Consider the following 57671-nt stretch of genomic DNA (forward strand, 5'->3'; position numbering starts at 1 on the left):
GCCGAGAAAGCGAAGACATCCGGGTCCGGATTGGTCGCGGCACCCGACATGAAGCGGCGGTGGGAGAAGAGATTTGCCGTGCCCCACAGCAGCTTGACGCCGGTGGCGGCCTGCTTCTCGGCAAAGTAATCGACGATTTCGTTGAGGTTCCTGGTGTTCTCGGCAAAATTCTTGCCTTCCGGGCGCACGTCGGCGTCGTGGAAGCAATAATAGGGCACGCCGAGCAGCTGGAAGAATTCGAAGGCGACATCCGCCTTCAGCTTTGCGGCTTGTATCGTTTCTTCGAACCAGGGCCGTAGAAAGGTCTGGCCACCGAAAGGGTCGCCGCCCGGCCAGGTGAAGGTGTGCCAATAGGCGACCGCGAAGCGCAGATGGTCTTCCATGCGCTTGCCCATGACGATCTCGTCCGGCTGGTAATGGCGATAGGCCAGCGGATTGGTGCTGTCGGGGCCTTCATACTTGATCTTGGCAATATCGCCGAAAAAGCCTGTGCTCATGGTTGTTTCCTCTCTGTTGTGTTGGGCGGATCAGTAGGCATCGCGGATCGCCGGATAGAGCCGGCGATAGCGTTGATAGGCATCCTCGTAGGCGCTGCTCAGTGCAGGTTCGGGATGAACGGTTTCAGCCGTCGCAGGGGCGGTGAAGACGGCCAGCGGATCGGTGCCTGTAGAGGCCACCAGCCCGAGGCGGGCCGCGCCGAACGCGGCGCCGAAATCGCCGTCGGCCGGAACGTCCACGGGAATGTCGAGGGCCGTGGCAATCGACTTCAGCCAGTAGCGCGACCGCGAACCACCGCCGATGGCGGTCACGCGCGACAAGCTTGTGCCCGCGGCCCGCAATGCCTCCAGGCTATCGCGCAGGGCAAAACTCACACCTTCGACAACCGCCTGGGTCAGCACGACGCGACTGCTTTCATGGCCGAGCCCGGCATAGACACCGCGAATGGCGGCATCGTTATGCGGCGTTCGTTCGCCCGAGAGATAAGGCAGGAAGGTCACGCCTGAGGGCGCCTTCAGCGTATCGCCCAGTTCCTTCGTCAGATCGGCGGCACTCTTGCCGGTGATGCCGGCATGCCAGTTCAGCGCATCCGTGGCCGACAGGATAACGCCCATCTGGTGCCAGGTGTTCGGCAGCGCGTGGCAGAAAGCATGGACGGCGCTTTGCGGATTGGGCAGATAGCTTGCATTGGCGGCGAAGAGAACACCGGATGTGCCAAGCGAAACGAAGGCGTGGCCCTCGCCGACCGTGCCCATACCGCAGGCGGAGGCGGCATTGTCCCCCGCCCCGCCGGCAACGACCACGCCCGGCCCCATGCCCCAGCGTGCGGCAAGATTGGTCTTCAGTGTGCCGCCCGCCTCTGTACCTTCGACAAGGCTCGGCATCTGCCGTTCCTGAAGACCGGTTGCGGCGAGCAGGCTGCCGGACCAGGCGCGCTTGCCCGTATCAAGCCAGGAGGTGCCTGCCGAATCGGACATTTCGGAAATATGTTCGCCCGTCAGCCACAGGCGCAGATAATCCTTCGGCAGGAGCACCCAGCGAACCCTGGAAAAGATGTCGGGCTCGTTTTCGGCGACCCAGACGAGTTTCGGGGCGGTGAAGCCCGGAAACACGATATTGCCGGTCAGAGCACGGAACTGCGGATCGGCATCGAGCAGGGCCGCCTGGGCCGCGCTGCGCGTGTCGTTCCACAGGATACAGGGCCGCAGCACCTGATCCTCGTTATCAAGCAGCGTCGCGCCGTGCATATGGCCGGAGAGGCCAATGCCCTTGACCGCGGAAAGCTCCGCCGGATGCGCGGATTTGAGGCCGGCGATCGCGTCCTCCGTCGCCCGGATCCAGTCTGCCGGATCCTGTTCCGACCATCCCGGCTGTGGACGCGATACGTCCATGGCCCCCGACGCCGAGCCGACGATGCGCTGATCGCCGTCGATCAGAAGCGCTTTCACGCCGGATGTGCCGAGATCGATTCCCAGATACATCATGGTCTCCCTGGTTTTTTGCCCGCTGCGGGCTGTTGGTGTGTGCCGTCCTGCCGCAACGGGAAGGTTGCGTCGCCATTCTCGTCGAAGGGCAGATTGTCCTTGAGGAAAATATCCAGCCGGATGCGCTCCTGCGCACCGATCATGTCGACACCGTCGGCTTTGGCTTTCAGAACCCGGATGGCGCTGCGCACTTCATGGCCCGCATCCTGATTGAGGATCGCGTCAATCAATCCATCGTTGACCGCCCGGCGCGTATGGGGCGTAAGCTCATGCGCTATGACGCAAAGGCCTCGGCCCCTTGCGTATTTTTCGAGTGCGGCGATCAGGCCCCTGTTGCCGGCGCCGAAGCTGTAGATACCGGCAATATCGGGCGATGCCGCCAGCGCTTGCCGCACCAGTTGCTCCACCAGAACCGGGTTGTCCTGCCCTTCCATGACGGGCAACACATGGTGGCTGGAGAAATGCGCCTGCATCACATCGCTGAACCCGCCAAGCCGCTCACGATGATCGCGCACCAGCATGGAACCCGCCAAGGTGGCCACGGAGCCGGAACGCCCGCTCAAAAAGCGGCCCATCAACCCGGCGGCGGTACGACCGGCCGCAATATTGTCGATGCCGGTAAAATGATCGCGACGCGAATCCGGAAGGTCGGATACGAGCGTCACCACCGGAATGTGTTCGGCCCGAAGGCGCTCGATCGCCTCGCGAACGGCGTCCGATTCGACGGCAACGACTGCCACGCCGGCGGGATCTGCCCGGCGCGCATCGTCAAGCGCGCTGGCCAGGGCAGTCGCATCGAACGCAGGAACCGTTACCACGGAGATCTCCGTGCGCTCGGTCGATGAACGGGCCATCGCCGCCCGCACCTGCTGTTCCAGGCCGCGCATGAAGGAATTGTCGCCGGCCGGAAGAATGAAGATCAAAGCGTAGGTGCGGCCTTTTGCGAGATTGGCCGCTGCCAAGTCACGGACATACCCGATGCGGGCAATGGCATCCTCGACCTTGTCGCGCGTGATCCCACGCACGCCCGGCCGCTGGTTCAACACCCGGTCCACGGTGGCAAGGCTGACACCTGCCGCGGCAGCAATATCGTGAACGGTCGGGCGCATGTCTTCCTCCGGCCGAAAGCCATAGAGGAATTTCTGATGTACGTAAATCAGAAATTTAAGCTGAGTGCAGTTGTCCTTCGATCAGGCGAATTTCTTGCTGAATGCATTGGTGAAAGTGATGTCACCTTCCTCCCCCGCAGCGTGCGCCAACACGATATCCATGCCTCGATCTGTGACATGGACAAGGGCGAAGCCGCCCATATAGCTTGCCACGGGCTTGATCAGATCGAGCCCTTCGGCCGTATAGATCATCGGCGTCTCATGCTCATGACCGTGGAACAAACCAGCGACATTAGCCCTTGAGCACCGACAACAGGGCGGCGCGTTCGGCATCGCTCCACCAGTGAGGGTGACCGTCGGGCGTATCATCAAAAGTCATCTTTGCCGCGTCCCATTTCTCGAGCGAGAACCTGTCCCAGCCATAGTGCTGAAACAGGATGACCGGACGTCCGTCGGCGGCGGAATTGGCAAGATCCCGCTTCAGCCATTCGAGCCCGCTGATCGCACCCTTGCCGGTGTCGCCGCCGAAGCGCTGCATCTGGACGAGGTGCAGCCCGCCCCAGTCCCAGGAGTAATTGTCGGACTCGATGTCGTAGTTACTGACAGCAACCGGCGGCTTGTAGAATACGGTCCGGCGGTGATTGAGTTCGACATAGTCGCGCATTTCGCGCCGGTACCAGTCGATATCTGGCGGCGCGCCATCCTGATCGAGATCGTGGTTTCCAAGGCCGTTATATACAGGATAGCGGACACGGTCGGGGCCTGTCCCCTGCTGGTAGCGGCTTGAGAATTGAAGGAGCTGGTGACCTTCTCCCGGAACCTTCACCTGACCGCCGCCGTCATCCGTCATGTCGCCGCCGATGACGATGCCGAGCGGCGTGGCAATCTGGCGGCCGGCGCTCGCAAGTCCTGTCGGCACAACGGCGATGTCTTCCGGCCAGCGGTATTCGGGAATTCGATTCAGCGCCGCGACATGGCGCAGAAGATTGGCGTCGGTCTTGCCCTCCTGCTGGCAATCGGGATTGAGCGCATCGGCCGATATCAGACAGGCATGGATGTCCGATATGAACACGAAGGTCACGTCTATCGGCGGCCAATTGCCCGGCGATGCAGCGGAGACAGCCACCGGCCGCATCAACGGTAGAATGCCGGACCCGATAAGACCGGCAAGGAAGCGCCGCCGGGACGGTTGGTTGGCTTTGTTTCGGCTCATGTCAATATCCTGGACGTTGAGGATATTCTGACCAAGGAATGAAGCGCCGTACAGCCCATTCCGAAACATTGCTTCCCGTCAGTGGCCGCCTGCGTCTGCCGGAGGGGCCGCCTGCGGCTTCTTGATGAGAAAAGCGCAGGCGACCAGCGCGCCGAACAGGAAGGTCAGGATCACGAAGACGTCAATGAACGACAGGATGGTTGCCTGTTGCTGCACCATCCCGGACAGCTTCTGGATGGCGATCGTCGCACCATCGAGGCCGTTGGAATTGTACTTTGCCGTCAGATCGCGAAGCTGGTCCATGGCTTCCGGGTTGCCCCACTGCACATGTTCCTGCAGGCGGGCGTAATGCTCCTCCTGACGCTGGGTCAGGATCGTGTTGATTGCGGCAAGGCCGACGGCACCGCCGAGATTGCGGGTGAGGTTGAACAAACCGGAAGCTCCGCGAACCCGCTCCGCCGACAAGGTGCCGAGTGCAACATTGTTGATTGGCACCATGCAAAGCATTAGGCCGCAACCGCGCAGGATCTGTGGAACCAGCAGCTCGTAGAAATCCCAATCTGCCGTCAGATGGCTCATCATCCACGTGCCGGCCGCAAAGCTTGCAAAGCCGATGGACATCATGACACGCGGGTCCAGCTTGGTCGAGAGCTTGCCCGCAATCGGCGCCGTGCAGAACATGGCAAGCCCCGACACGAACATGGTTTCGCCGATCATGAGAGAATCATAGCCGCGAATGCGCCCGAGATAGAGCGGGTAGAGATAGGTCAGCCCGTAAAGCCCGATCCCCATGATGAAGGAGAAGAGCGAACCGAACGCGAAGTTGCGGTTGGCGAAAGCCCTGAGATCGACAATGGGAAACTCGACGTTGAAGGCCCTATAAAAGAAGACGAGCGCACCGATGGCCGAGGCGATCGCACCCATGAAGATATATTCGTCGCTGAACCAGTCCTTGGCGTTGCCTTCTTCCAGGACATATTCGAGACAGCCGAGGAAGACTGCCATCGACAGCAGCCCCCACCAGTCGAACTTCTTCATCAGGCTGAACTGCGGCTTGTCGAAATCGATGAAATTCCAGGTGACGATCGTGACGATGATTCCGGGAATGACGTTGACCAGGAACAGCCAGTGCCAGGAAAAGGCGTGGCTCAGGTAGCCACCAACCGTTGGGCCGATGGTCGGCGCCAGCGTTGCGACGAGGCCGATGATCGGCGAGACGATACTGCGCTTGGATGGCGGGAAGATCGTGAAAGCAGCGGCGAACACTGACGGGATCATGCCGCCGCCGATAAAGCCCTGCAGGGCGCGGTAAACGATCATCTGGTCGATATTGGTCGCTGTTGCGGCGAGCGCGCTGGCAAGGGTGAACCCGGCGGCCGAAACGGAAAAGAGGATGCGCGTCGAGACCACGCGGGCGAGCGTTCCCGACAGCGGGATCATGATCACTTCGGCGATCAGATAGGCGGTCTGCACCCAGGCGACCTCATCCGAGCCGGCGCTGAGGCCCGCCTGGATTTCCGCAAGCGAGGCCGATACGATCTGGATGTCGAGGATTGACATGAACATGCCGAAGACCATCGCGAAGAAAGCGATGAGCCGCTTTGGGTCCATTCGCTCCTCTGCGCCGGCGTTGGAAACCGGCATTGTTCCTGCAGTCGCCGTGGCGGCCATGGTCTAGCTCCCGCATTTCCCTCGAACAGAGAGCGGCTTATTTGATATGAGACACCGGGGTAAGCGACGATGCGCTATGGGTTATTTGATGGATGCGACGGCCTTCTGCTGCGGTGCCGTTCTGGTATCGACGTCCACGACGACGCTTAAGCCTGCACGCAAGCGCCCTGTTTCCAGAACTTCCTTCGGCAGGACGATGCGAACCGGCACGCGCTGGATGACCTTGGTGAAATTGCCGGTGGCGTTTTCAGCAGGAAGCAACGAGAAAACCGAGCCGGAGGCCGGCGAGATCGACTGAACCGTCCCGACGATCGGTTCCTCATCAAAGGCATCCACATGAATGTTGACCTTCGAACCCGGGACCATGTGGGCGATCTGCGTTTCCTTGAAGTTCGCGTCGATGTAGAGCTGATCGACAGGAACAAGGGCCGCCAGCCGCTGACCGGCAGAGACCAGATCGCCGTCCTGAACCGCAAGATTGCCGATAACGCCATCATAAGGCGCCTTCAGGACCGTGAATGCGAGATCGCGTTCGGCCTTCTGGCGTGCCAGCTCCAGCGAGCGGATGGTGCTTTCAGCTTCCGCGCGCTGGGCGACAAGTACCGAAATATTCGCATTGGCCGTGGCGATGCTGGCATCGGCTCCGACGAGGTTCGCCTTGGCCTGATCAAGCGCGACCGTGGCGCTGTCCAGAGAGGCGACCGAACCGACAGCTTTGGACTGGAGGTCGCTGGCGCGCTTGAATGTGATGTCTGCGCCGCGAACGGCAGCCTCGAGCGCCGTTTTTTGCGCCTGCGCTTGCTGAACACTGGCCTTGGCGCCAGCAATCTGTGCGTCGAAGCGCTGCAGTGACAGTTTTTCCGTGTCGATCTGCGCTTGCGCTTGCTCGGCTGGGATCCGGTAATCCTCCTTGTCGAGCGTGATCAGCGGATCGCCCGCCTTCACATGCTGATTGGCGACGACATTGACCGTTTCGACATAGCCTGAGACCTTCGGCGAGATCGAAGCGATATCGCCCTCGACATAGGCATCATCCGTGGAAATCATGAAACGGCCGTTGGTCCACCAGTCGTAGCCGTACCAACCGCCGGCGGCGACAACCGCGATGGCGATGAGCGGAAGCAGAAAATTGCGCCGCTTCGGCGTCGGCTTTTCGGCTGTTGCCACGGCGACAGCCGCCTGCGCTTCGGGCTCGGCTGCAGTCTTTGCCAGAGGGGCTGGAGCCGAATCGTTCTTGACGTCGAAGTCATCGCCCACCGGGCGAACATGGGCAGCGCCTGTTTTGCTTGAAACTGACATGTCGCGCCGTTCGTCCTTCTGAATTAATTAAACCGAACCGTTCGGTTCGATTGACATAAGGCGAATGAAGCCGCATATCAAGTGAAATCGAACCAATTGGTTCGGAAAGTTTATACGGAACAAGAATGGCCGCTCAGGACGAGAAATTGGCTGAAAAGAGCAACACCGCGACCTTCCCGGGCGACGCTTATCTTCTTTCCGGACGTCGTGCCGCCGGTGAAGATCCGGCCAAGCGCGAACAGATCATCGAGGGTGCCAAACGCGTCTTCATGAATGTCGGCTTCGACGCCGCCAGCATGAACGATATTACGCGGGAGGCCGGCGTCTCCAAAGGCACGATCTACGTCTATTTCCAGAACAAGGAAGACCTGTTTTCGGCAATGATCGAGAACGAGCGCGCTCTTTTTCTTGCAACCGTGCGAACGGTGCTGGCTGCCCATGAGGACGTCGAAGCCGGGCTTTACAAATTCGGCGTCAGCTTCGTCACCCATATGACCGGGGAAAAAGTCATCAACGCGATGCGCATCGTTCTTGGTGTCCGCGACCGTATGCCCGATCTATGCCGCCGTTTTTTCAAGGGCCCCGAAAACCTGCGTTCGGTGCTGTGCGATTTCCTGGAGCATCAGGTCGCTACGGGCAGCCTTAAAATTGATGACCTGGACCTGGCAGCAGTCCAGTTTCTCGACCTCTCCAGCGGTAGCTTCTTCAAGTTTCGTCTCTTTGGAACCATGGAAACGCCGCCACCGCCGGAGGAAATCGATCGGGTCATCAGCGGCGCTGTCCGCGTCTTCATGGCTGCCTACGGGGCGCAGCCGGCAAGAACAGGCTGATGGCCGCCGCGGCGGTCTCGCGAAAATCCGCATTCCGGCGATGAGTTAACAGTAATCAGGCCGTCCCGAAGGCACGCCGCGCTTGCCAAGGCATCAATTCCGCATACATAAGGGCACTCGACCTGCCGCCCGCGCCAACCCTGGTTACGCTGCTTTTCCTTATGTGCCTTGGAATCCTGGAAGGAACCACTCAGATGCAGGACATCATGCTGCTGATTCAAGATCCGACAGCCTGGATCGCGTTGATCACCTTGATTGTCATGGAGGTTGTTCTCGGCATCGACAACCTCATTTTCATCTCCATTCTGACCAACAAGCTGCCAGCGGAAACACGTGAAAAAGCGCGGCGCATCGGCATCGGGCTTGCCTTGGTCATGCGGCTCGGGCTGCTGGGCACTGTCGCCTGGATCGTGCAGTTGACAGCGCCCGTTTTTGAACTCTTCGGCCACGGCTACTCGTGGAAAGACATGATCCTGATCGCCGGCGGCCTTTTCCTCGTCTGGAAGGCGACCAAGGAAATCCATCATAATGTCGATCCGCAGGACCATGAAGAAGACTTCATCGCCAACTCGGCGACGACGACCTTTGCTTCGGCCATTGGCCAGATTCTCCTGCTCGACCTCGTCTTCTCGATCGACAGCATCATCACGGCCGTCGGCATGACGCCGCACCTGCCGATCATGATTGTCGCGGTGGTCTTTGCCGTCACCGTCATGCTCGTCGCCTCCGGCCCGCTGGCCCGGTTTATCGAAAAGAACCCGACAATCGTCATGCTCGCCCTCGGCTTCCTCCTGATGATCGGCACGACGCTGATCGCCGAAGGTGCGGGCTTCCACGTTCCCAAAGGCTATATCTATGCGGCGATGGCCTTTTCGGCGCTGGTGGAAGTGCTCAACATGTTCTCACGCCGCAAGCGTCAGAAAGACAAGATTCCGAAACACTGACAATTTGTATCCGGCCTGTACATGAAAAGGAGCGCGGCCACGGCTGCGCTCCTTTTCATGTAGACGAACCGTGATGCCGGGCGGCGCAGACGTTTTCCTTGACGTCCGCTTTTGAATATGGTCTCACGCCAACCAAATGGAACTCCCGGAATTTTCCGCCTTTTCAGGCGTGAATCGGGCATTTCCTTCCCATAATTGCATGCGCCTTCGCATCCGGCAAAATCGTCTCCGGTCGTAAGGCCAAACACGTCAGACACGGGCCAGGATCATGACAGACAGACCAGTCCGGGTGCGCATAGCACCTTCCCCCACCGGCGAACCACATGTCGGCACGGCCTATATCGCGCTGTTCAACTATCTCTTCGCGCAGAAACAGGGTGGTGAATTCATCCTGCGCATCGAGGACACCGACGCCACCCGTTCGACGCCCGAATTCGAGACCAAGGTGCTGGACGCGCTGAAATGGTGCGGCCTGAAATGGTCGGAAGGCCCGGATATCGGCGGCCCCTACGGCCCCTACCGCCAGAGCGACCGCAAGGATCTTTACAAGCCTTACGTCGAAAAGATCGTCGCGGCCGGCCACGGTTTCCGCTGCTTTTGCACGCCTGAGCGGCTGACGGAAATGCGCGAAGCCCAGCGCGCTGCCGGCAAGCCACCGAAATATGATGGCCTTTGCCTTCACATCGCGGCTGAGGAAGTCACGAGCCGCGTCGCAGGTGGCGAGCCGCATGTCGTGCGCATGAAGATTCCGACCGAGGGCTCCTGCAAATTCGTCGATGGGGTCTATGGCGAAGTCGATATCCCGTGGGATGCGGTCGACATGCAGGTCCTGCTGAAGGCCGATGGCATGCCGACCTATCACATGGCCAATGTCGTTGACGACCATCTGATGAAGATCACCCATGTGGCGCGCGGCGAGGAATGGTTGTCCTCTGTGCCCAAGCACATTCTGATTTACCAGTATCTCGGCCTCGAACCGCCGGTTTTCATGCATCTCTCCCTGATGCGCAATGCCGACAAGTCGAAGCTGTCGAAGCGGAAGAATCCGACCTCCATTTCCTATTATTCGGCCCTCGGCTATCTGCCGGAGGCGCTGATGAATTTCCTCGGCCTGTTCTTCATTCAGATCGCCGAGGGCGAGGAAATGCTGACCATGGACCAGCTCGCCGAAAAATTCGATCCGGCCAATCTCTCCAAGGCCGGCGCGATCTTCGACGTGCAGAAGCTCGACTGGCTGAACGGCCGCTGGCTTCGCGAAGGCCTGAGCGAAGACGAATTCGCCGCCCGTGTGCTGTCCTGGGCGATGGAGAACGACCGGATCAAGCAGGGGCTCAAACTGTCGCAGTCGCGCATTACCAAGCTCGGCGATCTTCCCGACCTCGCGGGCTTCCTGTTCAAGTCCGATCTGGCACTCGATGCCTCCTCCTTCGCCAAGGTGAAATCCTCGCCTGAGGAGCTGGTGGTAATTTTCAACGAAGTGCAGCCTTCGCTTGAGAAGATCCTTGAATGGAACGTGGAGTCCATCGAAGCCGAACTGCGGGCCGTCGCCGAACGACTTGAGAAAAAGCTCAAGGTCGTTGTTGCACCGCTCTTCATCGCGGTGTCTGGCTCGTCGCGCTCCCTACCGCTGTTCGATTCCATGGCCGTCCTTGGCCGCTCGGTCGTGCGTCAGCGCCTGAAGGTCGCGGGCCAGGTGGCGGCGTCAATGGCCGGTAGCGGGAAATGACGCTTCCTGTTCTCCCCGGCGGGGAGACGTGCCGAGCAACTGCGAGGCGATAAGGGGGCGTAGGCGAAGTTGGCCCCCTCATCCGGCGCTTCGCGCCACCTTCTCCCCGCTGGGGAGAAGAGGGAGTGTGTCGCAGCCCTCGAATTGAAAAAAATGAAAGCCCTATCGAAGGCGAGCCCTATGACCGACACCAAGACCGAAACCACCCTCTCCTCCGACGTCACCGAAGTGCGCGCGCAAAAACTGAAAATGCTGCGCGAAAAAATCGGCGACGTCTATCCCGCGCATTTCCACCGCACGATCACCAATGCGGAACTGGCAGCGAAATACGAGAGCCTGGAAGCGGATGTCGTGACGGACGATGTCGTGACCGTGGCCGGCCGTGTCTATTCCTCGCGCAATTCAGGCATGTTCATGGATATCCATGATGCCGGGGCCAAGATCCAGATCTTCTCCCACAAGGATACGACACCGGAAGACGCCCGTGCGCTGCTGCCGCTGATCGATATCGGCGATATTATCGGAGTAACCGGCGTGGTCCGGCGCACCAAGCGCGGCGAACTGTCGATCAACGCGCAAGAAATCATCATGTTGACGAAGGCGCTGTTGCCGATGCCGGAAAAGTGGCACGGCCTGTCCGATATCGAGCAACGCTATCGCAAGCGCCACCTCGACATCATGACCAACGAGGAATCCAAGCTCCGCTTTCGGCAGCGCTCGCAGATCGTTTCCGGCATCCGTCGTTTCATGGAGAATGACGGCTTCATGGAAGTGGAAACACCGATGCTGCATTCGGTCTACGGCGGCGCAACCGCCGAGCCGTTCAAGACCCATCACAATACGCTGAAGCTTGACATGTATCTGCGCATCGCGCCGGAGCTGTACCTCAAGCGGACGCTGGTTTCGGGCCTCACCGACAAGGTGTTCGAGATCAACCGCAATTTCCGCAACGAAGGCGTTTCGACACGGCACAATCCCGAATTCACCATGATGGAATGCTACTGGGCCTATGCGGACTACGAGGACATCATGGACCTCGTGGAGCGGCTTTTCTCGGATCTGGCAATGAAAATCCATGGTTCGACGGAGTTTGCCTTCGGCGACAGGGAAATCTCCTTCAAGGGCCCGTTCAAGCGGGTTCCCATGCCTGACGCCGTCAAACAAGCGACCGGCATCGACTTCCTGGCCATCAAAACCGACGAGGAAGCCCGTGCCGCTGCCAAGGCTGCCGGCTTCGAGGTCGAAAAGGACGCAACCTGGGGCGAGTGTCTGGCCTTTATATTCGAGGAAAAGGTCGAGCAGACGCTCATTCAGCCGAGCCATGTCACGCATTTCCCGAAGGATATCTCGCCCTTTGCTAAGGAAGTGCCCGGCGAGCCGCGCCTGGTCGAGCGCTTTGAGACCTATTGCAACGCCTGGGAAATCGGCAACGCCTTTTCCGAACTCAACGACCCCGAAGAGCAGCGCGCCCGCATGGTCGAGCAATTGACGCAGGCCCATGCCCGCGGCGAAAAGGCAAAGCAGCTCGACGACGAATTCCTCGACGCGATCGACCAGGGCATGCCGCCCGCCGGCGGCCTTGGCATCGGCGTCGACCGGCTGATCATGCTTTTGACCAATGCCCCGTCGATCCGCGATATCATTCTTTTCCCAGCTCGCCGTAACAAGGCAGACTGAGCGAAAAGAGCAAAAGCGCTGCCTTTGAGAGGTGGCGCATCTCGTTCAATGGAACTTTTTCCCTCCTCACGCGTTATCAGACCGCAGAATTTGGAAGGGGACCCTCCATGCTCAAATGGGCTTTGATCTTTCTTGTTATCTCGCTGATCACCGGCTTCCTGGGCTTTTCCGGCGTATCGGCGGCAACCGCAACGATTTCGAAAATCCTGTTCGCAATCGCGCTGATCATCTTCCTGATCTTCGTGGTGCTGGCCTTCATGGCCGGCAGCGCTGTCGTCTAGCGGTTTCCAGCCGCCGGACGCTGGCTCACCCGTGTCGCTGGCTTACCCGTGTCAATGCCCGGTCGGTTCTTGCTCGGGCGTTTCGGGCGCATGTTCAGCGGCGGCCTCCGCCTTATCGTCGCCCAGAACCATGGTCAGCATTTTTCCAAAAAAACCGGGCTCTGCGGCAGCGTTCTCAGAGCCTGTACCAGTGTCATGCGATGGCTCTTCCGGCGCAGCCTCCCCGTGCGTTTCAAGCTCCGCCGGTTCGCTCTCTGCAGAATGATCGGGCTGGCCGGCGGTTTTTCCATGGGCGTCGGTTTCTCCATGGGCGTCGGACGCTGGCTCGGCCGCGCCATGGGCCGCCGCTTCGGCCGCGGCCATAGGATCCAAGCAATCCGACCTGTCGTTCATTTCGGTCATCATGGCCTGTATATCGGCCAAGCCGAGTTCGACCTGCTTGCCGTGAAACAGGCCCGCAGTATTGGCCTTGCCTTCTTTGTATCGGCCGATGAAGGAAGCGCTCATTCCCGTGATCAGGGAGGGATCGGGAGCAAACATCACCTCAGCGCCGATAGCGAGCCCGCGTCGGGCCGCCCTGTCGTGAGGGCCATCGGCCTCAAGCACGACGACATGGTAGAGATCGGCTTTCTCACTGTTGGCGAGCAGCCCGCTGATGCGCAACCCCGTCCGGATGCGATCGGTGCCACCGGCAGAATCCGTGCTGATATATTTGCGGATCCAGCGCTGTCCATTGCGCCGCATTTTCAGTGTTTCCACCGTCGTGCAACCAAGACCAGACGCTGAGGTTCCTCCTTCATCGCCGGCACCAAGCAGGCTGTCCCTTGCAGAATAGATTGCGAACGCCCCGGAAGCGCCGCACAAAAGCAGCACGCCGGAAACGGCAAGCATAACCTTCCGGGGAAGCCTGATTTTCCGAACGAGAGATTTCATATGCGCCGCACCGACATTCACCGATTGAAGACTGAACCGCTGCAGTCTAGTCGAGCGACGTTTCAGAAAGTTTAAACCATGTGATAACGCATATTATTCGAACGACCCTCAGCCCAGGCTTCCTGCTTTGAAGGCCGGGGACGGTATGGTTGACTTTGCCATTCCATCCGCCTTCACTCGCACTTCCGCTCCAAGAAAGAAAAAATGCATCATGCATAAGGTAATTTTCGATACGGACCCCGGCGTAGACGATGCTATGGCATTGCTGTTCCTGCATAATCATCCTCTGATCGACCTGATCGGCATTACCTCCGTTTTCGGCAACGCCTCGATAGAAACGACGACGCGCAACGCGCTCTATCTGAAGCAGCAGTGGAACATTGCGGCCCCGGTCGCCATGGGCGCCGATGAAACCCTTGATCCGTCGCGGCCCCATGTGGATTGGCCCAAAGGCATCCACGGCGACGATGGCCTGGGCAATATCGGCGTGCCGGAGACGATCGATCTGGCTTGCGATCCGCGTCCGGCCCATCGGTTCATCATCGAGACCGTGCGCGCCCATCCGGGCGAGGTCACACTCGTTGCAGTCGGCCGCATGACCAATCTGGCGCTCGCTTTGCGGGACGATCCGGATATTGCAGTTCTCGTCAAGGATGTCGTGATCATGGGCGGCGCTTTCGACATGCGCGGCAACATCACGCCGGCTGCCGAAGCCAATATTCATGGGGACCCCGAAGCTGCCGATGCGGTGATGACGGCACCCTGGCCGGTTGTCGTTGTCGGCCTCGACGTCACCGAGCAGACGGTCATGACGAGAAGCCGGCTGGCGGACATCGTCGTACAGGGAGGATCCCCGGCAAAGCTGCTGTCGGACATTTCCCAGTTCTATATCGATTTCTATGAGCAGCATGTGGAAGACGGCATGGTCGTGCATGACAGTTGCGCCTGCGTCTATGTGGTGGCGCCGGAACTGTTTACGCTGCGCAGCGGCTCCATCCGGGTCGTCTGCGGCGGCATAGCCGACGGGCAGACCATCCAGAAGGCCGACGATCATCTCTTTCCGCCCAACGCCTGGGACAACCTGCCCAGCCAGAATGTCTGCGTGGGCATCGATGCCGAGGGCGTTCTCGATCTCCTGTCAAAGACACTGGCGCTTGCACCTTCGGCAGCCTGATCGCAAAAAATCCACTCATTTGGCTGGCAGTTGCAGAATTGCCGGCTATCTTTCGCTTTATGAAACCCGAAACGCTCCTTTACCCTACCCCCAGGGGCCTTTTTTGCGAAAAGGGCAGCTTTTATATCGATCCCGTCCAGCCGGTCGAAAAGGCGCTGATCACCCATGGCCATGCGGATCACGCGCGGGCGGGCCATACCCATGTGATGGCCACGCGGCAGACGCTTGACATCATGCGCATCCGCTATGGCGAAGCGTTCTGCCAGACGATGGAGGTCGCCGATCTCGGCAAACGCATGACGATCGGCGATGTCACGGCAAGTTTTCACCCTGCCGGCCATGTTCTCGGCTCGGCGCAAATTGCGGTGGAGGCTGGCGGAACGCGCATTGTCGTCTCCGGAGACTACAAACGCCGGCGCGATCCGACCTGCCTGCCATTCGAGCCGGTCGCTTGCGACGTCTTCATCACCGAGGCGACTTTCGGGCTTCCGGTCTTCCATCACCCCGACGATCGCGGCGAAGTTGCCAAGCTGATGACGTCGCTGCGCCAGTTTCCCGAACGATCGCATCTGGTTGGCGCTTATGCTCTGGGCAAGGCGCAACGGGTTATAGCTCTCCTGCGGGAAGCCGGACATGACGCGCCGATCTTCATCCATGGCGCGCTCACCAAACTCTGCGATTACTATGGCCAGCAGGGGATCGATCTCGGCGACATCCGTCCTGCAACTTTGGAAGCCAAGGCCAAGCAGTCCTTCGCCGGGGCAGTCGTTATCGGTCCGCCCTCCGCCTTCGCCGACCGATGGGCGCGGCGCTTTCCCGATCCGGTCTCCATCTTCGCTTCCGGCTGGATGCTGGTGCGCCAGCGCGCCAAGCAGCGCGGCGTCGAACTGCCGATGATCATTTCAGATCACTGCGACTGGGCTGAACTGAAGGATACGATTGCCGAGATCAACCCCGGCCAGGTCTGGGTGACACACGGCCGGGAGGAAGCACTCGTGCGCTGGTGCGAATTGCAGGGCATTGCCGCACGGCCGCTGCATCTGGTCGGTTACGACGACGAGGGGGAATAGCCGATGCGTGCTTTCGCCGAACTGCTCGACCGTCTTGTCCTCACCCCCCAGCGAAATGCCAAGATAAAACTGATGGCGGATTATTTCCGCACGGCGCCGGATCCAGACCGCGGCTACGCGCTGGCCGCAATCGCCGGTACGCTAACCCTGAAAACCGTCAAGCCGCAAATTCTGCGGCAACTGGTGCTCGAACGTCTCGATGAAGTACTGTTCCGCTATTCCTATGACTATGTTGGAGACCTGGCGGAGACTATCTCCCTGGTTTGGGAACGCGCGCCCGACAGCAAGGCGGCGCCCGCCGATCTCTCGCTGGGCGCCGTCATGCGCCAACTGGAAGTCGTGGGTCGTGCCGATGTCCACGCTCTGGTGCGCAATCTTCTCGACCAGTTTGACGGTTCAAGCCGCTATGCCTTTCTCAAGCTGATTACCGGCGGCCTGCGTATTGGCGTGTCTGCCCGCCTCGTCAAGCAGGCGCTTGCCGATATGGGCAATGTCGAGATCGGTGAAATCGAGACCCTCTGGCACGGACTTTCACCACCCTACGCCTCGCTCTTCCAGTGGCTCGGCGGCACGTCGGACAAGCCGAAGCTCGACATGCCAGCCGTCTTCCACGCGGTCATGCTGGCGACGCCGGTGAACGACAATGACCTCGCCAGCCTTGACCCGAAGGACTTCGCCGCTGAATGGAAATGGGATGGCATTCGTGTTCAACTTGCCAATATCGGCGGTACGCGCCGTCTTTATTCCAGAAGCGGCGACGATATTTCCACAGCCTTTCCCGATATTCTGGAGGCTGCGGATTTCGAGGGTGTGATCGATGGCGAGTTGCTCGTCGGCGGCACGATGCGCACGAACCGCGCAACCCGAACCTTCTCGGACCTGCAGCAACGGCTGAACCGCAAGACCGTGACGCGCAAGATGATCGAGGACTTCCCCGCCTTCATTCGGGGTTACGATCTGCTCTTCTCGGCGCAGGGCGACCTGCGCAGCGAGAGTTTTCTCAGCCGTCGCAATGCGCTGTCCGCTTTGATTGAGAATGCCGCGCCCACTCATTTCGACCTCTCGCCCCTCGTTCCTTTTTCCAGCTGGGACGAACTGGACCGGCTGCGCGCCGCTCCACCCGACCCTGTGATCGAGGGCATCATGCTGAAACGGCTTGAGTCGACCTATACTTCGGGACGGATGAAGGGGCCGTGGTTCAAGTGGAAGCGCGAGCCATACAATGTCGATGCGGTGCTGATGTATGCGCAACGCGGCCACGGCAAGCGTTCAAGCTACTATTCCGACTTCACCTTCGGTGTGTGGACGCGGAGCGATGGGAAGGACGTACTGGTGCCGGTCGGCAAGGCCTATTTCGGCTTCACGGACGCCGAACTGGAAATCCTTGACCGCTATGTGCGCAACAACACGATCGAACGTTTTGGTCCCGTCCGCTCGATCCGCGCAGAGTCGGACCACGGTTTCGTCGTGGAGGTCGCCTTTGAAGGTATCAACCTTTCCAGCCGCCATAAATCCGGCGTCGCCATGCGCTTTCCGCGGATTGCCCGTTTGCGAACCGATAAACTGCCAAGCGAAGCGGACCGGCTTGAAACCCTGCTTGCGATGATCGGGACAATCGAGGATAACTCGGCCAGCCGTTAACGATCGGAATCGATTAAACCGCAAAAACCATACGGACACGGGACGCAGAGAATTTCGAAGGGGTTCTTGAAATTCCGCAAGCCTGCCCCCAAAGCCGTGGCAGTTCGGAAACACTGGAACTGGGGATAGGCCTCTTTGCAGCCTCATTTCGCAATTGCGCACTCGCATGCGTCATGGAAAATGTTAAACACGCAAAACATGAATCGTTTGTTACCGGCCGGACCGCCGGATGGGGACCCAGATGAAAATAGTAAAAGCGCTCCTTCCCTTGAGCCTTGTTCTTCTTTCCGGCTGCATGGTCGGCCCCAACTACCAGGCGCCCGGCGCCGAGCTTCCGGCAAAATTCTCCCAAGGTGGCAAGGAAACGACCTCAAGCGCACCGCTTAATCCGTGGTGGGAAGCCTTCCGCGACAAAAAGCTGAACAGTCTTGTCGCTCAGGGCCTCGGCCAGAACCTTGATGTCCAGCAATCGATCGAGCGCATTATGGAAGCCCGCGCCAATGTGGTTGCTGCCGGTGCAGGTGGCCTGCCTTCTCTGGACGCCGGAGGCTCCGCAACGGTCCAGGGTCAGGACGGCTCTTATCCGCGCAAGACGACAGGCAACGATCACAGCGAAACCAAAACCCTGACGGGCGGCGCCGATGCCTCCTGGCTGATCGATTTCTTCGGGCAGTATCGCCGCGCCAAGGAATCGGCCAAGGCCTCGTTGGATGCAGCCTATGACAATGTCGGCGTGGCCCGTCTCGCCTATTTGTCGGACCTGACGACCTCCTATATCGATGCCCGCTACAATCAGGAAGCTTTGGCGCTGCAGCGCAAAAGCCTTGCGTCACGCCGCGAGACCCTGAAACTAACAGAAGACATCAAGGCAGCCGGTGCGGCATCGAGCCTCGATGTGGTGCAAGCCGAAGGCCTGGTGAACACCACGCTTGCAGAATTGCCTGCCTATGAGACCGGCTTTCATCAGGCCGCCAATCACATCGCTACGCTTCTCGGTCTGCCTGCCTCCTCCGTCACGGCAGGACTGATCAAGGGCTCGTCCCAGCCTTCGCCGCGCTATAACACCAAGCTCGGCGTCCCTGCCGATCTGATCCGCAACCGGCCCGACATTCGCAGTGCCGAGCGGCAACTCGCGGCGGCAACAGCGGCAATCGGCGTGGCCGAAGCACAGCTCTATCCGAGCCTGACGCTCAGCGGCACGATCGACGGTTCCCGCATCATCGGCAATGCCGCCACCGGCGGGCTGTCGAGCTGGTCGTTTGGCCCCAGTTTCAATGTTCCGATCTTCAATGGCGGCGCTCTCAGAGCCAATGTCGAGATTGCCAGATCTGCGGCACAGCAGCAGTATCTTACCTGGAAGCAGACGGTGCTGAATGGCATTGAAGAAGTCGAAAATGCCCTGATCGCGTTGCGCAAGAACTATGAAACGGTCGCAGCCCTACGCAAGGTCGTCGATTCCTACGAGGAGGCGCTCGGTCTTGCCCGTGAAAGCTATCGTGGCGGCGCGACATCTTTGCTCGACGTTCTCGACGCGGAGCGTTCGCTGGCGACATCGCGCGTCCAGCTTGCCGCCGGCATCCGCAGTCTGGCAGCCAATTACGTCGCATTGAATGTCGCCCTTGGTGGTGGTTCGGCGATCCAAGCCGTCGGACAGTAAAACGCCCGCCGTCAGGCCGTAAGCAATATCGAGCGCGTCCGGTTTCGCCGGGCGCGTTTTTTAATGCCCTGTCGTCAGCATCCTGCCGGCGCTGACGGTAGGGAAACACCAGATAATACGTTTTTTTGTGCCGTGGCGGGTTGGCATCCCAGGTCGAACAAGCCATAAAATAGCAGTGCCTTGCACCGACCCGGCACGAATGGCGTGCTCCGTGCACCGACACCCAGCGAACATCCGGTCGCATCAGCTTCGAAGGATCCGAGCCTATAGAAATCGCGGAATTATTGCTCCTGCTTCTTGTTCTTGCGCCTTTCGCAGGAAGCCTCGCTGCAATCTGTATTCCGTCGAACAACAGCGCAGCCGCCGCCTGGATCTCCGGCGCAACAGCGCTTTTTTGTCTTGCAACGGCGGCGGGCTGCTATCCCATGGTCTCGTCCGGCCAGGTCGTCCGTTTTGACCTGGCATGGCTACCGGAACTGGGCCTGAATTTTACCTTGCGTATGGACGGATTTGCCTGGTTGTTCGCCTGTCTGGTGGCAGCGATCGGTCTTCTGGTCGTGGTGTATGCCCGCTATTACATGTCGGCCAGCGATCCGGTTCCGCGCTTCTTTGCCCTCTTCCTCTCGTTCATGGGCGCCATGCTCGGGGTTGTCCTGTCCGGAAACCTCATTCTTCTGGCGATCTTCTGGGAATTGACCAGCATCATCTCCTTCCTGTTGATCGGCTATTGGCACCACAACAGTCACGCGCGAGACGGCGCCCGCATGGCGCTGACCGTTACGGGAACAGGCGGCCTGTGCATGTTCGTCGGGCTGATGCTGATCGGCCATATCGTCGGCAGCTATGATATGGACGTCGTCCTGTCCTCCGGCAACGCCATCCGCAGTCATCCGCTTTACCTGACGGTGCTCATTCTCATCCTGCTCGGTGCATTGACGAAGAGCGCGCAGTTTCCATTCCATTTCTGGCTGCCGCACGCCATGGCTGCGCCGACACCTGTCTCGGCCTATCTTCACTCAGCAACACTGGTGAAGGCCGGCGTCTTCCTCTTGACACGACTATGGCCCGTCATGGCGGGCACGGACGCGTGGTTTTGGATCGTCGGCCTCGCGGGTCTGAGCACATTGCTGCTAGGCGCTTATTTCGCGATTTTCCAGCAGGATATGAAAGGGTTATTGGCCTATTCGACGATCAGTCATCTCGGCCTTATCACCGTGCTGCTCAGCCTCGGAAGTCCTCTGGCCGCGGTGGCCGCCATCTTCCACACGATGAACCACGCGACCTTCAAGGCATCGTTGTTCATGGCAGCCGGTATTATCGACCACGAGACAGGCACCCGGGACATGCGCAGGCTGAGCGGCCTGTTCAGACACATGCCGTTCACGGCCACGCTTGCCATGGTCGCGAGCGCGTCCATGGCCGGCGTGCCGCTGCTCAACGGGTTCCTGTCGAAGGAGATGTTCTTTGCCGAGGCCATCGAAACGCACAAGTACAACCTGCTCGACACTGTCACGCCCTATGTGGCAACGCTGGCCGGCATATTCTCCGTCACCTACTCTCTGCGCTTCATCTACAGCGTCTTCTTCGGCCCGCAGCCGCATGATTTGCCGAAGATGCCGCACGAGCCGCCGCACTGGATGCGCGCGCCGATAGAGTTTCTGGTTCTTGCCTGCCTCGTTGTGGGGATCGTGCCGTCTCTGACGATCGGCCCCCTGCTCCACACAGCCGTCGAATCGGTGCTGGGAAATGCCACGCCGACCTACAGCCTAGCCGTCTGGCACGGCTGGAACCTGCCTTTGCTGATGAGTCTCGTGGCACTCGTCGGCGGGGTCGGCCTGTTCCTGGCCATGCGGCCTTACCTCGCCACGAGCGTGGAGGGGCCACCGCTGTTCCGGCTTCTCGAAGGACAGCGCATCTTCGAGCGTGTTCTCGTCACCCTCTCCTGGAAATGGGCCCGTTCGATCGAGATACGGGCCGGAACCCGCCGCTTGCAGCCGCAGATGCGCATCCTGATCGCCATTGCATTGGCCGCAGGCGCGACACCGCTGTTTCTACAGGGCTTCCAGCCGGCCGCGATCGTCCCGCGCAACGTCGATCCGGCTTTCGCGCTGATCTGGTTGCTCGGCATGACCTGCGCGATCGGTGCGGCCTATCAGGCAAAGTTTCACCGTCTGGCCGCTCTCGTGCTTCTGGGTGGCGCCGGGCTTGTCACCTGTCTCACATTCGTGTGGCTATCGGCTCCCGATCTTGCCGTCACCCAGCTCCTGGTCGAAATCGTCACAACCGTTCTGATTCTGCTCGGTCTTCGCTGGCTGCCGAAGCGCATCGAGGACCGCGACGATCCGGAGACGATGACGTTGCCTGTCCGTCTTCGTCGTCTGCGAGATCTTATCGTCGCAGTGCTCTGCGGCCTCGGCATGATGTTTGTCTCCTATACCGTGATGACCCGCCAGATGCCGGAAACGATTTCGAGCTATTTCCTGGAAAGAGCCTACAGCGAAGGCGGCGGCACCAATGTGGTCAACGTCATCCTCGTCGATTTCCGCGGCTTCGACACACTTGGGGAAATTGCCGTTCTCTGCATTGTCGCGCTCACGGTGTTCGCGCTTTTGCTGCGCTTCCGCCCGGCGACGGAAAGCCTGGAAACCCCGGTGCAGCAGCGGGTGCAGAATGCTTACGACGATGAACATCCGGACCGGAAAAAGGGCGACAGTGTCGCCGAATATCTGCTCGTACCGGCTGTCATCATGCGCTGGATGTTTCCGGTGATCGGCATGCTGGCGGCCTTCCTTTTTTTCCGGGGCCATGATCTTCCGGGCGGCGGCTTTGCCGCCGGCATCGCCATGTCGATCGGCTTCATCCTGCAATATATGGCGGGCGGAACCCGTTGGGTTGAAGAACGGCTGCGCATCCATCCTCTGCGCTGGATGGCGATCGGCCTGATCATCTCCACCATGACAGGTCTCGGCTCGTGGGTGTTCGGTTATCCTTTCCTGACGTCCCATTCGCAGTATGCATCCTTGCCAATCGTCGGAAAGATACCGCTGGCGACCGCTATCCTGTTCGACCTCGGCGTCTTCTCGCTGGTGCTGGGAGCAACTGTGCTGATCCTCATCGCATTGGCGCACCAGTCGCTGCGCGCACCGCGCGTCCATGCGGCGAGAGCTGCAAAAGCTGCTGCGAAGGAGGCCTTGTAATGGAGCTCGTGCTCTCTGCAGCGATCGGCATTTTGACGACTTCCGGCGTTTGGTTGCTGTTCCGGCCGCGCACCTATCAGGTCGTCATCGGCCTTTCGCTCCTTTCCTATGCCGTGAACCTGTTCATTTTCAGCATGGGTCGCCTGCGGGTGAACGCGCCGCCTGTTCTCGAGGCCGGCGGCGCGGGGGGCCTCCTGACCCATACCGATCCTATCCCCCAGGCGCTCGTCCTGACGGCCATCGTCATCGGTTTCGCCATGACGGCACTGTTCCTCGTGGTGCTGCTCGCTTCGCGCGGCCTGACCGGCACGGACCATGTGGACGGACGGGAGTAATGTTGCAGTGAGCGTCCCGCACCATCTCATTATCCTGCCAATCCTGTTACCGCTGCTCACTGCCGCCGCCTTGATCCCGATCGATGAACGCAACCGGACAGCCAAGGGGGTTTTCGCCTTTGCTTCCACCATGCTGACCTTCCTGATCAGCATCGTCCTCATGCGGGCTGCGGCCATGTCGGGAGAGGGCGAGAGCGGTGTAAGCGTCTATCTTCTCGGCAACTGGCCCGCGCCCTTCGGCATCGTTCTGGTGCTGGACCGGCTTTCCGCCCTGATGCTGGTGCTGACATCGGTTCTGGCGCTCGCGACACAGGTCTTCTCCATGGCGAAATGGCACCGGGCAGGGCATCATTTCCACTCCCTGTTCCAGATGATGATCGCAGGCCTGAACGGTGCTTTCCTGACGGGCGACCTGTTCAATCTGTTCGTCTTCTTCGAGATCATGCTGGCCGCGTCCTACGGCCTGCTGCTGCACGGCTCCGGCGCGATGCGGGTGAAGGCGGGCCTGCATTATATCGCCATCAACCTGGCTGCCTCTTCGCTGTTCCTGATCGGAGTGAGTCTGATCTATGGCGCGACAGGCACGCTGAACATGGCCGACCTTGCCTTGCGCATCGGCACGATCGGCCCGGAAAACCGGATGCTCATGGAAGCCGGTGCCGCCGTTCTGGGTGTGGCTTTTCTCGTCAAGGCGGGCATGTGGCCGCTCGGCTTCTGGCTCCCGGCAACCTATGCCGCCGCAACGCCGCCGGTGGGTGCGATCTTCGGTATTCTGACAAAGGTCGGCGTTTATATCCTCCTGCGTCTATCGATGCTTCTTTTCAGCGCCGACGCCGGGAATTCCGCCGGCTTCGGCCAATCTGTCCTGCTCTACGGTGGCCTGCTGACAATCGGTTTCGGGGCGATCGGCGTTCTTGCCTCCCAGGCGATGGGCCGGCTGGCAGGCTACTGCGTTCTGGTCTCCTCCGGTACGCTGCTTGCAGCGATCGGGCTCGGAAATAGCGCGGTCATCGGTGGCGCCCTGTTCTATCTCGTGACATCGACGCTGACGATCTCAGCATTTTTCCTGCTGATCGAACTGGTGGAGCGTGCCCGCGACGCCGGCGCCGACGTTCTCGCCGTTACCATGGAAGCCTATGGCGATACGGATGAGAACGAGGAGGAAAAGGAAATCGGCGTTGCCGTTCCCGGCACCGTGGCCGTACTCGGCCTTTGTTTCTGCATTTGCGCCATTCTTTTGGCGGGCCTGCCCCCCCTCTCCGGCTTTCTCGCCAAATTCGCAATTCTCCACGGCCTGTTCAATGCCGGCAGTTTTGGCGGCGACACCCCGATCTCGGCATCCGGCTGGACCTACACGGCGCTTCTGATCCTTTCAGGCCTCTCGGCCATGATCGCCTTGAACCGCGTCGGCATCCGGACCTTCTGGACCTCCATAGAGGGGACTGTTCCGCGCGTCTTCCTGATCGAGATCGCTCCCGTCCTGATGCTTCTTGCAGCTTGCCTGTTCCTCACGCTGCATGCAGGGTCCGCCATGCGCTACATGGATGCGACGGCCAAGGCGCTCTCCGAGCCGCAGCACTATATCGGACGGGTGATGTCTGCGCCCCGCTCCGATGCAAGTGGAGGCAACTGAGGCGATGCGATACTGGTTCCCCTATCCTCTTCTGTCCATTTCACTCTTCCTCTTCTGGCTGCTGATCAATCAGTCGCTTTCTCCCGGCCACATCTTTCTCGGCGCAACGCTCGGCATTGCCTATGCCTGGCTCATGGTCAACCTGCGGCCGGAAAAGACCAAGCTGAAAAAGCTTGGGCGGATTTTCACGCTTGCCGGCCATGTGGCGATCGACGTGGTGAAATCGAACCTCGCCGTCATGGGCGTAATCCTGCGCAGCAAGACCCGTCCGCCGCAGTCCGGATTTCTGAGCATCCATATCGGACTCAAGGATGGAAATGCACTGGCGACACTCGCCTGCATTCTGACTGCGACACCCGGAACCGCCTGGGTCGAGTTCGACAGACAAGCGGAAACGCTTCTCATCCACGTGCTCGATCTCGAAAATAGCGACGATTGGATAAGGTTGATCAAGACCCGCTATGAAGCCCCGCTGAAGGAGATATTCGAATGACGGAACTCTTCATCATCTGGTCGATCCTGGCCTCGCAGATCCTGCTCTGCCTTGCCATGGCCTGCGCGGTATTTCGCGTCGCCCGCGGACCCCGCGCACAAGATCGCATCCTTGGCCTCGATGCCTTCTATATCAATGCCATGCTTCTTCTTCTGACCTTCGGAATCCGCACGGCCAATTCCATCTATTTCGAAGCGGCATTGATCATCGCTGTGCTCGGCTTCGTCTCTTCGATCGCCTTTGCGAAATTTCTGATGCGCGGCGAGGTTATCGAATGACCCATCTGACCGATCTCCCTCTCTGGGCCGCGATTCCGGTCTGCATCCTGCTTCTAAGCGGCTCGCTGCTGACATTGATCGGCTCGGCGGGCCTGATGAGGCTGAGCACATTCTACGAGCGCCTGCACGCTCCGACGCTTGGGGCGAGCGCCGGCGTGATCCTCATCAGCGCGGCCTCGATGCTGACATTCGCCGTGTTGCAAAATCGCTGGATCTTCCATGAGGTCCTGATCGTCGTCTTCGTCATCCTGACAACGCCGGTGACGCTCATGCTGCTTGGGCAATCAGCCCTTTACCGCGACCGCATCGAAGAATCGCGAGACGTGCCTGGAAAAGCCGCGGGGGACGAGGTGGACATGACCGCTCTGGATACCTGAGGTTCTACTCCCCCCGGCCACGGAAGCGGCGTTGGTAAGCGGGGTCATAAAGCGCGCTTTCGCGGAAACCTGTGGCTTCCAGGCTGCGTCCGACGAAGATCAGCGCGGTGCGCTCGATCGGTTCTGCCGACACTTTTTCCTGGATGTCGCCGAGCGTTCCCCGCACCACCCGTTCGTCCGGCCAGGAGGCCTTGACGACGATGGCGACGGGGCAGTCGGCGCCATAAAGCGGCGTGAGCTCCTCGACCACCTGAGACAGGGCATGGATCGCCAGATGAATGGCAATCGTCGCCCCCGTTGCGCCGAAGCCGGCCAGGGTCTCGGCGTTCGGCATGGGCGACGCGCGCCCGGAGACACGGGTCAGCACGAGACTTTGCGCAACGGCAGGGATGGTGAGTTCGCGTCCAAGCGCTGCCGCCGCTGCGGCGAAAGCCGGGACGCCCGGCGTCAAGGTATAGTCGAGCCCATGCTTTTCCAGCCGGCGGATTTGCTCGGCCACGGCGCTCCAGACGGACAGGTCGCCGGAGTGAAGCCGCGCCACATCCTGTCCCGCCTTGGCGGCCTCGACATATTCCGCTTCGATCTCATCGAGCGACAGCGGCGCTGTGTCAACGATGCGCGCATTCTCAGGGCAGTATTGCAGCATATCGGGTGAAACGATCGAGCCGGCATAAAGACAGACCGGGCAGCGCGCGATGAGGTCGCGGCCGCGCACGGTGATCAGGTCCGCCGCGCCCGGTCCCGCGCCGATGAAATGAACCGTCATGCTGTTTTCCCCTGTACTGGCATGGTCATGGCTTGATCCAGGACCACTGCGTCACCGGCATGGCCGGACGCCAGCCCGTCATCGCACCGACCGGTGCGGCACGGGCGATATCGATGCGGATCAGCGAACCGCCAAGCCGCGCATGGTGATCTAGCAGCACCGCTTCCATCTGTGTGGTCACAGCATTGGCGACAAGCCGTCCGCCGCTTGCCAGTGCTTCAAGCGCCGCGGTCATCACGCCATCCTCGCTACCGCCGCCACCGATGAAGATCGCGTCCGGGCGGGCCAGACCTGCGAGGGCCTCCGGTGCCATTCCCTGAACGACGCCGAGGCCCGGCACCCCGAAACTCCGCGCATTGCTTCTGATGCGCGCCGCACGGTATGGTACGCCCTCTATCGCTACAGCCCGCATGGCCGGGTCGGCAAGCATCCATTCAATGGCAACCGATCCGGAGCCGGCGCCGATATCCCATAGGAGCTCCCCCCGTCGCGGCGCAAGCGCCGACAAGGTCAGCGCCCGGACCTCCCGCTTGGTGATCTGCCCGTCATGGTCGAAGAGCCTGTCGTCCAGGCCGCTTGCCAGCGCCAGAACGCGTGCATCCTTTTCGGCAACAACCTCAAGCGCGCAGAGGTTTAAGGGATCGACCGTTTGCAAAGAGAAGCCGGATGCCGGATGCGAAGTGACGCGCTCGCGGGCACCGCCCAATGCTTCCAGCACGGTCAGCCGCGACTGACCGAAACCGCTCGCTTCGAGAAGACGGGCAACCTCACCCGGCCCCGTCTCGTCCGACGTCAGCGCCAGAATGCGGCTTCCGGGTTGAAGATGCGGGCGCAGGAGATCGATGGATCGCCCATGCAGCGAAATCGTCACCACATCCTGCAGCGCCCACCCAAGCCGGGACGCCGCCAGGCTGAATGAAGATGGACAGGGCAGAGCCCGCATCTCGGCGGATGCCACATGCCGGGCCAAAGTCACCCCGACGCCGAAGAAAAACGGATCGCCGGAGGCAAGCACCACGACAGACGTTCCGCGACGGGCGACGACCGCCTCCATCGAGCGCTCGAAGGGGTTGAGCCAGGCATGGCGCTCGCCGGCAATGAGCGGACTGGCCAGCTCCAGATGGCGGGCGCCGCCGAAAACCGCCGAGGCAGCGGCGATCAGGCGCTTGGCCTCGTCTCCGAGACCCGCTAAACCATCCTCGCCAAGGCCGATCACCGTCAGCCAGGGCGCTTTGACAACTTCAGGCGAACAATTAGGCATGAGCAAGCACCGTATCTTGATCCTTGGCGGAACCACCGAAGCGCGGCACCTCGCCGGCGCGCTGGCCAGCCGGCGGGATTGCGACCCCACGCTCTCGCTGGCGGGGCGAACGGCGGACCCAATGTCCCAGCCCGTGCCCGTCCGGAGCGGCGGTTTCGGTGGCAGCGACGGTCTTGCCGCATTCTTGAGGCAGGAGCATTTCGACCTGCTGATCGATGCGACCCATCCCTTTGCGACGCGGATTTCGGACAACGCTCTCGTCGCGGCAAAACAGGCCGGCATACCCTGCTTCGCGCTGTGCCGCCCGGCCTGGGAGCCTATGCCCGGAGATCGCTGGACCGGCGTTGCGTCCGTTGCCGAGGCAGTGGCCGTCCTCGGTGACGCCCCCAGACGCGTATTCCTCGCGATCGGCCGGCAGGAGGTTTCCCATTTCCAGAACGCGCCGCAGCACGCCTATATCATCCGCAGCGTCGATGCAGTCGTGCCACCGCTCGCCGTTCCCGATACCTGCTATATTCTTGCGACCGGCCCCTTTGGGGAAGAAGCCGAGAAGCAGCTTCTGACTGCTCACCGGATCGACGTCATTGTCGCCAAGAACAGTGGTGGCAGCGCGACCTATGGCAAGATTGCCGCCGCCCGCAAACTCGGGCTTCCGGTAATCATGGTCGAGCGCCGGCGACCGGCTGGGATCCGTACCGTTCAGACTGTCGATGAGGCGCTTGACCTTCTCGATCACATCGTCTCCCCGGACATGAAGCGGGGCGTATAGACCAGGTCGGGCCTGCCCGGACGTGTCACAATTTTCGTTTCGGGCGAGCCGATGATGACGCAGGTCGCCATATCCGCATTCTCCGCTGCTGCAGCACCGAGCGGCATGACCAGCATGCGCTCGTCCGGACGTCCGGCGGCGCGGCCGAAAATGACAGGTGTTTCGGGCGGCAGAATGCCTCGGAGAATGTCGAAGGCTTCGCCGAGCTGCCACGGACGGGCCTTGCTGATCGGGTTGTAGAGCGCGATCACCAGACCCGCCTCCGCCACCAGCTTCAGGCGACGCGCGATGACATCCCAGGGTTTCAGATTATCGGACAGCGACAGGGCGCAAAAATCATGCCCGAGCGGCGCGCCGATACGGGCCGCAACGGCGAGCATGGCCGTCACGCCCGGGGTCACGACGAGGTCGATATTCCGCCATTCCTGCGGCCCTTTGTCGATCGCCTCGCAGATGGCCGCGGCCATGGCAAAAACGCCGGGGTCGCCGCCGGACACGACGCAGACATCTATTCCCTCGACCGCGCGGCAAAGAGCCGCTTTCGCGCGATCCAGTTCTTCACGGTTATCGGAAGCGACACGGTTCTGGTCGGGGCGCAACGAGAGACGGTCGAGATAGGGGCCATAGCCGAAGAAATCCGTTGCCTTCGACACCGCATCCATGGCTTCCGGCGTCATTTGCTGCGGCCCGCCCGGCCCGGTGCCGATCACATAGAGAATGCCGCTCATAGCCTGCTCTTCCATCCGGGCACCAGCACCAGCGAAAAATAGGGCGCGCTGTCGTCGGCCTTGTCAGCCAGCGGGATCATCGACGCGTTCGCCATGGTGCCGCGTTCGACGTAGACAGCCTCCGCCAGTTTCCCCGACGCCGCAAGCGCCCGGCGGATTTTGGGCAGATTGCGACCGACCTTCATGATGACGGCAGCCTCGGTATCGCCGAGCCGGCGCACCAGTTGCGCCTCGGCCATGGTTCCGGGCAACACGGAGAGAACATCGTCGCCTTGCACGATCGGCATTCCGGCGAGCGACCAGCAGCCGGACATCGCAGTAATGCCGGGAATGACCTCCGCCGAAAATCGCCCCGCCAGTCGGACATGCAGATGCATATAGGACCCATAAAACATCGGGTCGCCTTCACTGAGGATCGCCACCGTCCGTCCGGCTTCCAGTTGCTCGGCGACCGCTGTAGCCGAGCTATCGTAGAAGGCCGTGATCGCACTTTTATAGTCGTGGTGATCCTTTTCGATCTCGACCGTCACCGGGTAATAGAGCGGCAGCTCGACAATCCCGGGCTTCAGCATACCGTCGACGATGGTTCTGCCGTTTCCGCGCCGGCCTTCCTTGGCGAAATAGGCAAGCACATCGGCCTCACCCAGCGCGCGAACGGCTTTGATGGTCAGAAGCTCCGGGTCGCCGGGGCCCGTTCCGACGCCGATCAGACGGCCCGCTGCCATGGCGCTCAAAGTCCTGGCCTCGCTAGAGAATTGACCGCGGCCGCCGTCATCGCGCTTCCGCCAAGCCTGCCGCGAACGATGGCAAAAGGCACCCCATACGAGTTTTCCGCGAGCGCATCCTTGGATTCCGCCGCCCCGACGAAGCCGACTGGCATGCCGATGATGGCCGCAGGCTTGGGGGCCCCATCGCGCAACAATTCCAGCAGATAGAACAGCGCGGTCGGCGCATTGCCGATGGCGACGACGGACCCTGCCATGCGGTCTATCCACAGTCGCAACGCCGCGGCGGAACGGGTATTGCCGATCTCGCCTGCGATGACGGCTGTCTGCGGATCGCGAAGCGTGCAGATCACCTCATTGTCAGCCGGCAGGCGCGCGCGCGTAATGCCCTGCGCCACCATGAACGCATCGCAGAAAATCGGCGCTCCGTCCGTCAGCGCCTGGCGTGCAGACGAAACGAAATCCGGCGAGAACTCGAAGAAACGGGCAGCCTCGACCATACCGCAGGCATGCACCATGCGCACCGCCAGATCGGCTTCGTCCTCAGAGAAATGGGACAGGTCGGCCTCGCTGCGGATGATGGCAAACGAGCGCTCGTAAATGGCGTCGCCATTCCGGATGTAATCGTAGTCTGGCATCTCTATCCCTGTTGAGCCGCGGCAGCGATCGCCTCCGCTCCGAGCCGTGTAAGGCAGGACCGGGCCGATTCGCCAGCCTGTTTCCCCGCCCTTACCAGCGCGTCGAGGCGTTCGAGCGCGGATCTTATATTGTTTTCTTCGATATAGACGTCCGGTGCAGCCGAGGCGAGGCCATTTACGACAAGGCCATAGCCTGTTGGCGCACCTGTGATCGTCAGGGCCGAGGCGGAGGGGTTGGCGCATCCTTTCGGGCAGCCAGAGACATGCACTGTCATGGAACCGTCGAGGAGCGCGGGTGCGGCACTCAGAAGGTCCAGAGCCGTCGCGTGCGTATCGATCATGGCGGATGCGCAGGCGCCCCTTCCGGCGCAGGCTGCGATGTGATTGCGCCGATCGCCCGGAAAAGCACGCAGACCATGACCGAAGGCAAGGGCCTGCGCTGCAGCAATATCCTTTCCGGCAATACCGAGCACCATTATTGCATGGCGGGGCGCCAAGCGAATCTCCGTCGCCCCCAGGGCTTCCAGCGCTTCAACAAGGGTGCGCAAGTCATGCGAGCGGATTTGCCCGAATGCAAGACCTGCGCCCAGCGCCGTTCTGCCGTGTCCAAGATCGTGAACGCCCGCAGGCTCGGGAGCCGGTGCTCGTATCTCGATCCCATCAATATCAGCTCCCTTGCCGACCAGCGCCTTAAGAGCCGGGATATCGATGTCCCTGCCGCGGGCACTTGCGCCAAGGGTCGCAAGCAGGTGCAAAATCGTCATCACCGAAGAGATTGCAGCCTGTTCGTCGAGCACGGCAACCGGTGTTGCGGACGCATCCGTTCCGGCAAGCGACAGGAGCCAAAGCGGCCTGCCCTCGACATGACAGGCGCGAAGGCGGATATCGGCGGTGATCTCACCGAGATGCAGGCCGCCGCCATCGACGATGATCGAGAGCTTTGGCGCCAGCACGAGCGCTGGCCGGCAGGCGGCGACAGCATTGCGGATTGCCCGGGCAACAGGAAGGGGATCGGCGATTTCTAACGGGTCGATTCCGGCGAGCGCCGGCGTCTCGATCGCCAGCCCCTCAGCGACCACGATACCGGCGTCACTCACGGCATTCGCAAAACGAACCACGGTTTCCGGCGTCAAACCGCGGATTTGCAAATTTCCACGTGCAGTAACCTCGATTATGCCGTTGCCCCAGGCTTGGGCGGCATCGGCGAGCGCGGCAAGCTCACGCAGGGAAAGCCCGGGTGCCGCCGGGCGCAGGCGCGCAAGGAGACCGTCTCCGGTCGCCATCGGGGCCGCTAGCGACGGACAGGCCCCGCGCCGAATGACAGCCGCTGGGACCGTCTGCTCCTTGGTGGTGAAAGCATGCATCGTCTTGCCGTTCCCGTGACTGCCACAACTGGCCTGACGGACCAGCAAGCACCTGGTTTAGTCTACAGCAGGGGACACAAGGCACGCAAACCCGCAGCATTTAAGACCAGGCAAGCTTAGCGATCCCGCTATTCCTCGAAATCACTGCCTTTTTGCAGAAGATAGATATCCATGATCCAGCCGTGCCGCTGCCGCGCCTCGGCGCGCGCCTTCACGATGTCGTCCTTTACCAATGAAAGCGGTCCGGAAATGACGATTTCCTGCTCCGTGCCGAGATAGGCGCCCCAGTAAATATATGCATCAGGATCCTCTATAGCCAGAAAAGCCTGCTGGCCATCGAGCATGACGACGGATGTTTCCGATTTGTGCGGAAAGCTCTCGGCAAGACGCCGGCCGGTGGTGATCTCGACCGGCTTGCCGACGAGATTGAGCGGAATTCTGTGGCTTGCCGCCAGAGCCTGTATACTCGTAATACCCGGAATAACGGAGACGTTGAAAGCTGCCGTGCCCGATGAACGGACGCGATCCAGAATGCGGATCGTGCTGTCATAGAGCATCGGGTCGCCCCAGACCAGGAAAGCGCCTGTCTGCCCCTCGCGCAACTGGTCTGTCAGCAACCGCTCGTAAACGGCGGCGAGCGTAGCATGCCAGTCATCCACACTCCGGTGATAGGAACGGTCCTGCGTCTGGCGAACGGGAACCTCGAACTCGACAACCCGGCTCTCACTCTTGGTTACATATCGGGATACGATGTCCCGGCGAATATCGGCCAGTTGCGTTTTTGTCTCACCCTTGGTGGGTATGAAGAGACAATCGGCGCTGTTGAGTGCCTTGATCGCCTGGACCGTCATATGTTCCGGATTTCCGGTACCGATACCCACGATCAAAACAGTTTTCATGCGGCCCTCGCCAATCACTGACATCCTCCATGGCTGATCGACGGGCGGCCTGCAAGCGCGGCGGCAACCTGCACAGCGGCATTTCGGGACCATATTTTGTCAAGCTCAAGAAAATATGGAAATGTTTCGTTTGTTACACTAAGACAAAGAGCGGTCTGTTAGGACACTGGACGTATCGCGCACGGACAATCGGTGTGATGATACGTCTCTGGCACATGCGAAGATAATTTTTATACGAATTGCATTATACACCATTTCAAGAACGCATCGTCTCCTGGGGGACCGTGAAGTGAACAAAGTAAAGACCAGCGGAAAAATCTCCGACCCGGCTGATGCTCTGCGCAGCTGCAAAACCGCCTTTATCGGCGTGTTCATTGCCAGCGCACTCGTGAACATCCTGTATTTGACCGGCTCGTTCTTCATGCTGGAAGTTTATGACCGGGTTCTGCCAAGCCGAAGCATACCCACATTGGTGGCGCTTTGCGTGCTGGCTCTGCTTCTCTACGCCTTTCAGGGTGCCTTCGAATTGATGCGGGGCCGCATGCTGGTGCGGATAGCTGGCGCACTGGACGAGGCCATGAGCGGCCGTATCTACCGCGCCGTCGTTCAGGCTCCCCTGAAGGTTCGTTCCCGCGGTGACGGCCTGCAAGCGCTTCGTGATTTCGACCAGATTCGCGCCTTCATGTCCGGACAGGGGCCGGCTGCCTTTCTCGATCTGCCCTGGCTGCCGCTCTACATCTTCATCTGCTTCCTGTTTCACTTCTGGATCGGGATTGTTGCCGTCGTCGGCTCGCTGATCCTGATCATCCTGACATTTCTGACAAACCGGGGTACGCAGGCGCCGTCGAAACGCGCTTCGGAGGCCGGAAACCAGCGCAATGCTTTCGCCCAGGCATCCCAGCGAAATGCCGAAGTCATGCAGGCCATGGGCATGCTCGGCCGCATGTCGCAAATCTGGGAACTGCGCAACAACAACTACCGAGAACAGAACCGCGAAACCTCCGATGTCGGCAACGGCTATGGCGCGCTTTCGAAAGTATTTCGCATGGCACTGCAATCGGCCGTGCTTGCCACCGGAGCGGTCCTCGTCATCGAAGGCTTGGCGTCTCCCGGCATCATCATCGCCGGTTCGATCCTGACGGCGCGTGCGCTGGCTCCCGTGGAACTTGCCATCGGCAACTGGCGGAGCTTCGTTTCCGCAATGCAGAGCCGTCAGCGCCTGAAGGAGCTTCTGACAGCCCTGCCGGAGCGGGATGCACCGCTGGAACTGCCCGTGCCGTCTGGAAAGCTCAGCGCCGAGGCCTTTTCCGGCGGCCCTCCCGGTGCACAGCGCCTGACCTTTGCCGACATCAATTTCAGCGTCAATGCCGGCAGTGCGCTGGGCATTATCGGCCCAAGCGCTTCCGGCAAGTCGTCGCTGGCAAGGGGTTTGATCGGCGTCTGGCCGGCATTTCGCGGCTCGGTCCGCCTCGACGGCGCGGCTCTTGACCAGTGGGATACGGACAGGCTCGGACGCTATATCGGCTATCTGCCACAGGATGTCGAACTTTTTGCAGGAACCGTTGCGCAGAACATCGCGCGCTTCACCGATGACGCGCCGGCCGACGCCGTCGTATCCGCCGCCCGTGCCGCCCGTGTCCACGACCTGATCCTCAAACTGCCGAACGGCTATGAAACCGAGATCGGTGAGGGAGGCGCGGCACTTTCGGCAGGCCAGCGCCAGCGTGTGGCGCTGGCACGCGCACTCTATGGCGATCCCTTCCTGGTCGTACTCGACGAGCCGAATTCCAATCTCGATGCCGAGGGGGAGCAGGCGCTGACCGAAGCAATCGTCAGCGTGCGTGCCCGCAAAGGCATCGTCGTCGTCGTCGCGCACCGGCCAAGTGCGCTGGCGGCTGCCGACATGGTTCTGATGATGAATGACGGACGCATGCAGGCTTTCGGCCCGAAGGAAGAGGTTCTGTCCCAAATTCTGCGCAAGGAAAACCGGCCCGCGCAAATGCAGGCGCCCCTGAAGATTGTCGGTGAAAGCCAGGAGTCCACATCGTGATCGATTCCGTCGGAGAGAACCAACCCCTGAATTCCCGTCGCTCCCTGACGAAACATGTGGCAGCCGTCTCTGTTCTGGCGCTGGCGCTCGTTTTCGGCATCGGCGGCTGGGCTATGACAACGGAACTGTCCAGTGCGATCGTGGCCGGCGGCACCGTCGTCGTCGAGAACAATGTCAAGAAGATCCAGCACCTGACCGGAGGGATCGTCGGCGAAGTCCTCGTCAAGGAAGGTGACAGTGTCTCGGCAGGACAGGTTCTGATCAGGCTCGACGGTACGACCGTGCGGGCGAACCTTTCGATCGTTCAGAATACACTGGCGCAACTCTACGCCCGGCGCGCCCGGCTGCTTGCCGAACAGACCGGCGCCGAGACATTCGTAATACCGGAAGACCTTGGCGCTCTGACGTCGGGAAGCAGCACGCCCGGCACGCTGCTCGAGAAAAGCGAACGAAAGCTTTTCGTAAGCCGCAAGGCAGGCCTGACAGGCATGAAAAGCCAGCTTGCATCGCGAAAGGGCCAGCTTGCGGACGAAACCAAAGGATTGACCGTCCAGCTCGAAGCAATCGAAGACGCCTTGACGCTGATCGGGGAGGAACTCGCAGGCCTTGACAAGCTCTACGGCCAGGGCCTGGTCTCGATGCAGCGGCTCACTGAACTCAAGCGCAACCGCGCCCAACTCGAGGGCGAGCGCGGCGCACGCATCGCCTCGCGGGCGCAGGCTGCCGGAAAATCAAGCGAGATCGACCTGCAGATTTTGCAGCTCGACGAGGATCGCCGCACGGAAATTGCCAAGGAACTGACCGATGTCGAAGGCAAGATCGCGGAATACGAGGACAGGCGGATCGCCGCACAGGATCAGTTGAAGCGTCTGGACATCACCTCGCCGTTGGATGGGCGCGTTTACCAGCTTGCCGTGCATACGGTGAACGGCGTCATCAACGCGGGCGAAGTACTCATGCTGGTCGTTCCCGGTGCCGATGGACTGACGGTGGAGGCGAAGATTGCGACGCACGACATCGATCAGGTCAGGCTGGGCCAGCCCGTCGAAGTTCGCTTCAGCGCCTTCAATCAAAGAACGACGCCGATCGTCGAGGCTGAGGTCGCAACCATCGCCCCGGATATCGTCACCGATCAGCGCACAGGAATGACCTATTATCTGTTGCGGATCAAGCCGATGCCGGACAGTCTGGCGCAGTTGACGGGTCTGTCGCTTTATCCGGGCATGCCGGCCGAGGTCTTCATCAAGATCGCCGACCGGACCGTCATATCCTATCTGGCAAAACCATTGACAGAACAACTCCAGCATACATTCCGCGAGGACTGATCAAGGCCCCAAGAAGAACTGCCCTCGTTGCCGGGTAAGCGACAGGGGCGGTTTTTTTTCGCGCGGCGGCAAAATCGGATAGCGGTACGCCGTCGCCCGGGTATAAGAGCGGAAAATGTCCTCCAAGCTCACCGGCTATATATTCGTCCTTCTGGCAATCTCCGTTTTCTCGGTTCAGGACGCGATTTCCAAATATCTTGGCAGTCTCTATCCGCCTGCCCTGATCACGATGATCCGCTATTGGGCCTTTGCGGCTTTCGCCATTGCTCTGGCGTCAAGATCAAAGGGGGGCCTTCTCACCGCCCTGCAAACGAAACGCCCGCTGCTGCAGATCCTGCGCGGGGTTTTGCTCGCGGTGCAGATCGTCCTTGTCATCTTTTCATTTTCCATGGTCGGGCTCGCCCATTCACAGGCGATCTTTTCCTCCGGCCCGCTTTTCGTTGCGCTTCTCTCCATGCCGCTGCTCGGCGAGCGCGTCGGCTGGCGGCGCTGGACGGCGATCATTATCGGAATGTGTGGCGTGCTGCTCATCCTCGATCCGGTTGGCGGCAGTTTCGATCTGGTTCTGATGATCCCGATCGCTTCCTCGATGATCTTTGCAATCTACGTGATTTCAACCCGACTTGTCAGCCGAACCGATACGACGATCACAAGCTTCCTCTATACCGGCATTGCGGGCGCTGTTGCGATCAGTCTCGTCGGCCCTTTTTTCTGGATGCCGCTCGCGCCACAGGACTGGGGATGGATGCTGCTGCTTTGCGTAACCGGAACCACAAGTCATTTTTTCCTGATCAAGGCCTACGAACTGCTGGATGCGGCAGAGGTCCAACCGCTGACCTATCTTCAGCTCGTCATGGCATCCTTCATCGGCGTCCTCATTTTCGGAGAAACGATCGGGCTCAACGTCATCGCCGGATCGGTCATCGTCGTGTGCGCCGGCATCTTCACGGTCTGGCGTGAGAATATCGTTGCCAGGCGGAATGCAAAACGCCCGGAACCGCCCTCTCCCCAGACTCTGACCTGATCTAGGTCTGACCTGCATCGGCCGGCAGCGCCCAGTCGATCGGTTCGCGGCCTTTCGATATCAGAAAATCATTCGCCTTCGAAAACGGCTTGCTGCCGAAGAATCCGTTATGGGCGGAAAGCGGCGAAGGATGCGGCGAGCGAATGACAAGATGCTTGGCCTGATCGACGAAGCCCGCCTTTTTTTGCGCATAAGAGCCCCACAGGATGAAGACGACGGGATGAGGCTGCTCGTTGACGGCGCGGATGACGGCGTCCGTGAAGCGTTCCCAGCCCTTGCCCTGATGCGAGGCCGCCATGCCGCGCTCCACCGTCAGGACGCTGTTGAGAAGCAATACGCCCTGGCGCGCCCAGGTTTCCAGACACCCGTGCCGGGCAGGCGGAATATCGAGATCGCTCTGGAGTTCCTTGTAGATATTAACCAGTGACGGCGGCGTGCGGACACCGGGCTTGACGCTGAACGACAGGCCATGCGCCTGTCCGTCCCCGTGATAGGGGTCCTGCCCCAAAATCACGACACGCACCTTTTCCAGCGGTGTCAGGTCGAGCGCGCGGAAATAATCCGCACCCTTCGGGAAGATCTGCTTCCCGCCTTGTTTTTCCTCGACCAGAAACGTTTTCAGCTGCGCCATGTAGGGCGCGGTAAACTCGGCGGCCAAACGTGCCTTCCAGCTCTCCTCAAGCTTGACATTCGATTCCATCTCGCCCTCGCTCAAATTTAGACTTTCAGGACCCGGAACTTAACGTCGGCAAGAAGGATAGCAAGCATGCCGGTGATAGCGATATATTTTATGAAATATACCGCTGGTGAAAATCCGCGAGGCGATATATCTGGTTGGATATAGCCAACTTACGAGGAAGCCGATGCGCATCGCTCGCCGGAATGCAGTTCGATTTCTTGTTGCCCTCGGGGCAACGCTTTCCCTCGGTACACTGAACTCGGCCCGACCCGTCAGCGCCGCCGAAAAGGTAATTGTGTTTGCCGCAGCCAGCTTGAAAAACGCTCTGGATGCCGTCAATGCGGAGTGGCGGAAAGAGAGCGGCAAGGAAGCGACCGTGTCCTATGCAGCCAGTTCGGCCCTGGCCAGACAGATCGAATCCGGCGCGCCGGCCGATGTTTTCCTGTCCGCAGATCTTGCCTGGATGGACTATCTCGCGGCACGAAAACGGATCAAGAATGACAGCCGGGCAAATCTTCTCGGCAACAGGATTGTCCTGGTAACGGGAAAGACGAATGCTCCGGCGGTCGATATCCGCCAAGGCTTCAATCTCAAGGGACTGCTGGGCGACGAAAAACTCGCCATGGGCGCCGTCGATTCGGTACCTGCCGGGAAATACGGCAAGGCAGCGCTGGAGAAACTGGGGGTCTGGTCATCGGTCGAGAAAAATGTCGCCGGCAGTGAAAACGTTCGCGCCGCCCTTCTGCTCGTATCCCGGGGCGAAGCCCCCTACGGCATCGTCTACCAGACGGACGCTGCGGCCGACAAAGGTGTGACCATTGCCGGCACATTTCCGCGGGACAGCCATCCGCCGATCGTCTACCCGGTTGCCCTTACGATCGGAAGCAAGAACCCGGATGCGTTGGCCTATCTCGATTTCATCCGATCGCCAAAGGCCGCGGCGCTTTTCGAAGCCCATGGCTTTTTGGTCATAAAGCAGGCTGTTGTCCAGCCGTGACATGCAGGGAGCGTGACCTTTGGATTGGCTGGTACTGAGCGATTCGGAATGGTTGGCGGTTAAGCTCAGCCTGCGCGTATCCTGCGTCGCCATGCTCGCCAGCCTGCCCTTTGCAATCGCAATCGCGATGCTTCTGGCGCGCGGCCGCTTCTGGGGAAAATCTGTCCTCAACGGTATCGTTCATCTGCCTCTGGTGCTGCCTCCCGTCGTAACGGGTTTTCTTTTGCTCATCCTGTTCGGAAAACGCGGCGTTCTCGGCGCACCGCTTGCCGACTATACCGGCATCACATTGTCCTTTCGCTGGACAGGTGCCGCGCTGGCCTGCGCGATCATGGCCTTTCCACTGATGGTCCGCAGCATCCGGCTCTCGATCGAGGCCGTAGATCGCCGCCTGGAACAGGCCGCCTCGACACTCGGAGCGCCGCCAGCCTGGGTCTTTCTGACGGTGACATTGCCTCTCGTCGTTCCCGGCATCATCGCCGGCATGATTTTGGCCTTCGCCAAGGCCATGGGCGAATTCGGCGCGACAATCACCTTCGTGTCCAACATTCCCGGAGAAACCCAGACGCTGTCATCGGCGATCTACAGTTTCACCCAGGTGCCGGGTGGCGATGCCGGCGCCTATCGCCTGACGCTGATTTCCATCGCGATCTCCATGACGGCGCTGATGATATCCGAGACAATAGCAAACCGCGCAGCGCGCAAGATGGAGCGGCCATGAGCCTTGATGTCGATATACGCCACCGCATCGGCGGTTTCGACCTTCATGCCGCCTTTTCAGCGAGCCGCGGTGTGACGGCCCTGTTTGGACGATCGGGTTCGGGAAAGACGTCACTGATCAATCTTGTGGCCGGACTGCTCCGGCCAGATGCCGGACGGATCACGTTCGATGACGAAATCCTTGCCGACAGTGCCACCCGAAGTTTCGTGCCGCCACACCGGCGCCGCTTTGGCTATGTGTTTCAGGAAGCCCGTTTGTTTCCGCATTTGAGCGTGCGGCGCAATCTTCTCTACGGCCGCTGGTTTTCGCAAAGCGGCAAAACCATGCCGGACTTCTCCCGCATCGTGGATCTCCTCAACGTTGGACCCCTTCTCGATCGAGCGCCCGCAAACCTCTCCGGCGGCGAAAAGCAGCGTATCGCGATCGGCCGTGCACTTCTGTCCAGTCCGCGCTTGCTGATCATGGATGAACCGCTGGCGGCGCTCGACGACGAGAGGAAAGCCGATATTCTACCCTATCTGGAGCGACTGCGCGATGAGGCCGGCCTTCCGATCCTCTATGTCAGCCATGCCCTCGGCGAAGTCGCGCGACTGGCGGACAAGGCGATCCTGCTCGACCAGGGCCGCGTGGTTGCCGCAGGGGATACAGCCCTCGTCCTCAGCGCCCCCTCTGCCGCCGTCAGCCGGCGCGAAGCGGGTGTCCTGCTGGAGGGAATGGCCGGAGAAGGAGACGACGAGCATCACATTACGCCGGTTCACATTGGTGCCCTCCTTATCCGAGGGCCGCAGATACGGGTTCCTGCCGGCAAGCCGGTTAGGCTAAGAATCGCTGCCCGCGATGTGATGCTCGCGACAAGCAGGCCTGAAGGCCTGAGTGCGTTGAACATTTTCGACGGCACTGTTCTTGCCGTCGGTGAGCCCGTTAACGGCATGGTCGATGTTCATGTGAACTGTGCGGGAACAACGATCATTTCCCGGATCACATCGTTATCCTTCGCCATGATGGGTCTTGGAACGGGCAGATCGGTTTACGCCATCGTCAAGAGCGTGGCTCTGGAGCCTTGAAAGCCGGCTCGCCCTGCCCCGCATGGAAACTTCGGTTTTTCTCCAGCCACGCCAGTTCATCGGCAAGCGCAGTATTCACCTTTGCCTCCATGCTGCGGAACCGGAAGATCAGTTCCTCGCCAAACGGCGTGACGACGGCGCCGCCGCCCAGTTTCCCGCCACGCTGCGAGGAAACAGCGTCTTCAACGAACATCGCGTTGAGCGCGCTGACCAGAAGCCAGGCCCGCCGGTAGGACATGCCCATCGCACGGCCCGCCGCCGAAATCGACCCGGTTTCGCGAATATGTTCAAGCAGCGTGATTTTGCCGCGACCCAGCCGCTCCGCATGGGGAAAATCGACTTTCAGGACAGGGGTGAGGCCGGCGAAAAATGTCTCGGTCATGCGGCATGCTTTCTCTGGTCTCAGAGACTATAGCGTTGCGCATCCGCCAGTGTACAGACGAGCCTTACTCCCCATCAGACATCGCCCACGCTCCGCGACGGAAGAAAGGCGGCTAGATGGACACCTGCTCGCCGATTTCCACGACGCGGTTTGCGGGCAGCTTGAAGTAGGTTGACGGATCAATCCCGAGGCCTGCGAGTGCGATGTAAAGATTGTCCTGCCACCACGGGAGCCCGGAATTCGGGTTGCCTATGAGCGTGCGCCGTCCAAGATAGAACGAGGTTTGCATGATCTCGAACTTGAAGCCCGCCTTTTTGCAAACCGCCAGAGCCTTGGAGACATTCGGCTCGTCCATGAAGCCGAAGCAGAGTTCGAGCTTGGAAAAGCGGTCCGAAAGCTGCGTCATCGTCACGCGGTCCGACTGGGGAACATAGGGCTTTTCCGAGGTCCGCACCGTCAGGATGACATTCTTCTCGTGCAGCACGTGATTGTGCTTGATATTGTGCAGGAGAACAGCAGGCGTCTTGTCGCCGACGCTTGTCAGAAACACCGCCGTCCCCGGCACCGTGGCAGGCGCGTGGGTCGATTTTTCGATCGACCGGATGAAACGATCCAGTGGAATGTCGTGCCGCGCGGTCTTTTCCTTCAACAGGCGGGAGCCGCGCGTCCAGGTCCACATGATCAGCATGATGCCGAGCGCCAGCATGACCGGCACCCAGCCGCCATCGTGAATTTTCAAAAGATTTGCCCCGAGGAACACCGTCTCCAGCAGCAGCAGCGGAACGAGCACAGCAGCGGCGGCCAGTGGCGACCAGCCCCATACGGAGCGCAGAAACTGGAACGACATCAACGTCGTCACCACCATCGCGCCGGTGACGGAGATGCCATAGGCGGTCGCCAACGATTCCGAGTCGCCGAAGGCAAAGATGAGGACAATGACGCCGATGAAGAGCAGCATGTTGACGGCCGGAACATAGATCTGCCCGGTGTTCGTCTCCGAGGTGAACGTGATCTGCAGCCGCGGCAGAAAGCCCAGATGCACGGCCTGACGGGCAAGCGAAAATGCGCCGGTGATGACCGCCTGGCTGGCGATGATCGTCGCCATGGTCGCAAGAATGACCACGGGCAGCAGCGCCCAGTCGGGATACATCAGATAGAACGGGTTGTCGGCGGCTTCCGGATGGGCGAGCACGAAGGCGCCCTGTCCTAGATAGTTCAAGGCGAGAGCCGGAAAGACGAGAATGAACCATGCGGTCTGGATGGGCTTGCGCCCGAAATGGCCGAGATCCGCATAAAGGGCTTCCGCCCCTGTCACGGTGAGAAACACCGCGCCAAGCACGATGAGCCCGACAAAGCCTGCATGGGTGATGAACCACAGCGCATTAACAGGGTTTAAGGCCTGCAGGATCGTCGTATCGTCGCCGATATGCAGTAGACCGCCCCAGGCCATCACAAGGAACCAGACAACCGTGATTGGCCCGAAAAAATTGGATACGGCGGCGGTTCCCTTCGACTGGACGAGAAAAAGCCCAACCATGATCGCGGCTGACATCGGCAGCACGTAGTCGGACAATGCGGGCGTGACGAGCTTCAGGCCCTCGAGCGCCGACATGACGGACAGGGCCGGCGTGATCATGGCATCGCCGATGAACAGAGCCGCGCCTATGATGCCCGCGAAAAACAGGACGGGCATGAACCTTCCCGTTTTCTTCATCAGCAGCGCCAGAAGGGAAAGTGTGCCCCCCTCGCCGTCATTGTCCGCTCGCAGAAGGAAAAGCACGTATTTGAAGGTGACGATGATGGTCAGGGTCCAGACCATCAGTGAAATGAGGCCGACGACCTCCTGAGCGCTAATGCCGTCATGGGAAAACGGCCGAAGCGCTTCGCGGAACGCGTAAAGCGGGCTGGTGCCGATATCCCCATAGACGACGCCGACGGAGCCAAGGAGAAGGACAAGAAACTTGCGGGTGTCCGAGGTGTCTTTCGACGTATCCGCGTGCGATGCAGTCATGCTGTCTCCAGCCCAAGCGGGCGTTTTCAGGCCAAGGGGCCATTGGGACACACATATGGTGCAATACGGCATTTCAGGCAAATGCAATTGCAGCCAATCCCGAATCCAACTTCAGTTTCGAATCCGGTTGCCCGGGATGGCGCGCACATCACCGATGGAAACGCATTCAGGGATTGTCCCATCCGGCAGGCGGATCCTGGCTGTTGCGCAGACCGGGACGGACGGCTGGATCGGCTGAACGCAGGATTAGCCCATGCGTTCCGATGCATATGAGCCTGGGCTTGCCGGGAAAACGACCGTGCGATTGCCGTTGATGAAGGTGCGGTGATGGATATGGGCGTGCACCGCCCGCGCCAGAACCTGACTTTCGACGTCGCGGCCGATCGAGACATAGTCTTCCCCCGACTGCGCGTGGGTTATGCGGGCGATATCCTGCTCGATGATCGGACCTTCGTCGAGGTCGGCGGTAACGTAATGCGCTGTCGCGCCGATCAGCTTCACGCCCCGCTCATAGGCCTGTTTATAGGGGTTCGCCCCCTTGAAGGACGGCAGGAAGGAATGGTGAATATTGATGATCTGCCCGGACATTTTCTGGCAGATCGCGTCCGAGAGGATCTGCATGTAGCGCGCGAGCACAATCAGTTCCGTGCCGGTCTGCTCCACCACCTCCATCATCCGGGCCTCGGCCTGCGCCTTGTTGGCCTTGGTGACCGGGATATGATGGAAGGGGATATCGTGATTGACGACGACCTTCTGGTAATCGAAATGATTGGAGACGACGCCGACGATATCGATCGGGAGAGCGCCAATCTTCCAGCGATAGAGCAGGTCGTTGAGGCAGTGACCGAAACGCGAGACCATCAGAAGCACCTTCATACGATGTTCGGAATCGCGGATTTCGGCGACCATTCCGAAACGGTTTTTTACCGCTTCGAAACCGGCCGTCAGCGTTTCGAGCGAGGCCCCTTCCTGACTGATGAAGGTGAGCCGCATGAAGAAGAGCCCGGTCTCCAGATCGTCGAATTGCGAACTGTCCGTGATGTAACAGCCTTCGTCTGCAAGATAGCCGGTGATCGCCGCCACAATGCCGCGGGTGGATGTGCAGGAAACGGTCAGAACGTAGCTTTTCATCGGATATCGGTCTCTGGGGCTCGAGTAACGGGCCGGCCCTCCCGGCCCGGAAACATGGTCGAAGCTAGCGCGACAGCGCCACGCTCGTCCATCCGTTTCGCGACATCGGCTAGCAGGAACAGGCCATGCAGCATGTTTGGCTGGCGAACGGCCCTGTGCGGCGGGCCATTGCGCCGGGCTCAACAAAGTTCTCACTTTTCCGATTGTCTACGGGCGCTGCATCGGCCATTCTTGGGACCGACTGCGGATGTCTGCGCCGGTTTGCGCCGCATTTCGCGGCTCGTGGATTTCAAGAGGAGCGGACCATGGCCAAGGGACAAGCAAAGAGCAACAAGGAAACGAGGAAACCGAAAAAGGACAAGGTTGCCGCGAAAGCAGCAACACCGTTCGCTGCGACCACCAACAAGGAAGTGCCGAAGCTTTCCGGGGCAAAGCCGAAGAAATAGGCTATCTGCTGTGCGGGACAGCGGCGGCGCGCCGCCGTTGTCCAATGCGACATGCGATCCCGGCTCCTCGCGTCATTGTCAGCAAACAGACGTCAATCGATCATATCGAACATTATGGCCGCCGCGTCAGCGCAACGTCGCTCACGGCACGCTGCGGCACATTCCGGTAATCGCAGGCGGATTTCCCGAGAGGATTTTCCAGATCGCAGGCAACTGCCTCATGGATGTAGCCGATGAAAAGATCAGGCTTTCCGTCACAGACGACGCGACGGGTTCCGCCGTCCGGCGCGATTATGTCGAGGCCGGCTTCGCCGCCGCCCATATCGTCCCCTCCGGCGGGAGGCATCTGGCGGGAGAAGAGCCGGTAGCTTGTGCCAGCGACGGTGAACCGGACATGGACCAGGTAGCCATCAGACCCGTCGGAATTCGAGAAGAAGAAGTTCTCCTTGCCGCTGCCCGGCCGAGACGGAAAATGCATCGGTGCCAATCCCTGTCCGAAACCGCTGAACTGCAGATCCGTCCAGGTGCCGTTATCCTGCAAGATGCCGGTCAATTTCAACATGCTTGTCGGTGCCGCGTCCGGCCCGGATCCGCAAACGAACAAGGTCTGCGGATCGGCCGCAATAGCTGGACCCGGAAAAAGACAAAACCAGGCCGCGAGCAAGCCGGTGACAAGATCAATGGACCAGCCCTTCGACTCCCGGCTGTTTTGCCTGCAGCAAGTGGGTCCGCGTGCCGGCATCACTCTGCCGGCAGGATCCTGAGAGGGGTCTCGTAGGGCTCCACGCGCAGGGAATCCTGGCTGAGAATGCTGACGCGATGAAGCGGCGCCTGTTCCAGTTCGCCATCCTTGCCTTTGCGCACGGCGAACTGCCAAAGCGACACCTGTCCGTTTTCTGCCAGCGCTTTGCCGATGGCTTCGGCATCGCTGCCCTTCAGCTTGTCGACATCTGAGGGAGCGAGGCCCACAACGACTTCGTCTTTGATGGTGATGATCTTGAAAAGCGAAGGTTTTTCGCCCGCAAATGTCGAACTCGAGATCAAGGCAACGGCTCCGAAAGCAAAAGCAGACAGGCTGTTGCGGTAAACGCGACGGCTGATAAACGGCATTGAAAGGTCTCCATATTGAAATGCTCGGGTTCCGATAGTCTTAAACCAGATCCCATCGATAGCAGAAAAGGCTTTGTCTGTGTTTCATGGCATGCCCGGCGCCGGTCGCCGGTCGTCTCAGGCAAGGATCAGCCACCGCAAGCATCGAACCCTGTCGAGATTTCCCATTCCCGGAAAGGAATGGTTTTTGCTGGCACCGAGACCGGTTTGTCCACCATGGATCCGGCGTCGTTCTTCCTGGCGCTGCGTCCTGTGCCTTCCAGCACGCTATAGGAACACTGGCTTCCCACCGTCTCGTCCAGAAAATCGCGGTATTCATAGGAGAAACCTGACACCACGAACCGGTTTTCCCGATAGGCGAGCGTCAACGTCTGGTCGGTTCTCGCACTGCCGACCGGAGGCGCCGGAATGAAGAGTTTTATCTCGCCACCCGGCAAAAGCGCCAGTTGCGGCTCGGTATCGGACGCCTCATAACCCGGCCGGTCATAGCCGTTCCATTCACCGGTTATCTTGCCCCGAGCCACATCGACAGGCTTCAGGAAATCATGCTCCATGTCGCGAAGGAAGAAATGCATGTCCATATCGGCGGTCGGCTCGGTTTCGACGATCATGACAAGATCCTGTCCGCCGTCGCCGTTGAAATCCCCGGTCAGCGCCGTGATGATCTTCTGGCTCTCGATGGGCTCGGCAGCGACAGGGCTAACCCCGATCAGAACGATCGCAAGGCACAGTGCAGGCGTTTGCATTTTCAATCTCCGTTGGCATCATGCCGTACTGACGCACTAACCCCTGTATTTATTCACCGCTGGCACAGCCAGAGCGACAAAGGACAGTATCCACCTCCATCACATTGTTCTTGCACCCAACCTTTGTCGACACTATGCATGCAGGTAGTTCCTCAAGCTGGATTGCATACCCTATCATGTCCACAACGCACCCCCTTGAAAACGAGCCGCCGCGATCGCGCGGGTCCGGAACCCAGACGGTTTACGGAACCTTGCGGCAGGAAATTCTCTCCATGGAGCTTGCGCCCGGCAGTCCTCTAGATGAGGTCCGGCTATCGGAGCGTTTCGGCATGTCGCGCACACCGATCCGGGAGGCGATGCTGCGGCTCGGTTCCGAGGGGCTGGTGACAACGCTGCCCAATCGCAACACGATTGTCGCCACGATCGATTTCGCGACACTGCCGCCCTATTTCGATTCACTCACGCTGATGTATCGCGTCACCTCCCGTGCTGCAGCCACCCGAAAAGATGCGGTGGTCATGGCACGTATCCGCAAGCACCAAGCGGAATTCGAGGCGGCGGTAAATGCTCAGAACGCCTATGCGATGATCGAAGCCAACCGCGAATTTCACGTTGCAATCGCAGAACTGGGCGGTAATCCCTATTACACCGGTTTCTTTTCCCGGCTTCTCGACGAAGGCCGGCGTATTCTGCGCCTGTACTATTCCACCTTCGATGATCGCCTGCCGCTGCAATATGTGCAGGAGCATGAAGACATGATCGCGGCCATCGAAGCCGGCCAGGTCGATGAGGCCGATCGGCTGGCGAGTGCGCATGCCGCGCAGATCGTTCGCCAGATCCAGGACTACGTCGCACGGGACATGAACAACGCCCTGTCGATCGGCAATCTCTGAGACCCGCACACCGAAATCAGATCGAAACCCAGCGAGACCATCCATGCAGGCAAACACAAAGGCTGATGTCGTTATCGTTGGCGCAGGGATCATCGGCGCCATGGCAGCCTATCGGCTGCAGAAAGACGGGCGGCAGGTGCTGCTGCTCGAGCGAACCGCTGTTGCCGCAGGCGCCAGTGCCGGGAATGCCGGGATTCTTGCCTTCCCGGAGATCATTCCGATCGCCGCGCCGGGCCTTTTGCTCAAGGCGCCGAAATGGCTGCTGGACCCCTTGGGGCCGCTGAGCATCCGCCCGGCCTATGGCCTGAAAATCGCACCCTGGCTGTGGCGACTCTGGCGCGCCAGCGCAAAAGCGTCATTCGCACGGGGCGTCGCGGCGCAGACAGCGATGATGCGGCTGGCAGCGGAGGAAATGGAGCGCATCAGGGATGTGCCCGAACTGTCTGCCTTTATCGACAATACCGGAACGCTGGATCTCTACGACAGCGAGGCGAGCTTCAATGCCGCCGCCGGAGATTGGCTGGAAAAGGAAAAGGCCGGTTTCGAGTTCACGCCTGTCGGACGCACCGAAATCGAGGAGCTTCAGCCGGGCCTTGCGCCGCAGTTTCGCCACGCGATGTACGGACGTTCCGGATTGCAGGTGAACGACCCGAAGGCGTTCACAAAAGCCGTCTGCGCGCAGGCAGTTGCCCGCGGTGCCGTCATCCGGATGGCCGAAGTGGTGGATATCGCACCCGTCAGTTCCGGTGGCGGGATCGTTTCGCTGGCCGATGGGACAAAAGTGAAGGCCAGTACGGTCGTTCTTGCCGGTGGGGCCTGGTCGAAAAAGCTTGCCGCCCGGCTTGGCGACACGGTTCCGCTGGAAACGGAGCGCGGCTACAACACCACATTGCCGGAGCAAGCCTTCGCCCTTACTCGGCAGCTCTATTTCAACGATCACGGCTTTGTCGTCACGCCTCTTGCGCAGGGAATCCGGGTCGGCGGCGCCGTGGAGTTTGCAGGGCTGGAACTCGAACCGAACTACAGACGATCCAAGGCGCTGCTGTCGAAGGCCGCGCGTTTCCTTCCGGACCTTAATAGCGGCGGCGGCACCGAATGGATGGGCTTTCGTCCGTCCATGCCGGATTCTCTACCGGTCATCGGTCCTTCCGCAGCAAGCCGGGATATCATCTACGCCTTTGGCCATGGTCATCTTGGACTTACGCAGTCGGCCGCCACAGGTGCCTTGGTTTCAGACCTTGCCGCCGGCCGGACGCCCGGCATTCCGCTGACCGCTTTTCGCGCGGGGCGTTTTTCCTGAGCACCCGAGGTCGTTCGCGCAAACGTCATCGATCATCGAACAACATAGCTTGCCAAATGTCGACAAATTGTATATTGATCATCGAAACGAATTCATGGAGGTTTCAATGACCACTGGCTGGCGCGGTGTTATCCCTGCGGTAACGACTCAATTCAAGGAAGACTTGTCGATCGATTTCGAAAATACCCGGCGCGTGCAGGACGCTCTGGTCAATGACGGTGTCCACGGGCTTATCGTCATGGGCACCTGCGGCGAGAACAATTCCCTCGACCCGGACGAGAAGCGCGCCATCCTCAAGGGTGCCGTCGAAGCCGTTGCCGGTCGCGTTCCGGTCATCACCGGCGTTTCGGAGTTCGACACGCGCCGTGCTGTTGCCTATGCCAGAGATGCGGAAAAGCTGGGCGCCGATGGCCTGATGGTCCTGCCGGCCATGGTCTATGTTCCGAAACCCGAAGAACTGGTCGCTCATTTCAAGGCCGTGGCCGAAGCAACCGCGCTGCCGATTATGCTCTACAACAATCCCCCGGCCTATCGCGTCAATATCGGCAACGACGTCCTGCGCCAGCTTGAGGGCATCGCCAATATCAAGGCCGTAAAGGAAAGTGCGCCCGATACCCGGCGGTTTACAGATCTCCTGAACGAGTTCGGTGATCGCTTCGATATTTTCGCCGGCCTCGACGACGTCGCACTTGAGGGCATCATGCTGGGAGCGAAGGGCTGGGTTTCCGGCCTGACCAGCGCATTCCCGCAGGAATCGGTCCAACTCGTCGCCGCCATCGACAAGGGCGACTGGAATGAGGCGCGCCGCATCTACCGCTGGTTCATGCCGCTTCTTCACCTCGATGCCGAACATGATCTGGTGCAGACCATCAAGCTTGCCGAGCAGATCATGGGCCGCGGCTCCGAGCGCGTCCGCATGCCGCGCATGGTGTTGTCGGGTGCTCGCCGCGCAGAAGTGACCGCAATGGTCGAGAAGGCCGCCGCAACCCGCCCGACGAAACTGGCCAAAGCAGCTTAAGCAACTGCCGCCGCTGCATAGTGAAGATCGAAGGCTGCCCACATCGATGTCGGCGGCCTTCATTCCTTTGCCTTCGGGCTCCCGCAGGACCGCTATGGCGTTCCGTTGCGGTCTTGGACAAAGGGGTATCAAGGTTTCCGTCAGGCAAAATACATTGAGCCGGACGCTGCAGTGCAGAGCCGGTGCTCTCCATCTGTCCGGGGCTTTAAAGTCCCGCCTTAACAAAGCCCCCCGCGACTTGCCATCGCTCTACGGGCCGACGGGCGGTAAGTACCGCCCATCCCTGAAACAATGTCTTGCGGGTTTTGTTGTTTAAAACTCGTCCCATCCGTCCGACGAAGCAGCGCGGGAGCCAAGCGAGCCCGCCACCTTTGCCATCATGCGGCGGGCCGGAGAGGCAACCGGTTTGCTCGTTGACGCCGCCAGACCAAGGTGACGCGGAGCGGTCCGCTCCGCAGCGAGGCCGAGTTGAAACCCGTCTATCAACTCGCGCAGACGAGCGGTCTCCTGGGCCAGCGTCGCGCTGGCGGCATTCGTCTCTTCCACCATCGCAGCGTTCTGCTGCGTCACCTGATCCATCTGGTTGACGGCGGAATTGACCTCCGAAAGGCCGGTCGCCTGCTCCCTGGCGGAACTTGTGATGGCCTCCATATGCTCGTTGACCGCAACAATATTCTCCTGGATCGTGCGAAGCGCCTCGCCCGTTTCGCTGACGAGCTTCACCCCCGTGCTCACTTCGTGCGAGGAGTTGCGGATGAGTTCCTTGATTTCCTTCGCGGCCTGAGCCGAGCGCTGGGCCAGTTCGCGAACCTCCTGCGCCACGACGGCAAATCCCTTGCCGGCATCGCCGGCACGGGCCGCCTCTACCCCGGCGTTGAGAGCCAGAAGGTTGGTTTGAAAGGCAATTTCATCTATCACACCGATGATATTGGAAATTTGGTTTGACGACGTCTCGATCCGCGACATCGCCCCGACGGCGTCAGCGACGACTTTTCCAGACCGCTGGGCATTTTCGCTTGCAGTGGTTGCGGCATGCCGTGCTTCGTCGGCACGCTTGGAAGCATTCGTCACATTCACGGTGATCTGGTCAAGCGCCGCGGCAGTCTCTTCCAGTGAGGCGGCCTGCTGCTCCGTCCGCTTGGACAGATCTTCCGCGCTCTGGCTGATCTCACGCGTTCCCGTATCGATCTGGCCGGTCGACTGGGACACTGCGCCGAGCGTATTTCTCATTTGGCTCAGTGTATCATTCATCGTCCGGCGCAGGCCTTCGAAATCTGTGGCAAAAGCCTCGTCAATGGTGAAGGACAGATCGCCTTGTGACAGCCGCGTGAGGGCCGCGCCGATCGTATTCACCGCATGAACGCGCGCCGTCACGTCGGTCGCGAATTTCACCACCTTCGTGATTTTGCCTTTGACGTCAAGGATCGGATTATAGGATGCATTGATGGAGACGATCTTGCCGTTTTTGCCAACGCGGGTGAATTCGCCAGCCTGGAACTCGCCGCGACGCAGTGCAGCCCAGAATTCCCTGTATTCGGGCGACTGGGCATAATCCTGGGCAACCAGCATATTGTGGTTACGCCCCTTGATCTCGTCCAGGCGATAGCCCAGCGTTTTGAGGAAATTGTCGTTTGCGGTGACGATATCACCGTCTACCGTGAATTCGATGATGCCCTGAACGCGGCTGATCGCCACCATCTGGCCCTGGAAGTCCAGATTCTGGAGCCGCTCCTTCGCGTCTGCCCATTCCACGACGAACCCGCTCGTCTTGTTGCCCTCTCGCAGCGGGTTTACGATAAGATCGAAAGCGCGGTGCCCGACCCAGATCGTTGCCTTATGCTGCGTCTTGAGGGCGGCAAGCATGTTGCGCTGATGCGACGGATTTTTGTGAAAGATGTCGATATTGCTGCCAATGAGTTTGGCGAAGTCGAAACGAGGCAGTTCCTTCTTGAGATCGGTCTCGGCCTCCTTGAGCAGTTCCATGACTGCATCATTCATATACCGAATGTTGAGATCGGCATCTGCAATCATGATATTTGCGGTAATCAGCTTCATCGAGTTGGACTGCATGCGGGAAATCTTGGAAGTGCCGAACATCTGATCCTCCTTTAAATCAATGTCGTCGAGGCCAGATCATTGCCTCCCTTTGCGCTCGTCGTTTATCGACCATCGCTGTAAACAGCGTGCGCTCCTGAATTCGACTCAAACATATGTGCAATTGTTTAAATTTTAGTAACTTTTGATTTACCACGCAGGAGAACTGCTTTTCCCATCAGGTGAGTCGGATCCCACGGATCGGCCTCAACGATCCGCCCGCGGCCACTCAGGCGGCAGTTTGAGGCCGCGCTCGTGACAACGCAGCCGCTGAAGGTGAAGGCCCATCTGCAGCGGTCGCGGAGCTTCGTCTCGCCTGCATTGCGACAGTCTTGATCCAGCCGAACGCCTCCTCGATGCGCTTGCGGATACGTGAACTGAACCCATTTCAACCGGATAGTCGGCATAAACAGAAAGGCTCAAGCACAGGCTTGAGGCAATTCATCAGGCTAAATCAACCGAGCGGATCTGTCCGGTCAAACGGGGCCACTCAAGCTTGCCATAACACAGGGAGACTTGTAAAATTCGTCGCCTTGAAGGGATGGGAACCATCGACCTGCCCGCCGGCTTTACCAATGGGCTGCTATAATTCGCCTTTGCGGCAAAATGTCGCGGCAAATGCCGCATGAAATAGCTTCCTCTATGTGGGTGTAGCGGCCATTCGTTACAGAGCCGCGCAGAACCCTGATGAAGAAGTCGATCTGGTCACGAAGATGTCCTTCAGCAGCATTGCCTTCCCGGACCCGATCACCGCGTGATAGAATGGCGCGACAGATCCTACCGTCGATTTCTGGAAGCCGATATGGTGGAAGTGTTCTTCCGCCCTATCGGGGATGCGCTCACGCCAGCTCGCGACTTCGGTGCCTGTGCCGCCCTGTGGGATCGTGACACGGACACTCTATTCTGCCGCCAGTGCCAACGGCTGCGGCCGGTGTTCGACCGCCTCCTCGTTTCCGTGTGCTTTGGGTGGCTTGATCCGGAACCACACGGCATAGAGTGCCGGTAGGAAGAGCAGGATCATTGCCGTTCCTGCCGCCGTTCCGCCGATCAGCGTATAGGCCATCGATCCCCAGAACACGGAGTGGGTCAGAGGTATGAACGCGAGGATCGCCGCAAGCGCCGTCAGGATCACGGGGCGTGTCCGCTGCACGGTCGCCTCGATGACGGCATGATAGTCGTCAAGACCCGCCGCCTGGTTCTCCTTGATCTGCTCTGTCAGGATCAGGGTGTTGCGCATCAGGATTCCGGCCAGACCGATCAATCCGAGAATGGCATTGAAGCCGAAGGGCTGATTGAACAGGAGCAGGGTCGGAACCACGCCGGCAAGGCCAAGCGGCGCGGTCAGCATCACCATGGTCATCGTCGACAGGCTACGGACCTGCAGGATGATGACGATCAACGTTGCCGCGATCATCAAAGGGAAGACCTGGGCAAGTGCGACATTGGCCTTGAGGGACTCCTCGATATTGCCCCCCATTTCGATGCGGTATCCCACAGGCAGAGACGCGATCAACGGCTGAAGGGCCTTCATCACCTGTTGCGAGACCTCCGGGGGCTGCGTCGCTTCGTTGATGTCGGACCTGATCGTGATGACCGGTATCCGGTCGCGACGTTTCAGGATCGGCTCCTCGAACCGGATCTCGGAATGCCCGAGCTGATCCAGCGGGACCTGGCGGCCATCCCTGCTCATCAGCGAGAAGTCCGCAAGCCGCGACGGGTCCAGGCGGTTGTCGCCAGCGCTGCGCGCAACGACAGGCACGTTGCGGATGTTGTCACGGACCTGCGTGACGGGGATGCCGGTGAGCAGCATCTGCATCTGCTGGGCCGCCTCCGATGGAGAAAGACCAATCAGATTGAGCCGTTCCTGGTCGGGGACGAAGCGCAGAACAGGTGTCCGGTTGCCCCAGTCGCGGTTGGCCTGGCGGACATCGGGAACGGTTTTCATGATGGTCAGAGCCTGCTCGGAGATCCCGTAGAGCTGATCCTGGTCCGGTCCCATGATCCGGAACTCCACAGGGAACGGCGTGTAAGGACCGAAGACAAGCTGGGTGACGCGAACCGAAGCTTCGGGGACAAGACCCTCCGATATGGCAGCACGGAGGCGGTGTTTCAATTCTTCGCGTGCATGGGCATCGGGCGTGAGCACGACGACCTTCGCGAAGGCAGGATCCGGCAATTCCGGTGCCATGGCGAAGAAGAACCGAGGGGCACCCTGCCCTATGTAAGCCGTGACGATATCCGTCTCGGGCTGGGTCTGTAGCCAGTCTTCGACCTTCTTCACCGCGGATGTCGTCGCCTCGATGCTGGTGCCCTCGGGCATGCGCACCTCGACCAGCACCTCCGGGCGATCCGATGTCGGGAAGAACTGCTGTTTCACGCCGCCCATGCCGACGACCGAAACGGCCATGGTGATGCCGACAACGGCGCAGACCATGAACTTATGGCGGACGGCGAACGCGACGACAGAACGCAGACGACGATAGTTCGGCGTGTCATAGATCGCGTGATGTCCGCCCTCGACCGGCTTGATATCAGGCAGCATCTTGACGCCAAGATACGGCGTGAAAGTGACCGCCACGATCCAGGAGACGATGAGCGCGAAACCGACGACCCAGAAGATGTTGCCAGCGTACTCGCCGGCCGTCGATTTTGCGAATCCTACCGGCATCAGGCCGATGATCGTGACCAGCGTGCCGGACAGCATCGGAGCCGCCGTATGGCTCCAGGCATAGGCAGCCGCCTTGATGCGGTCCATGCCCTCTTCCATCTTCACCACCATGACCTCGATGGCAATGATGGCGTCGTCCACAAGCAGGCCCAGCGCAAGGATCAGTGCGCCGAGCGTGATGCGGTCGAAGAACCGCCCGGTTTCCAGCATGATCAAAAAGACGACGGCAAGCGTCAGCGGCACCGCCAGCGCGACGACGATGCCGACGCGCCAGCCAAGTGCGACCAGGCTGACGAACAGCACGACGCCAAGCGCCATGGCGAACTTGAGCATGAACTCGCCGACGGCCTCGTCGATATTGACCGCCTGATCGCTGACCTTGGTCAGCGTCATGCCCAGCGGCAGTGTCTGCGCAATCTCGGCGGACCGAGCCTCGAGCGCCTTGCCGAGATCAAGCCCGTTCCATCCGGCCTGCATCACGGCACCCAGCATGATTGTCGGCTCGCCTTCGTGGCGGATGATGTAGGTGGCAGGATCCTGATAGCCGCGCCGCACCTCTGCCAGATCAGAGAGCTTCAGGGTTCGTCCGGCAGCCACGATCGGCGTGTCGGCAATCGCCTGCACGCTATTATAAGCTCCGTCAAAGCGGATGAAGACCTGTGGCCCCCGTGTGTCGATAGAACCCGCTGGCGTAACCGTGTTCTGTCGCTGCAACGCAGAAGCGATATCCTGCGCGGATATGCCGAGCGTCGCGAGCTTCGCGTAGGAGAACTCGACAAAAATCTGTTCGGGACGCTCGCCGACGATGTTGATTTTCTTGACACCAGGCACATGCAGGAGGTCCTGACGGATGACTTCCGCCTGCCGCACGAGATCGCGCATCGGCATGCCCTTCGCCTTCAGGGCGTAAAGGCCGAAGCTCACATCGGAGTATTCGTCGTTGACGAACGGTCCGATAACCCCGGGAGGAAGGTTGCGCGCCTCGTCGCCGAGCTTCTTGCGCGCCTGATAGAACTCGTCTGCGACGGCACTTGCCGGGGTATTGTCCTTGAGGGTGACCGTCAGGAACGCGTAGCCTGGTCTGGTTGTCGTCTCGACGCGGTCGTACCAGGTGAGTTCCTGAATGCGTTTCTCAAGCGGCTCGGCGACAAGGTCCTGCATTTCTCGGGCTGTGGCGCCCGGCCAGACTGAGGTGACTGTCAGTGTCTTGATGGTGAACGACGGATCCTCGGCGCGTCCCAGCTTCACAAAGGCGTAGGCGCCTGCGGCGGCCAGCAGAACGATGAAGAAAAGGGTCACAGCGCGTTCGCGCACAGCGATGGCGGAAAGATTGAAGGCCATTAGTTCGTCAACTCTTGGCTCGAGGCAATCCTGACCGCTGCGCCGTCGGCGAGAAGATGCGCGCCCAGTGCTACAACCTGCTGGCCCGTCCCAATCCCCGTGACAAATGCCGTCTCCTCGCCGATCTGGCGAACCTCGACCGGGGTGAACTTCACCGTCGATGTGGTGCTGTTGACCACCCACACGCCTGTACGATTTCCGTCGTCCAGGAGTGCGCCGACGGGTACCGCGACTTCCGACTGGCGGTCGGCGTCGAGGATCTTGATCGTTACAGTCGAGCCAAGCGGGGCTGAGGCTGCATCGCCTTCAAGAATATAACGCGCCTCGTAAGTCCGGGTTTGAGGATCGGCAGAATCGGAGATCTGTCGTAATCTGGCCTTGCCGCTCCGACGTCCGCCGCCATAGACACTGGCCGTAGCTTCTGAGCCGGGAGCGGGCCGCAGCGTCTCAGGTAGCCAGACGACCGCTTCACGCGGCCCGGACTGCGCCAGTTGCACCACCGTCTGGCCTGCTGCTACGACCTGTCCGGGATCTCCAAGGGTCTGGACTATGGTTCCGTCAGCGTCTGCGACAAGAAGCGTGTACAGGGTCCCGTTTTCAGCCACTTTGGCGTCAGCTTCCGCTGCCGCAAGCTGAGCCGTCGCGGTGTCGAGCGCTGCTTTTGCCTGTTCATATCGCTGTGGAGTGGCTGCCAGGCCGTTTTTTACCAGCGTCGCATAGCGCTTCTCGTCTGCCTGTGCCTGGGTCAGAACGGCACGCGCTGCGGTCACCGTATTGCGCTTCGCTGTCAGCGCCAGTTGAAGATCGGTTTCGTCCATGCGCATCAGCGCCTGGCCTTGCCTCACCTGCTGCCCCACGTCGACCATCCGCTCGACGATCTTGCCGGGAACTCGGAACCCAAGGTTACTCTGTACCCGGGAAGCGACCGTGCCTGTGAAAGAGCGCTCAGCCGTTCCGGTGGTCGTGGCCTCTGCAACCCGAACCAGGGGAGAGACTGTCCTTGGATCAGCAGCCACAGCCTCCTGCCTGGTGGGTTCAAAAACCACGAAAAAGGCTCCGGCAGCACCAGCCGCCGCCACGAGGCCTACAAGAGACAGGACATGTTTGCGTTTCATTTTTGCGTTCTCTTCTTGACCAACGATCCAGGCGAATTAGATTGCGATCTAACTCTATTTAGATTATAGATGTCAAATGAAATCTAATTGGAGGTCGACATGAGAGTGAGCCGCGCGCAAGCCGAAGAAAACCGCGACAGGGTGATAGATGTCGCGAGCCGTCTGTTTAGAGAGCATGGCTTCGACGGGATCGGCCTCAAGGATTTGATGAAAGGTGCCGGCCTCACACAAGGCGGGTTTTACAAACAATTCGCATCGAAAGACAACCTCGCTGCACTTGCGTCAAGGCGCGCCATGGAAAGCGCTACACGCAGATGGTCCTCGGCGGCGAATGACAGTGCCGATCCGCTTAAGGCTGTCATGGCATTCTACCTTTCCCCTGACCACAGGGGAGAAAAGGCGGAAGGTTGCCCTTTGGTGGCGCTGGGATCAGACGCGGCTCGCCAGAGCGCGGAAGTCAGGCAACCTTTTGAGGATGGGATGCGTGCGCATTTCGAGGTGCTGGAGGAACTGATAGGTGACGACAAGAGCCCCGAAACAGAAAAAAAGGCCATGGCAATCCTCTCGCTCATGGTGGGCGCCGTGATGTTATCGCGGATCATGGAAGACGAAAACCTGTCTCAGGGCATTCTCGACGCAGCCGCTGACGAAGTCAGGCGCATCGCGCGCCGTGACAATGTCGCCTGAAGGATAAGCCGGGTTCGACGACCTGGCGCGGAAAAGTGCCAAAGTTTAGCTCCCGCCCTGGGAAAGTGAGTGCATCCCAAGGCTCCTGGATAAACCGCATGTTTAGAGAAGTGACCCTTACCGGATCGTCGGTCAGGACGCTGAAGGCATGCCTAATTTTTCACAGTGAAGACAGGTGGAAGTAAGATGCGCCGTATCG

General features: G+C 60.1%; 50 protein-coding genes and 3 pseudogenes (2 of these 53 cut by a window edge). 28 read left to right on the forward strand and 25 right to left on the reverse strand.

Annotation, left to right across the window (positions count from 1 at the left end; genetic code table 11):
* From xylA to PY308_RS17815, 6 genes and pseudogenes are all read right to left on the reverse strand, one after another.
* Nucleotides 1–497, reverse strand: partial view of a xylose isomerase gene (gene xylA, locus PY308_RS17790; protein ID WP_275785227.1) — the 5' end (the start) only. 814 nt of this gene lie to the left of the window's left edge; the window shows 497 of its 1311 coding nt (coding positions 1–497); its start codon is at nt 495–497; its stop codon lies beyond the left edge, outside the window.
* A gap of 30 nt (nt 498–527) precedes the next feature.
* Nucleotides 528–1979 (reverse strand): xylulokinase, encoded by a 1452-nt coding sequence (gene xylB / locus PY308_RS17795; RefSeq protein ID WP_275791189.1) that lies wholly within the window; start codon nt 1977–1979, stop codon nt 528–530.
* A gap of 80 nt (nt 1980–2059) precedes the next feature.
* Nucleotides 2060–3091: pseudogene (locus PY308_RS17800) on the reverse strand (LacI family DNA-binding transcriptional regulator); the annotation flags it as partial.
* Nucleotides 3092–3172: 81 nt separating this feature from the next.
* Nucleotides 3173–4304, reverse strand: a pseudogene (locus tag PY308_RS17805) (metallophosphoesterase).
* 78 nt (nt 4305–4382) lie between these two features.
* A complete protein-coding gene (locus PY308_RS17810) occupies nt 4383–5975 on the reverse strand; it encodes a DHA2 family efflux MFS transporter permease subunit (RefSeq protein ID WP_275785228.1) in 1593 nt (530 codons plus the stop codon).
* Between the two features lie 81 nt (nt 5976–6056).
* Entirely contained in the window at nt 6057–7274 is a 1218-nt protein-coding gene (locus tag PY308_RS17815) for an HlyD family secretion protein (RefSeq protein ID WP_275785231.1), read from the reverse strand.
* 125 nt (nt 7275–7399) lie between these two features.
* Between PY308_RS17815 and PY308_RS17820 the strand changes: the two genes are divergently transcribed.
* The 5 genes from PY308_RS17820 to PY308_RS17840 all read left to right on the forward strand — a co-directional run bounded on the left by PY308_RS17820 (nt 7400) and on the right by PY308_RS17840 (nt 12732).
* Entirely contained in the window at nt 7400–8104 is a 705-nt protein-coding gene (locus PY308_RS17820) for a TetR/AcrR family transcriptional regulator (protein WP_275785233.1), read from the forward strand.
* 194 nt (nt 8105–8298) lie between these two features.
* A complete protein-coding gene (locus PY308_RS17825; RefSeq protein WP_275785235.1) occupies nt 8299–9048 on the forward strand; it encodes a TerC family protein in 750 nt (249 codons plus the stop codon).
* Between the two features lie 268 nt (nt 9049–9316).
* Complete coding sequence (gene gltX, locus PY308_RS17830; protein ID WP_275785237.1) at nt 9317–10774, forward strand: glutamate--tRNA ligase; 1458 nt, start codon at nt 9317–9319, stop codon at nt 10772–10774.
* A gap of 180 nt (nt 10775–10954) precedes the next feature.
* Nucleotides 10955–12451, forward strand: coding sequence for a lysine--tRNA ligase (lysS, locus tag PY308_RS17835; RefSeq protein WP_275785239.1), 1497 nt, complete (start codon nt 10955–10957; stop codon nt 12449–12451).
* Nucleotides 12452–12558: 107 nt separating this feature from the next.
* Nucleotides 12559–12732, forward strand: coding sequence for a DUF1328 domain-containing protein (locus PY308_RS17840; protein ID WP_275785242.1), 174 nt, complete (start codon nt 12559–12561; stop codon nt 12730–12732).
* A gap of 51 nt (nt 12733–12783) precedes the next feature.
* On the opposite strand, the gene PY308_RS17845 is transcribed toward PY308_RS17840, so the two are convergent.
* Nucleotides 12784–13623 (reverse strand): hypothetical protein, encoded by an 840-nt coding sequence (locus PY308_RS17845; protein ID WP_275785244.1) that lies wholly within the window; start codon nt 13621–13623, stop codon nt 12784–12786.
* A 253-nt stretch (nt 13624–13876) separates the two neighbouring features.
* Between PY308_RS17845 and PY308_RS17850 the strand changes: the two genes are divergently transcribed.
* The 10 genes from PY308_RS17850 to mnhG all read left to right on the forward strand — a co-directional run bounded on the left by PY308_RS17850 (nt 13877) and on the right by mnhG (nt 25520).
* The gene (locus PY308_RS17850) at nt 13877–14839 is read left to right on the forward strand and encodes a nucleoside hydrolase (RefSeq protein ID WP_275785247.1); all 963 of its coding nucleotides are present in this window, start codon (nt 13877–13879) and stop codon (nt 14837–14839) included.
* Between the two features lie 59 nt (nt 14840–14898).
* Entirely contained in the window at nt 14899–15909 is a 1011-nt protein-coding gene (locus PY308_RS17855) for a ligase-associated DNA damage response exonuclease (RefSeq protein WP_275785249.1), read from the forward strand.
* Between the two features lie 3 nt (nt 15910–15912).
* On the forward strand, nt 15913–17550 hold the full coding sequence (locus PY308_RS17860) for a cisplatin damage response ATP-dependent DNA ligase (protein WP_275785251.1): 1638 nt from the start codon (nt 15913–15915) through the stop codon (nt 17548–17550).
* 241 nt (nt 17551–17791) lie between these two features.
* Complete coding sequence (locus PY308_RS17865) at nt 17792–19207, forward strand: efflux transporter outer membrane subunit (RefSeq protein WP_275785252.1); 1416 nt, start codon at nt 17792–17794, stop codon at nt 19205–19207.
* A 266-nt stretch (nt 19208–19473) separates the two neighbouring features.
* Nucleotides 19474–22404 (forward strand): monovalent cation/H+ antiporter subunit A, encoded by a 2931-nt coding sequence (locus PY308_RS17870; protein WP_434064266.1) that lies wholly within the window; start codon nt 19474–19476, stop codon nt 22402–22404.
* A complete protein-coding gene (locus tag PY308_RS17875) occupies nt 22404–22739 on the forward strand; it encodes a Na+/H+ antiporter subunit C (protein WP_275785255.1) in 336 nt (111 codons plus the stop codon). Before PY308_RS17870 ends, PY308_RS17875 begins: the two co-directional genes overlap by 1 nt.
* Nucleotides 22720–24372, forward strand: a complete 1653-nt coding sequence (locus PY308_RS17880) for a monovalent cation/H+ antiporter subunit D (protein ID WP_275785257.1) — start codon at nt 22720–22722, stop codon at nt 24370–24372. The genes PY308_RS17875 and PY308_RS17880 overlap by 20 nt, the downstream gene beginning before the upstream one ends.
* 4 nt (nt 24373–24376) lie before the next feature.
* Nucleotides 24377–24865, forward strand: coding sequence for a Na+/H+ antiporter subunit E (locus tag PY308_RS17885; protein WP_275785260.1), 489 nt, complete (start codon nt 24377–24379; stop codon nt 24863–24865).
* The gene (locus tag PY308_RS17890; RefSeq protein WP_275785262.1) at nt 24862–25143 is read left to right on the forward strand and encodes a K+/H+ antiporter subunit F; all 282 of its coding nucleotides are present in this window, start codon (nt 24862–24864) and stop codon (nt 25141–25143) included. The genes PY308_RS17885 and PY308_RS17890 overlap by 4 nt, the downstream gene beginning before the upstream one ends.
* Entirely contained in the window at nt 25140–25520 is a 381-nt protein-coding gene (gene mnhG, locus PY308_RS17895) for a monovalent cation/H(+) antiporter subunit G (protein WP_275785264.1), read from the forward strand. The genes PY308_RS17890 and mnhG overlap by 4 nt, the downstream gene beginning before the upstream one ends.
* Nucleotides 25521–25524: 4 nt before the next feature.
* Here mnhG and cobM read toward each other — a convergent pair whose 3' ends face one another.
* On the reverse strand, nt 25525–26286 hold the full coding sequence (cobM, locus tag PY308_RS17900; RefSeq protein WP_275785266.1) for a precorrin-4 C(11)-methyltransferase: 762 nt from the start codon (nt 26284–26286) through the stop codon (nt 25525–25527).
* 25 nt (nt 26287–26311) lie between these two features.
* A complete protein-coding gene (gene cbiE / locus PY308_RS17905; protein ID WP_275791191.1) occupies nt 26312–27547 on the reverse strand; it encodes a precorrin-6y C5,15-methyltransferase (decarboxylating) subunit CbiE in 1236 nt (411 codons plus the stop codon).
* On the opposite strand from cbiE, the gene PY308_RS17910 reads away from it, so the two are divergent.
* Nucleotides 27546–28316 carry a cobalt-precorrin-6A reductase gene (locus PY308_RS17910; RefSeq protein ID WP_275785269.1) on the forward strand — a complete coding sequence of 257 codons (771 nt, stop codon included), beginning with the start codon at nt 27546–27548 and terminating at the stop codon, nt 28314–28316. The genes cbiE and PY308_RS17910 overlap by 2 nt on opposite strands.
* Here the strand turns inward: PY308_RS17910 and PY308_RS17915 are convergent.
* The 5 genes from PY308_RS17915 to cobF form a co-directional block, all read right to left on the reverse strand.
* Nucleotides 28280–29044 carry a precorrin-3B C(17)-methyltransferase gene (locus tag PY308_RS17915; RefSeq protein ID WP_275785271.1) on the reverse strand — a complete coding sequence of 255 codons (765 nt, stop codon included), beginning with the start codon at nt 29042–29044 and terminating at the stop codon, nt 28280–28282. The genes PY308_RS17910 and PY308_RS17915 overlap by 37 nt on opposite strands.
* Nucleotides 29041–29769: a precorrin-2 C(20)-methyltransferase gene (locus PY308_RS17920; protein WP_434064167.1), complete on the reverse strand. Its 729-nt coding sequence runs from the start codon at nt 29767–29769 to the stop codon at nt 29041–29043. The genes PY308_RS17915 and PY308_RS17920 overlap by 4 nt, the downstream gene beginning before the upstream one ends.
* Before the next feature lie 5 nt (nt 29770–29774).
* Entirely contained in the window at nt 29775–30407 is a 633-nt protein-coding gene (locus PY308_RS17925) for a precorrin-8X methylmutase (RefSeq protein ID WP_275785274.1), read from the reverse strand.
* A gap of 2 nt (nt 30408–30409) precedes the next feature.
* The gene (gene cobG / locus PY308_RS17930) at nt 30410–31771 is read right to left on the reverse strand and encodes a precorrin-3B synthase (RefSeq protein WP_275785275.1); all 1362 of its coding nucleotides are present in this window, start codon (nt 31769–31771) and stop codon (nt 30410–30412) included.
* Nucleotides 31772–31899: 128 nt separating this feature from the next.
* A complete protein-coding gene (cobF, locus tag PY308_RS17935; protein WP_275785278.1) occupies nt 31900–32670 on the reverse strand; it encodes a precorrin-6A synthase (deacetylating) in 771 nt (256 codons plus the stop codon).
* Nucleotides 32671–32959: 289 nt separating this feature from the next.
* On the opposite strand from cobF, the gene PY308_RS17940 reads away from it, so the two are divergent.
* The 3 genes from PY308_RS17940 to PY308_RS17950 all read left to right on the forward strand — a co-directional run bounded on the left by PY308_RS17940 (nt 32960) and on the right by PY308_RS17950 (nt 37069).
* The gene (locus PY308_RS17940; RefSeq protein ID WP_275785280.1) at nt 32960–34720 is read left to right on the forward strand and encodes a type I secretion system permease/ATPase; all 1761 of its coding nucleotides are present in this window, start codon (nt 32960–32962) and stop codon (nt 34718–34720) included.
* A complete protein-coding gene (locus PY308_RS17945; RefSeq protein ID WP_275791192.1) occupies nt 34720–36045 on the forward strand; it encodes an HlyD family type I secretion periplasmic adaptor subunit in 1326 nt (441 codons plus the stop codon). The genes PY308_RS17940 and PY308_RS17945 overlap by 1 nt, the downstream gene beginning before the upstream one ends.
* Nucleotides 36046–36160: 115 nt before the next feature.
* Nucleotides 36161–37069, forward strand: a complete 909-nt coding sequence (locus PY308_RS17950) for a DMT family transporter (protein WP_275785282.1) — start codon at nt 36161–36163, stop codon at nt 37067–37069.
* Nucleotide 37070: 1 nt separating this feature from the next.
* Here the strand turns inward: PY308_RS17950 and ung are convergent, their stop codons facing one another.
* The gene (gene ung, locus PY308_RS17955) at nt 37071–37769 is read right to left on the reverse strand and encodes a uracil-DNA glycosylase (protein ID WP_275785284.1); all 699 of its coding nucleotides are present in this window, start codon (nt 37767–37769) and stop codon (nt 37071–37073) included.
* 163 nt (nt 37770–37932) lie between these two features.
* Between ung and modA the strand changes: the two genes are divergently transcribed.
* Genes modA through modC form a run of 3 tightly spaced genes read left to right on the forward strand, consistent with a single transcriptional unit; the run spans nt 37933 to nt 40530 of the window.
* Nucleotides 37933–38745: a molybdate ABC transporter substrate-binding protein gene (modA, locus tag PY308_RS17960; protein ID WP_275785286.1), complete on the forward strand. Its 813-nt coding sequence runs from the start codon at nt 37933–37935 to the stop codon at nt 38743–38745.
* Between the two features lie 19 nt (nt 38746–38764).
* Nucleotides 38765–39466: a molybdate ABC transporter permease subunit gene (gene modB / locus PY308_RS17965; protein WP_275785287.1), complete on the forward strand. Its 702-nt coding sequence runs from the start codon at nt 38765–38767 to the stop codon at nt 39464–39466.
* Nucleotides 39463–40530, forward strand: a complete 1068-nt coding sequence (modC, locus tag PY308_RS17970) for a molybdenum ABC transporter ATP-binding protein (RefSeq protein ID WP_275785288.1) — start codon at nt 39463–39465, stop codon at nt 40528–40530. The genes modB and modC overlap by 4 nt, the downstream gene beginning before the upstream one ends.
* On the opposite strand, the gene PY308_RS17975 is transcribed toward modC, so the two are convergent.
* The 3 genes from PY308_RS17975 to purU form a co-directional block, all read right to left on the reverse strand.
* Nucleotides 40505–40912 carry a winged helix-turn-helix domain-containing protein gene (locus PY308_RS17975; protein ID WP_275785289.1) on the reverse strand — a complete coding sequence of 136 codons (408 nt, stop codon included), beginning with the start codon at nt 40910–40912 and terminating at the stop codon, nt 40505–40507. The two genes, modC and PY308_RS17975, sit on opposite strands and share 26 nt — an antisense overlap.
* Before the next feature lie 112 nt (nt 40913–41024).
* Nucleotides 41025–42923 carry a potassium transporter Kup gene (locus PY308_RS17980; RefSeq protein WP_275785291.1) on the reverse strand — a complete coding sequence of 633 codons (1899 nt, stop codon included), beginning with the start codon at nt 42921–42923 and terminating at the stop codon, nt 41025–41027.
* Nucleotides 42924–43169: 246 nt separating this feature from the next.
* Nucleotides 43170–44054 (reverse strand): formyltetrahydrofolate deformylase, encoded by an 885-nt coding sequence (purU, locus tag PY308_RS17985; RefSeq protein ID WP_275785293.1) that lies wholly within the window; start codon nt 44052–44054, stop codon nt 43170–43172.
* A gap of 305 nt (nt 44055–44359) precedes the next feature.
* On the opposite strand from purU, the gene PY308_RS17990 reads away from it, so the two are divergent.
* Complete coding sequence (locus tag PY308_RS17990; protein ID WP_275785294.1) at nt 44360–44500, forward strand: hypothetical protein; 141 nt, start codon at nt 44360–44362, stop codon at nt 44498–44500.
* Between the two features lie 112 nt (nt 44501–44612).
* Here the strand turns inward: PY308_RS17990 and PY308_RS17995 are convergent, their stop codons facing one another.
* From PY308_RS17995 to PY308_RS18005, 3 genes are all read right to left on the reverse strand, one after another.
* On the reverse strand, nt 44613–45062 hold the full coding sequence (locus PY308_RS17995; protein WP_275785295.1) for a hypothetical protein: 450 nt from the start codon (nt 45060–45062) through the stop codon (nt 44613–44615).
* 179 nt (nt 45063–45241) lie between these two features.
* On the reverse strand, nt 45242–45610 hold the full coding sequence (locus tag PY308_RS18000; protein ID WP_275785297.1) for a hypothetical protein: 369 nt from the start codon (nt 45608–45610) through the stop codon (nt 45242–45244).
* Between the two features lie 128 nt (nt 45611–45738).
* The gene (locus PY308_RS18005) at nt 45739–46356 is read right to left on the reverse strand and encodes a hypothetical protein (protein WP_275785299.1); all 618 of its coding nucleotides are present in this window, start codon (nt 46354–46356) and stop codon (nt 45739–45741) included.
* 176 nt (nt 46357–46532) lie between these two features.
* On the opposite strand from PY308_RS18005, the gene PY308_RS18010 reads away from it, so the two are divergent.
* The 3 genes from PY308_RS18010 to PY308_RS18020 all read left to right on the forward strand — a co-directional run bounded on the left by PY308_RS18010 (nt 46533) and on the right by PY308_RS18020 (nt 49567).
* Nucleotides 46533–47249: a GntR family transcriptional regulator gene (locus PY308_RS18010; RefSeq protein ID WP_275785301.1), complete on the forward strand. Its 717-nt coding sequence runs from the start codon at nt 46533–46535 to the stop codon at nt 47247–47249.
* A gap of 43 nt (nt 47250–47292) precedes the next feature.
* Complete coding sequence (locus PY308_RS18015; protein WP_275785304.1) at nt 47293–48549, forward strand: NAD(P)/FAD-dependent oxidoreductase; 1257 nt, start codon at nt 47293–47295, stop codon at nt 48547–48549.
* Nucleotides 48550–48655: 106 nt separating this feature from the next.
* Nucleotides 48656–49567 (forward strand): dihydrodipicolinate synthase family protein, encoded by a 912-nt coding sequence (locus PY308_RS18020; RefSeq protein WP_275785306.1) that lies wholly within the window; start codon nt 48656–48658, stop codon nt 49565–49567.
* Nucleotides 49568–49879: 312 nt separating this feature from the next.
* On the opposite strand, the gene PY308_RS18025 is transcribed toward PY308_RS18020, so the two are convergent.
* The 4 genes and pseudogenes from PY308_RS18025 to PY308_RS18040 form a co-directional block, all read right to left on the reverse strand.
* Nucleotides 49880–51664, reverse strand: coding sequence for a methyl-accepting chemotaxis protein (locus PY308_RS18025; RefSeq protein ID WP_275785309.1), 1785 nt, complete (start codon nt 51662–51664; stop codon nt 49880–49882).
* Nucleotides 51665–51930: 266 nt separating this feature from the next.
* Nucleotides 51931–52040: pseudogene (locus PY308_RS18030) on the reverse strand (IS5/IS1182 family transposase); the annotation flags it as partial.
* 519 nt (nt 52041–52559) lie between these two features.
* Entirely contained in the window at nt 52560–55670 is a 3111-nt protein-coding gene (locus PY308_RS18035; RefSeq protein WP_275785311.1) for an efflux RND transporter permease subunit, read from the reverse strand.
* Nucleotides 55670–56785 carry an efflux RND transporter periplasmic adaptor subunit gene (locus PY308_RS18040; protein WP_275785313.1) on the reverse strand — a complete coding sequence of 372 codons (1116 nt, stop codon included), beginning with the start codon at nt 56783–56785 and terminating at the stop codon, nt 55670–55672. The genes PY308_RS18035 and PY308_RS18040 overlap by 1 nt, the downstream gene beginning before the upstream one ends.
* 99 nt (nt 56786–56884) lie before the next feature.
* On the opposite strand from PY308_RS18040, the gene PY308_RS18045 reads away from it, so the two are divergent.
* Together PY308_RS18045 and fabF are read left to right on the forward strand one after the other, a co-directional pair.
* Nucleotides 56885–57472, forward strand: a complete 588-nt coding sequence (locus PY308_RS18045; RefSeq protein WP_275785315.1) for a TetR/AcrR family transcriptional regulator — start codon at nt 56885–56887, stop codon at nt 57470–57472.
* A gap of 186 nt (nt 57473–57658) precedes the next feature.
* On the forward strand, nt 57659–57671 hold the start of the coding sequence (gene fabF, locus PY308_RS18050) for a beta-ketoacyl-ACP synthase II (RefSeq protein ID WP_275785318.1). Its footprint extends 1286 nt past the window's final position; 13 of the gene's 1299 nt are visible here — the first part of the coding sequence; its start codon is at nt 57659–57661; its stop codon lies beyond the right edge, outside the window.

It is taken from the genome of Pararhizobium gei (assembly GCF_029223885.1).
GTDB lineage: Bacteria > Pseudomonadota > Alphaproteobacteria > Rhizobiales > Rhizobiaceae > Pararhizobium > Pararhizobium gei.

What these genes read in the sequence shown, in the direction of transcription:
- PY308_RS17950 (WP_275785282.1), top strand. Translation starts at nt 36,161, where the DNA reads ATGTCCTCCAAGCTCACCGGCTATATATTCGTCCTTCTGGCAATCTCC.
- PY308_RS17850 (WP_275785247.1), top strand. Translation starts at nt 13,877, where the DNA reads ATGCATAAGGTAATTTTCGATACGGACCCCGGCGTAGACGATGCTATG.
- mnhG (WP_275785264.1), top strand. Translation starts at nt 25,140, where the DNA reads ATGACCCATCTGACCGATCTCCCTCTCTGGGCCGCGATTCCGGTCTGC.
- xylB (WP_275791189.1), bottom strand. Translation starts at nt 1,979, where the DNA reads ATGTATCTGGGAATCGATCTCGGCACATCCGGCGTGAAAGCGCTTCTG.
- PY308_RS17875 (WP_275785255.1), top strand. Translation starts at nt 22,404, where the DNA reads ATGGAGCTCGTGCTCTCTGCAGCGATCGGCATTTTGACGACTTCCGGC.
- PY308_RS17975 (WP_275785289.1), bottom strand. Translation starts at nt 40,912, where the DNA reads ATGACCGAGACATTTTTCGCCGGCCTCACCCCTGTCCTGAAAGTCGAT.
- cobF (WP_275785278.1), bottom strand. Translation starts at nt 32,670, where the DNA reads ATGAAAACTGTTTTGATCGTGGGTATCGGTACCGGAAATCCGGAACAT.
- PY308_RS17880 (WP_275785257.1), top strand. Translation starts at nt 22,720, where the DNA reads ATGTGGACGGACGGGAGTAATGTTGCAGTGAGCGTCCCGCACCATCTC.
- PY308_RS18035 (WP_275785311.1), bottom strand. Translation starts at nt 55,670, where the DNA reads ATGGCCTTCAATCTTTCCGCCATCGCTGTGCGCGAACGCGCTGTGACC.
- PY308_RS18015 (WP_275785304.1), top strand. Translation starts at nt 47,293, where the DNA reads ATGCAGGCAAACACAAAGGCTGATGTCGTTATCGTTGGCGCAGGGATC.
- PY308_RS17845 (WP_275785244.1), bottom strand. Translation starts at nt 13,623, where the DNA reads ATGCTTGCCGTTTCCGGCGTGCTGCTTTTGTGCGGCGCTTCCGGGGCG.
- PY308_RS17810 (WP_275785228.1), bottom strand. Translation starts at nt 5,975, where the DNA reads ATGGCCGCCACGGCGACTGCAGGAACAATGCCGGTTTCCAACGCCGGC.
- purU (WP_275785293.1), bottom strand. Translation starts at nt 44,054, where the DNA reads ATGAAAAGCTACGTTCTGACCGTTTCCTGCACATCCACCCGCGGCATT.
- lysS (WP_275785239.1), top strand. Translation starts at nt 10,955, where the DNA reads ATGACCGACACCAAGACCGAAACCACCCTCTCCTCCGACGTCACCGAA.
- cbiE (WP_275791191.1), bottom strand. Translation starts at nt 27,547, where the DNA reads ATGCCTAATTGTTCGCCTGAAGTTGTCAAAGCGCCCTGGCTGACGGTG.
- ung (WP_275785284.1), bottom strand. Translation starts at nt 37,769, where the DNA reads ATGGAATCGAATGTCAAGCTTGAGGAGAGCTGGAAGGCACGTTTGGCC.
- PY308_RS17995 (WP_275785295.1), bottom strand. Translation starts at nt 45,062, where the DNA reads ATGTTGAAATTGACCGGCATCTTGCAGGATAACGGCACCTGGACGGAT.
- PY308_RS17840 (WP_275785242.1), top strand. Translation starts at nt 12,559, where the DNA reads ATGCTCAAATGGGCTTTGATCTTTCTTGTTATCTCGCTGATCACCGGC.
- PY308_RS18005 (WP_275785299.1), bottom strand. Translation starts at nt 46,356, where the DNA reads ATGCAAACGCCTGCACTGTGCCTTGCGATCGTTCTGATCGGGGTTAGC.
- PY308_RS17820 (WP_275785233.1), top strand. Translation starts at nt 7,400, where the DNA reads ATGGCCGCTCAGGACGAGAAATTGGCTGAAAAGAGCAACACCGCGACC.
- PY308_RS17915 (WP_275785271.1), bottom strand. Translation starts at nt 29,044, where the DNA reads ATGAGCGGCATTCTCTATGTGATCGGCACCGGGCCGGGCGGGCCGCAG.
- PY308_RS17860 (WP_275785251.1), top strand. Translation starts at nt 15,913, where the DNA reads ATGCGTGCTTTCGCCGAACTGCTCGACCGTCTTGTCCTCACCCCCCAG.
- PY308_RS17910 (WP_275785269.1), top strand. Translation starts at nt 27,546, where the DNA reads ATGAGCAAGCACCGTATCTTGATCCTTGGCGGAACCACCGAAGCGCGG.
- PY308_RS17815 (WP_275785231.1), bottom strand. Translation starts at nt 7,274, where the DNA reads ATGTCAGTTTCAAGCAAAACAGGCGCTGCCCATGTTCGCCCGGTGGGC.
- PY308_RS17980 (WP_275785291.1), bottom strand. Translation starts at nt 42,923, where the DNA reads ATGACTGCATCGCACGCGGATACGTCGAAAGACACCTCGGACACCCGC.
- gltX (WP_275785237.1), top strand. Translation starts at nt 9,317, where the DNA reads ATGACAGACAGACCAGTCCGGGTGCGCATAGCACCTTCCCCCACCGGC.
- PY308_RS17885 (WP_275785260.1), top strand. Translation starts at nt 24,377, where the DNA reads ATGCGATACTGGTTCCCCTATCCTCTTCTGTCCATTTCACTCTTCCTC.
- PY308_RS18010 (WP_275785301.1), top strand. Translation starts at nt 46,533, where the DNA reads ATGTCCACAACGCACCCCCTTGAAAACGAGCCGCCGCGATCGCGCGGG.
- PY308_RS17865 (WP_275785252.1), top strand. Translation starts at nt 17,792, where the DNA reads ATGAAAATAGTAAAAGCGCTCCTTCCCTTGAGCCTTGTTCTTCTTTCC.
- PY308_RS18020 (WP_275785306.1), top strand. Translation starts at nt 48,656, where the DNA reads ATGACCACTGGCTGGCGCGGTGTTATCCCTGCGGTAACGACTCAATTC.
- cobM (WP_275785266.1), bottom strand. Translation starts at nt 26,286, where the DNA reads ATGACGGTTCATTTCATCGGCGCGGGACCGGGCGCGGCGGACCTGATC.
- PY308_RS17825 (WP_275785235.1), top strand. Translation starts at nt 8,299, where the DNA reads ATGCAGGACATCATGCTGCTGATTCAAGATCCGACAGCCTGGATCGCG.
- PY308_RS18040 (WP_275785313.1), bottom strand. Translation starts at nt 56,785, where the DNA reads ATGAAACGCAAACATGTCCTGTCTCTTGTAGGCCTCGTGGCGGCGGCT.
- cobG (WP_275785275.1), bottom strand. Translation starts at nt 31,771, where the DNA reads ATGCATGCTTTCACCACCAAGGAGCAGACGGTCCCAGCGGCTGTCATT.
- PY308_RS18025 (WP_275785309.1), bottom strand. Translation starts at nt 51,664, where the DNA reads ATGTTCGGCACTTCCAAGATTTCCCGCATGCAGTCCAACTCGATGAAG.
- PY308_RS18045 (WP_275785315.1), top strand. Translation starts at nt 56,885, where the DNA reads ATGAGAGTGAGCCGCGCGCAAGCCGAAGAAAACCGCGACAGGGTGATA.
- PY308_RS17990 (WP_275785294.1), top strand. Translation starts at nt 44,360, where the DNA reads ATGGCCAAGGGACAAGCAAAGAGCAACAAGGAAACGAGGAAACCGAAA.
- PY308_RS17855 (WP_275785249.1), top strand. Translation starts at nt 14,899, where the DNA reads ATGAAACCCGAAACGCTCCTTTACCCTACCCCCAGGGGCCTTTTTTGC.
- PY308_RS17920 (WP_434064167.1), bottom strand. Translation starts at nt 29,769, where the DNA reads ATGGCAGCGGGCCGTCTGATCGGCGTCGGAACGGGCCCCGGCGACCCG.
- modA (WP_275785286.1), top strand. Translation starts at nt 37,933, where the DNA reads ATGCGCATCGCTCGCCGGAATGCAGTTCGATTTCTTGTTGCCCTCGGG.
- PY308_RS17925 (WP_275785274.1), bottom strand. Translation starts at nt 30,407, where the DNA reads ATGCCAGACTACGATTACATCCGGAATGGCGACGCCATTTACGAGCGC.
- PY308_RS17890 (WP_275785262.1), top strand. Translation starts at nt 24,862, where the DNA reads ATGACGGAACTCTTCATCATCTGGTCGATCCTGGCCTCGCAGATCCTG.
- modC (WP_275785288.1), top strand. Translation starts at nt 39,463, where the DNA reads ATGAGCCTTGATGTCGATATACGCCACCGCATCGGCGGTTTCGACCTT.
- PY308_RS18000 (WP_275785297.1), bottom strand. Translation starts at nt 45,610, where the DNA reads ATGCCGTTTATCAGCCGTCGCGTTTACCGCAACAGCCTGTCTGCTTTT.